Annotated in this window: 55 protein-coding genes, 1 tRNA gene, 1 other RNA gene and 1 pseudogene (1 of these 58 cut by a window edge); 28 read left to right on the top strand and 30 right to left on the bottom strand. The window is 57.7% G+C overall.

The genetic code is table 11. The features are described 5' to 3' along the window. Positions 1-114: 114 nt before the first annotated feature. The 8 genes from AC2FHW_RS10695 to AC2FHW_RS10660 all read left to right on the top strand — a co-directional run bounded on the left by AC2FHW_RS10695 (position 115) and on the right by AC2FHW_RS10660 (position 9046). A complete protein-coding gene (locus AC2FHW_RS10695; protein WP_496728951.1) occupies positions 115-990 on the top strand; it encodes a glucosamine kinase nucleotide-binding domain-containing protein in 876 nt (291 codons plus the stop codon). Continuing rightward, positions 977-1726, top strand: a complete 750-nt coding sequence (locus AC2FHW_RS10690) for a GntR family transcriptional regulator (RefSeq protein ID WP_271949346.1) — start codon at positions 977-979, stop codon at positions 1724-1726. Before AC2FHW_RS10695 ends, AC2FHW_RS10690 begins: the two co-directional genes overlap by 14 nt. Before the next feature lie 19 nt (positions 1727-1745). Continuing rightward, positions 1746-2774, top strand: coding sequence for an SIS domain-containing protein (locus AC2FHW_RS10685; RefSeq protein WP_271949347.1), 1029 nt, complete (start codon positions 1746-1748; stop codon positions 2772-2774). Next, positions 2771-3907: an N-acetylglucosamine-6-phosphate deacetylase gene (gene nagA, locus AC2FHW_RS10680; RefSeq protein ID WP_271949348.1), complete on the top strand. Its 1137-nt coding sequence runs from the start codon at positions 2771-2773 to the stop codon at positions 3905-3907. Before AC2FHW_RS10685 ends, nagA begins: the two co-directional genes overlap by 4 nt. Positions 3908-4045: 138 nt before the next feature. Further along, positions 4046-4120, top strand: a tRNA-Gly gene (locus AC2FHW_RS10675). A 127-nt stretch (positions 4121-4247) separates the two neighbouring features. Then, positions 4248-6068, top strand: a complete 1821-nt coding sequence (locus AC2FHW_RS10670) for an ABC transporter transmembrane domain-containing protein (RefSeq protein WP_271949350.1) — start codon at positions 4248-4250, stop codon at positions 6066-6068. Between the two features lie 151 nt (positions 6069-6219). After that, positions 6220-8109, top strand: coding sequence for an acyl-CoA synthetase (locus AC2FHW_RS10665; RefSeq protein WP_142636690.1), 1890 nt, complete (start codon positions 6220-6222; stop codon positions 8107-8109). A 13-nt stretch (positions 8110-8122) separates the two neighbouring features. Next, entirely contained in the window at positions 8123-9046 is a 924-nt protein-coding gene (locus AC2FHW_RS10660) for an alpha/beta hydrolase (protein WP_271949354.1), read from the top strand. A gap of 4 nt (positions 9047-9050) precedes the next feature. On the opposite strand, the gene AC2FHW_RS10655 is transcribed toward AC2FHW_RS10660, so the two are convergent. The 16 genes and pseudogenes from AC2FHW_RS10655 to AC2FHW_RS10580 all read right to left on the bottom strand — a co-directional run. Then, entirely contained in the window at positions 9051-9887 is an 837-nt protein-coding gene (locus AC2FHW_RS10655; protein ID WP_271949356.1) for an alkaline phosphatase family protein, read from the bottom strand. Between the two features lie 143 nt (positions 9888-10030). After that, the gene (locus AC2FHW_RS10650; RefSeq protein WP_496677699.1) at positions 10031-11668 is read right to left on the bottom strand and encodes an ABC transporter ATP-binding protein; all 1638 of its coding nucleotides are present in this window, start codon (positions 11666-11668) and stop codon (positions 10031-10033) included. Then, the gene (locus tag AC2FHW_RS10645; RefSeq protein WP_142636698.1) at positions 11665-12480 is read right to left on the bottom strand and encodes an ABC transporter permease; all 816 of its coding nucleotides are present in this window, start codon (positions 12478-12480) and stop codon (positions 11665-11667) included. The genes AC2FHW_RS10650 and AC2FHW_RS10645 overlap by 4 nt, the downstream gene beginning before the upstream one ends. Further along, positions 12480-13436: an ABC transporter permease gene (locus tag AC2FHW_RS10640; RefSeq protein WP_142636701.1), complete on the bottom strand. Its 957-nt coding sequence runs from the start codon at positions 13434-13436 to the stop codon at positions 12480-12482. Before AC2FHW_RS10640 ends, AC2FHW_RS10645 begins: the two co-directional genes overlap by 1 nt. A gap of 15 nt (positions 13437-13451) precedes the next feature. Next, positions 13452-15035: an ABC transporter substrate-binding protein gene (locus tag AC2FHW_RS10635; protein WP_281972704.1), complete on the bottom strand. Its 1584-nt coding sequence runs from the start codon at positions 15033-15035 to the stop codon at positions 13452-13454. A 125-nt stretch (positions 15036-15160) separates the two neighbouring features. Continuing rightward, on the bottom strand, positions 15161-17152 hold the full coding sequence (locus AC2FHW_RS10630; RefSeq protein ID WP_496821891.1) for a CocE/NonD family hydrolase: 1992 nt from the start codon (positions 17150-17152) through the stop codon (positions 15161-15163). A 51-nt stretch (positions 17153-17203) separates the two neighbouring features. After that, positions 17204-18307, bottom strand: coding sequence for a glycerate kinase type-2 family protein (locus AC2FHW_RS10625; RefSeq protein ID WP_496821889.1), 1104 nt, complete (start codon positions 18305-18307; stop codon positions 17204-17206). Beyond that, positions 18307-18744: a D-aminoacyl-tRNA deacylase gene (dtd, locus tag AC2FHW_RS10620; RefSeq protein WP_496821887.1), complete on the bottom strand. Its 438-nt coding sequence runs from the start codon at positions 18742-18744 to the stop codon at positions 18307-18309. The genes AC2FHW_RS10625 and dtd overlap by 1 nt, the downstream gene beginning before the upstream one ends. A gap of 20 nt (positions 18745-18764) precedes the next feature. Continuing rightward, the gene (locus tag AC2FHW_RS10615) at positions 18765-19433 is read right to left on the bottom strand and encodes a nitroreductase (protein ID WP_496821886.1); all 669 of its coding nucleotides are present in this window, start codon (positions 19431-19433) and stop codon (positions 18765-18767) included. A gap of 85 nt (positions 19434-19518) precedes the next feature. After that, a complete protein-coding gene (locus tag AC2FHW_RS10610) occupies positions 19519-20628 on the bottom strand; it encodes a TFIIB-type zinc finger domain-containing protein (protein ID WP_271949369.1) in 1110 nt (369 codons plus the stop codon). An 18-nt stretch (positions 20629-20646) separates the two neighbouring features. Further along, complete coding sequence (locus tag AC2FHW_RS10605; protein WP_271949371.1) at positions 20647-21138, bottom strand: cytochrome b; 492 nt, start codon at positions 21136-21138, stop codon at positions 20647-20649. A gap of 65 nt (positions 21139-21203) precedes the next feature. Beyond that, positions 21204-22352: an SPFH domain-containing protein gene (locus AC2FHW_RS10600; RefSeq protein ID WP_496821884.1), complete on the bottom strand. Its 1149-nt coding sequence runs from the start codon at positions 22350-22352 to the stop codon at positions 21204-21206. 22 nt (positions 22353-22374) lie between these two features. Then, the gene (locus AC2FHW_RS10595) at positions 22375-23379 is read right to left on the bottom strand and encodes a DUF2927 domain-containing protein (protein WP_496821882.1); all 1005 of its coding nucleotides are present in this window, start codon (positions 23377-23379) and stop codon (positions 22375-22377) included. Next, the gene (locus tag AC2FHW_RS10590; protein WP_281994942.1) at positions 23348-24538 is read right to left on the bottom strand and encodes a toxic anion resistance protein; all 1191 of its coding nucleotides are present in this window, start codon (positions 24536-24538) and stop codon (positions 23348-23350) included. The genes AC2FHW_RS10595 and AC2FHW_RS10590 overlap by 32 nt, the downstream gene beginning before the upstream one ends. Positions 24539-24569: 31 nt before the next feature. After that, a complete protein-coding gene (locus tag AC2FHW_RS10585) occupies positions 24570-25484 on the bottom strand; it encodes a 5-bromo-4-chloroindolyl phosphate hydrolysis family protein (protein WP_271949379.1) in 915 nt (304 codons plus the stop codon). A 177-nt stretch (positions 25485-25661) separates the two neighbouring features. After that, a pseudogene (locus tag AC2FHW_RS10580) lies at positions 25662-26468 on the bottom strand (pseudouridine synthase); the annotation flags it as partial. 61 nt (positions 26469-26529) lie between these two features. Here AC2FHW_RS10580 and AC2FHW_RS10575 point away from each other — a divergent pair. After that, positions 26530-26985 carry a nucleoside deaminase gene (locus AC2FHW_RS10575; protein WP_496750252.1) on the top strand — a complete coding sequence of 152 codons (456 nt, stop codon included), beginning with the start codon at positions 26530-26532 and terminating at the stop codon, positions 26983-26985. A 25-nt stretch (positions 26986-27010) separates the two neighbouring features. Here the strand turns inward: AC2FHW_RS10575 and AC2FHW_RS10570 are convergent, their stop codons facing one another. Then, positions 27011-27988 carry a nuclear transport factor 2 family protein gene (locus AC2FHW_RS10570; RefSeq protein WP_496821880.1) on the bottom strand — a complete coding sequence of 326 codons (978 nt, stop codon included), beginning with the start codon at positions 27986-27988 and terminating at the stop codon, positions 27011-27013. Between the two features lie 7 nt (positions 27989-27995). Further along, the gene (locus tag AC2FHW_RS10565) at positions 27996-28688 is read right to left on the bottom strand and encodes a metal-dependent hydrolase (RefSeq protein ID WP_281972713.1); all 693 of its coding nucleotides are present in this window, start codon (positions 28686-28688) and stop codon (positions 27996-27998) included. Between the two features lie 58 nt (positions 28689-28746). On the opposite strand from AC2FHW_RS10565, the gene AC2FHW_RS10560 reads away from it, so the two are divergent. Then, the gene (locus tag AC2FHW_RS10560; protein WP_496701581.1) at positions 28747-29403 is read left to right on the top strand and encodes a ceramidase domain-containing protein; all 657 of its coding nucleotides are present in this window, start codon (positions 28747-28749) and stop codon (positions 29401-29403) included. Here AC2FHW_RS10560 and AC2FHW_RS10555 read toward each other — a convergent pair. Together AC2FHW_RS10555 and AC2FHW_RS10550 are read right to left on the bottom strand one after the other, a co-directional pair. Then, a complete protein-coding gene (locus AC2FHW_RS10555; protein ID WP_496821878.1) occupies positions 29394-29957 on the bottom strand; it encodes a DUF4202 domain-containing protein in 564 nt (187 codons plus the stop codon). The two genes, AC2FHW_RS10560 and AC2FHW_RS10555, sit on opposite strands and share 10 nt — an antisense overlap. A 135-nt stretch (positions 29958-30092) precedes the next feature. After that, complete coding sequence (locus AC2FHW_RS10550) at positions 30093-30251, bottom strand: hypothetical protein (RefSeq protein ID WP_185956681.1); 159 nt, start codon at positions 30249-30251, stop codon at positions 30093-30095. A 227-nt stretch (positions 30252-30478) separates the two neighbouring features. Between AC2FHW_RS10550 and gatC the strand changes: the two genes are divergently transcribed. From gatC to AC2FHW_RS10515, 7 genes are all read left to right on the top strand, one after another. After that, positions 30479-30766, top strand: coding sequence for an Asp-tRNA(Asn)/Glu-tRNA(Gln) amidotransferase subunit GatC (gatC, locus tag AC2FHW_RS10545; protein WP_142636734.1), 288 nt, complete (start codon positions 30479-30481; stop codon positions 30764-30766). 3 nt (positions 30767-30769) lie between these two features. Next, a complete protein-coding gene (gene gatA, locus AC2FHW_RS10540) occupies positions 30770-32257 on the top strand; it encodes an Asp-tRNA(Asn)/Glu-tRNA(Gln) amidotransferase subunit GatA (RefSeq protein ID WP_496693846.1) in 1488 nt (495 codons plus the stop codon). A gap of 39 nt (positions 32258-32296) precedes the next feature. Beyond that, on the top strand, positions 32297-32989 hold the full coding sequence (locus tag AC2FHW_RS10535) for a hypothetical protein (protein WP_281972717.1): 693 nt from the start codon (positions 32297-32299) through the stop codon (positions 32987-32989). Continuing rightward, positions 32940-33656 (top strand): N-acetylmuramoyl-L-alanine amidase, encoded by a 717-nt coding sequence (locus AC2FHW_RS10530; protein ID WP_281972835.1) that lies wholly within the window; start codon positions 32940-32942, stop codon positions 33654-33656. The genes AC2FHW_RS10535 and AC2FHW_RS10530 overlap by 50 nt, the downstream gene beginning before the upstream one ends. Positions 33657-33779: 123 nt before the next feature. Then, positions 33780-34195: RNase P RNA component class A (gene rnpB / locus AC2FHW_RS10525), an RNA gene on the top strand. Between the two features lie 281 nt (positions 34196-34476). Beyond that, complete coding sequence (gene rpmG / locus AC2FHW_RS10520; RefSeq protein ID WP_007799108.1) at positions 34477-34644, top strand: 50S ribosomal protein L33; 168 nt, start codon at positions 34477-34479, stop codon at positions 34642-34644. A gap of 228 nt (positions 34645-34872) precedes the next feature. Continuing rightward, the gene (locus AC2FHW_RS10515) at positions 34873-35379 is read left to right on the top strand and encodes a hypothetical protein (protein ID WP_185956682.1); all 507 of its coding nucleotides are present in this window, start codon (positions 34873-34875) and stop codon (positions 35377-35379) included. Between the two features lie 166 nt (positions 35380-35545). On the opposite strand, the gene AC2FHW_RS10510 is transcribed toward AC2FHW_RS10515, so the two are convergent. Both AC2FHW_RS10510 and AC2FHW_RS10505 read right to left on the bottom strand, forming a co-directional pair. After that, positions 35546-36325 carry a Bax inhibitor-1/YccA family protein gene (locus AC2FHW_RS10510; protein WP_142636741.1) on the bottom strand — a complete coding sequence of 260 codons (780 nt, stop codon included), beginning with the start codon at positions 36323-36325 and terminating at the stop codon, positions 35546-35548. Between the two features lie 181 nt (positions 36326-36506). Further along, complete coding sequence (locus AC2FHW_RS10505; protein WP_142636743.1) at positions 36507-36716, bottom strand: DUF1127 domain-containing protein; 210 nt, start codon at positions 36714-36716, stop codon at positions 36507-36509. A 125-nt stretch (positions 36717-36841) separates the two neighbouring features. Here AC2FHW_RS10505 and AC2FHW_RS10500 point away from each other — a divergent pair, with 125 nt between their 5' ends. Further along, positions 36842-37723 carry a LysR family transcriptional regulator gene (locus AC2FHW_RS10500; RefSeq protein WP_142636745.1) on the top strand — a complete coding sequence of 294 codons (882 nt, stop codon included), beginning with the start codon at positions 36842-36844 and terminating at the stop codon, positions 37721-37723. A gap of 7 nt (positions 37724-37730) precedes the next feature. Here AC2FHW_RS10500 and AC2FHW_RS10495 read toward each other — a convergent pair whose 3' ends face one another. Next, positions 37731-38687 (bottom strand): NADPH:quinone oxidoreductase family protein, encoded by a 957-nt coding sequence (locus AC2FHW_RS10495; protein ID WP_496728958.1) that lies wholly within the window; start codon positions 38685-38687, stop codon positions 37731-37733. Positions 38688-39026: 339 nt separating this feature from the next. Between AC2FHW_RS10495 and AC2FHW_RS10490 the strand changes: the two genes are divergently transcribed. The 3 genes from AC2FHW_RS10490 (at position 39027) to AC2FHW_RS10480 (ending at position 41683) form a co-directional block, all read left to right on the top strand. Continuing rightward, positions 39027-39398, top strand: coding sequence for a helix-turn-helix domain-containing protein (locus tag AC2FHW_RS10490; protein ID WP_142636749.1), 372 nt, complete (start codon positions 39027-39029; stop codon positions 39396-39398). 44 nt (positions 39399-39442) lie between these two features. Then, positions 39443-40234, top strand: a complete 792-nt coding sequence (gene hisN / locus AC2FHW_RS10485; RefSeq protein ID WP_496750247.1) for a histidinol-phosphatase — start codon at positions 39443-39445, stop codon at positions 40232-40234. Between the two features lie 114 nt (positions 40235-40348). After that, the gene (locus AC2FHW_RS10480; protein WP_496821876.1) at positions 40349-41683 is read left to right on the top strand and encodes an 8-oxoguanine deaminase; all 1335 of its coding nucleotides are present in this window, start codon (positions 40349-40351) and stop codon (positions 41681-41683) included. Here AC2FHW_RS10480 and guaD read toward each other — a convergent pair. Next, positions 41680-42969: a guanine deaminase gene (guaD, locus tag AC2FHW_RS10475; RefSeq protein ID WP_496821925.1), complete on the bottom strand. Its 1290-nt coding sequence runs from the start codon at positions 42967-42969 to the stop codon at positions 41680-41682. The genes AC2FHW_RS10480 and guaD overlap by 4 nt on opposite strands. Before the next feature lie 140 nt (positions 42970-43109). Between guaD and mgtE the strand changes: the two genes are divergently transcribed. Together mgtE and AC2FHW_RS10465 are read left to right on the top strand one after the other, a co-directional pair. Beyond that, entirely contained in the window at positions 43110-44504 is a 1395-nt protein-coding gene (gene mgtE, locus AC2FHW_RS10470) for a magnesium transporter (RefSeq protein ID WP_496821874.1), read from the top strand. Beyond that, positions 44501-45058, top strand: coding sequence for a 5-formyltetrahydrofolate cyclo-ligase (locus AC2FHW_RS10465; protein WP_496821873.1), 558 nt, complete (start codon positions 44501-44503; stop codon positions 45056-45058). Before mgtE ends, AC2FHW_RS10465 begins: the two co-directional genes overlap by 4 nt. Before the next feature lie 8 nt (positions 45059-45066). Here AC2FHW_RS10465 and AC2FHW_RS10460 read toward each other — a convergent pair whose 3' ends face one another. Beyond that, positions 45067-45300 carry a putative hemolysin gene (locus tag AC2FHW_RS10460; RefSeq protein ID WP_142636759.1) on the bottom strand — a complete coding sequence of 78 codons (234 nt, stop codon included), beginning with the start codon at positions 45298-45300 and terminating at the stop codon, positions 45067-45069. 87 nt (positions 45301-45387) lie between these two features. Here AC2FHW_RS10460 and AC2FHW_RS10455 point away from each other — a divergent pair, with 87 nt between their 5' ends. The 3 genes from AC2FHW_RS10455 (at position 45388) to AC2FHW_RS10445 (ending at position 48915) form a co-directional block, all read left to right on the top strand. After that, entirely contained in the window at positions 45388-46203 is an 816-nt protein-coding gene (locus AC2FHW_RS10455; RefSeq protein WP_142636761.1) for a TIGR00282 family metallophosphoesterase, read from the top strand. Between the two features lie 90 nt (positions 46204-46293). Beyond that, positions 46294-48072 carry an SLC13 family permease gene (locus tag AC2FHW_RS10450; RefSeq protein WP_271949419.1) on the top strand — a complete coding sequence of 593 codons (1779 nt, stop codon included), beginning with the start codon at positions 46294-46296 and terminating at the stop codon, positions 48070-48072. 96 nt (positions 48073-48168) lie between these two features. Further along, a complete protein-coding gene (locus AC2FHW_RS10445; protein WP_496677719.1) occupies positions 48169-48915 on the top strand; it encodes a YbaY family lipoprotein in 747 nt (248 codons plus the stop codon). Here AC2FHW_RS10445 and AC2FHW_RS10440 read toward each other — a convergent pair whose 3' ends face one another. The 4 genes from AC2FHW_RS10440 to AC2FHW_RS10425 all read right to left on the bottom strand — a co-directional run bounded on the left by AC2FHW_RS10440 (position 48916) and on the right by AC2FHW_RS10425 (position 54043). Continuing rightward, positions 48916-50577, bottom strand: a complete 1662-nt coding sequence (locus tag AC2FHW_RS10440) for an FAD-binding dehydrogenase (protein WP_496821870.1) — start codon at positions 50575-50577, stop codon at positions 48916-48918. Positions 50578-50588: 11 nt separating this feature from the next. After that, positions 50589-51446, bottom strand: a complete 858-nt coding sequence (locus tag AC2FHW_RS10435; RefSeq protein WP_271949427.1) for a bile acid:sodium symporter family protein — start codon at positions 51444-51446, stop codon at positions 50589-50591. 72 nt (positions 51447-51518) lie between these two features. Further along, complete coding sequence (locus AC2FHW_RS10430) at positions 51519-52253, bottom strand: glutamine amidotransferase (protein WP_271949429.1); 735 nt, start codon at positions 52251-52253, stop codon at positions 51519-51521. Positions 52254-52270: 17 nt separating this feature from the next. After that, positions 52271-54043 (bottom strand): SLC13 family permease, encoded by a 1773-nt coding sequence (locus AC2FHW_RS10425; protein WP_496677722.1) that lies wholly within the window; start codon positions 54041-54043, stop codon positions 52271-52273. A 110-nt stretch (positions 54044-54153) separates the two neighbouring features. Here AC2FHW_RS10425 and AC2FHW_RS10420 point away from each other — a divergent pair, with 110 nt between their 5' ends. Then, on the top strand, positions 54154-54894 hold the full coding sequence (locus AC2FHW_RS10420) for a YebC/PmpR family DNA-binding transcriptional regulator (RefSeq protein ID WP_271949434.1): 741 nt from the start codon (positions 54154-54156) through the stop codon (positions 54892-54894). A 136-nt stretch (positions 54895-55030) separates the two neighbouring features. Next, positions 55031-56302, top strand: a complete 1272-nt coding sequence (locus tag AC2FHW_RS10415; protein WP_271949435.1) for a permease — start codon at positions 55031-55033, stop codon at positions 56300-56302. Positions 56303-56316: 14 nt separating this feature from the next. On the opposite strand, the gene AC2FHW_RS10410 is transcribed toward AC2FHW_RS10415, so the two are convergent. After that, a protein-coding gene (locus tag AC2FHW_RS10410; protein WP_271949438.1) for a LysR family transcriptional regulator ArgP crosses the window boundary here: on the bottom strand, positions 56317-56614 show its end. Its footprint extends 587 nt past the window's final position; only the last 298 of its 885 coding nucleotides appear in the window; its start codon lies off the right edge, out of view — the gene reads right to left on this strand; the stop codon is at positions 56317-56319.

Raw genomic sequence — 56614 nt, 5'->3', positions numbered from 1 at the left:
ATTTTCTTTTCAGTGAAGGTTTTGTGCTGTTCTTATAGGAAAAACTGCAATATTTGCGAGCAGTGCCAAAATCTAGGCTTTTCTAAATCAAATAGGTATTGTATTGGTATTGTCATGATTGAGTCCCTGCATAATGCTGTATTGGCCGTTGATGGCGGTGGAACGCGCTGTCGTGTGGCCTGTGAGGTTGCTGGAATCGCTCACAGCGTTGAAGTTGGCGCTGCAAACGTCTCGACTGATTTTCAGGCTGGCGTTTCACAGATCAAGCTGGGGTTAGACCAGCTGTCTGGCAAGCTTGGCATCGGGGTTGAGGGCTTGTTGGCAAGTCCTGCCTTTATTGGTTTAGCTGGGGTCACGGATCAGGCGATCTCAACTCGTTTGAGGGATGCGCTTGGTCTAAAGCACGCCCGGATAGAGGATGATCGTCCCGCTGCCTTGCGCGGGGCACTGGGTGCGCAGGACGGGCTGATTGCCCATTGTGGTACAGGCTCATTTCTGGCCAGACAAACTGGTAGAGACATGCGCTTTGCCGGTGGCTGGGGCTCGGTCTTGGGGGATGAAGCCTCGGCCCAGTGGGTTGGAAGGATGGCATTGTCCTTGGCATTGCGTGCGTTTGATGGAACGCAGACCCGTTCGGACCTTTTGACCACTTTGCTGTCCGAACATGACGGACCTGCCGGGATCGTTCGTTTTGCAGGGGCTGCAGACCCTGCGCAGTTTGGAGCGATTGCACCAAAAGTGACCATGGCTGCCCAAGATGACGACGTGGTTGCGCAACAAATCATGCGGGCAGGTGCTGCCTATCTGGCGGATACCGCCACGCATTTGGGGTGGAGCCCGGGAGCCGCGCTGTGCCTGACGGGCGGTATTGGTGGTCAATACGCGTCGTATCTGCCCGAAAACATGCAATCCGACCTGCGCGCGCCGTTAGGAGAACCGCTCGACGGGGCGCTCGCCTTGGCAAAGGAGGTCGAACATGAGCATTGCTGATTTTCTGCGTTCGGATTCCTGGCTGACCGCTGATAATGGGCCGCGATATGTCCAACTACGGCGAAGGCTGCAGGAGGGCATTGATACGGGTGTTCTGCCCCCTAAATCGTCGCTTCCGTCCGAGAGAGAACTTGTCGAGATCACGGACCTTTCGCGCGTCACCGTGAGAAAGGCGATTCAAGAGCTTGTCCAAGAGGGCGTGATCGAACAGCGCCAGGGCTCGGGCTCGTTCATCCGCGAGCGCATCCCACGGGTCGAACAATCGCTGACACATCTGACTTCGTTCACCGAAGACATGTCCAGCCGTGGAATGAAAACCGCGTCGAAATGGCTGGAGCGGGGGGTCTTTGCGCCGACCCAAGAAGAGATTGCCGCCTTGAGCTTGTCCGAGGGTGAGCAAATCTCTCGTATCTACCGATTGCGCGAAGCCGATGGCCGTCCATTGGCGCTGGAAAAAGCGGCGTTACCTTTGGATATCCTGCCGAACCCGATCGAGGTGACCACCTCTCTGTACGAGGTCTTGGATCGGCTGGGCCGCCGTCCTGTTCGGGCGGTTCAGAAGATCTCGGCCCTGAATTTGGCCGCGCGTGAGGCTGAACTTCTTGATGTTCCCGAGGGAGCCGCCGGGCTGAATATTGAACGTGTTTCTTTTCTCAGAAACGGACGCGTCGCCGAACTGACACGCTCGCTTTATCGCGGCGATGCGTATGATTTTGTCGCTGAATTGCGGTTGTAACCTGAAAGGACGGAACTAGATGTCCGTAGAACTCTCGAAGATGCGTCAGGAAATTCTGGAAATTCCTGATGCCGTAGACCGATTGCTAAGCAATGGGGCTGACAATATCCGCCACGCTGCCCAGTTGGCGCGCGACGCAGACCCGCGTTTTCTGGTCTCGGTGGCGCGAGGATCTTCGGATCACGCCTGCACCTATCTGAAATATGCATGCGAACTATTGCTGAACCTTCCTGTTGCCTCGGTCGGGCCCTCGGTCAACTCGATCTATGGTGCAGAGCTTCGGGCGCAGGGTGCGTTGAGCATATCGGTGTCGCAATCTGGTCAAAGCCCGGATATCGTTGGCATGACGCGCGCGCTGAAACGATCTGGTGCCGTGACGGTCGCCATTACGAACAATACGGAATCCCACCTGGCAGATGCCACGGACGCCGTCCTGCCTCTTCATGCGGGACCGGAATTGAGTGTGGCAGCAACCAAGACCTTTGTGACGTCTCTGGTGGCGGGGCTGTGGTTGCTGGCGGAAATCGCGGATGAGGCAGAGCTGAAGCAGGCCATATGGTCACTGCCCGGGTATCTTGGGAAGGCTGCCCAATGCGACTGGACCCCGGCCGCCAATGCGATTTCCGGCCGGTCCCTTTTTACCTTGGGTCGCGGTCCATCGCTGGCGATCTCGAATGAAGCGGCGCTGAAAATCAAAGAGACCTGCCAGATCCACGCCGAGAGCTATTCGACTGCAGAAGTTCTGCACGGGCCGGTCTCAATCGTTGAAGAAGGGTTTCCAACCATTGTGTTCGCTGCCAGTGATGCCGCTGAACAAACAACGGCAGAAGCGGCTGATGCGTTGGCGGCAAAAGGGGCTACCGTTTTTGCCACAACCTCGGCGGTGAAACGGGCGCAGCCTCTGCCGGTCGTCAGAACGGACCATTGGCTGACCGATCCCATCAGCGCCATCACATCGTTCTACAGCATGGTTGAATCGGTCGCCTGCAATCGCGGAATTGACCCTGATGCCCCGCGTCACCTTAAGAAAGTTACGGAAACTGTATGACCTCTGAGACGGTTGTATTCAGAAACGGCGCCTATTTCGACGGCACACACCTGCTGGAGGGGCAGGCGGTTGTGTTTCGCCAAGGTAATTTGTCCGAGATCACCCCGGCAGACGGAACCAAAATCGCCGGGCAGCAGGTCGATCTGAACGGTGATATTCTCTGCCCCGGATTTGTGGACCTACAGGTCAATGGCGGCGGAAGTGTCATGTTCAACGATGACCCTTCTGTCGAGACTATCCAGCGCATTTCTCAAGCGCATAGAAAGCTTGGCGTCGCATCCTTTTTGCCCACCCTGATTACCGACACTGCGGCCAAGACCCAGCAGGCAATAGAGGCCGCGATCAAGGCTGTGGATGTCGGTGTTCCCGGTGTCGCTGGACTGCATCTGGAGGGACCGCATCTTTCGTTGGCGCGAAAAGGGGCGCATGACGCCGCGCTGATCCGCCCGATGGATGAAGAGGATCTGACCACCCTGATAGCCGCGGCCAGCCGATTGCCTTGCCTTAAAGTAACCCTGGCGCCAGAAGCTGTGTCTGAGCGACAGGTTACCTCTTTGGCTGAGGCCGGAATTCTGGTGTCTCTGGGTCATAGCGATGCGGATTTTGCGACCTGTCAACGTTATGCTGCGGCGGGCGCGCGCTGTGTCACACATCTGTTCAACGCCATGAGCCAGCTTGGAAACCGCGAGCCTGGTCTTGTGGGGGCGGCGCTGGCCAATGCGGGTTTGTCTGCGGGTCTGATTGCAGACAGTATACACGTACACCCTGAGGTCATGCGGGCGGCATGGGCGGCAAAGACCGGCCCGGCCCGGATATTTCTGGTCAGCGATGCCATGGCTGTTGCCGGAACAGAGGATGCCGAATTCAACCTTGAAGGGCGCCGTATTACCAGAACGGATGGCCGCCTGACGCTTGAAAATGGAACGCTGGCAGGGGCTGACCTGGATCTGACGACGGCTGTTCGCATCCTTGTCAAAAATGTCGGTGTCCCGCTGAAGGATGCGCTGAGCGCCGCAACGACCTATCCTGCGAAGTTGATTGGCTTGGCCGAATCTTCCAGTAAGAATCTGGCATCCATGATCCGTATTTCGGCGGATCTTGAAACTTGCGAATGGGCGAATGCCGCGCGTTGAATAAGCCGCGCGCTGCCGAAACGACCCCGGGATTACCGATGCGCCGGGGTCCGTCCCCGGGTGTCATATGATTTTGAATTTCGCGTGCGAACTGTGCTTGACGACACCTTGGGCATGGCATAAACCAGCCACCGCTGAGCGGGCGTCGTATACTGGCTATTACCTCAGCCTTCCAAGCTGATGAAGCGGGTTCGATTCCCGCCGCCCGCTCCAAATCAGCCCCAAAAGTCTGCGTCAAATAGCCTTTCGTTTGGGCCATTCGGCTGCACCGCTTGACCCGGCGGGTTGTAGACGCCAAGAAGCGGGATACCGGAATTCGAACACGATGTAAGGGCCTGACATGGCAAAACCCGTCTCAGCCAGTCCAGCAGCAAAACCCGCACCCGGTGCGGCTGAGGAACGGGCCAGGTCCAGGAAAATCGGTGTTCTGGCTTCGCTCTGGCCATTCATGAAGCCTTATCGATTGCAAATGATTGGGGCCTCTTTGGCCTTGGTTCTGACCGCCAGCATGACGCTGACATTGCCTTTGGCTGTCCGCCGTGTGGTCGACAACTTTCGGATCGAAGACGGAGAGCTACTGGATTGGTACTTTCTGGCGGCGCTGGGCATCGCCGCGATTCTGGCCGTCGGAACAGGTATCCGCTACGCGCTTGTTACGCGCCTGGGCGAACGCGTTGTCGCCGATATCCGCAAAGCCGTTTTTGATCGCGTCATCGGGATGAGCCCCGAATTCTATGAACGTATCATGACGGGTGAGGTGCTGAGCCGGATCACGACCGACACCACGCTGATTCAATCCGTGCTGGGTTCGTCAGTCTCGATCGCTCTACGCAATATGTTGATGTTTCTGGGCGGGCTTGTGCTGATGCTGCTGACCTCGGCCAAGCTGACCGGGATGGTCTTGCTGCTGATTCCGCTGGTTGTAGTTCCGATACTGGTATTGGGGCGGCGCTTGCGGGTTATTAGCCGGGAAAACCAAGACTGGATCGCAGCCTCATCGGGCAACGCCGGTGAAGCGCTGAGCGCAGTTCAAACCGTTCAGGCCTTTACCCATGAGCAGGCCAGCCGAAATCAGTTCGGTGAGATGACCGAAACGTCCTATACTGTCTCGCTGCGCCGAATTCAGACCCGGGCCGTGCTGACCGTCATCGTTATATTCCTGGTGTTTTCCGGAATCGTGGGCGTGTTGTGGATGGGGGCGAATGATGTCCGCAACGGTGTCATGACCGAGGGCGTTCTGATCCAGTTCGTGATCTATTCGATCATCATGGCCGGTTCGGTTGCGGCCCTGTCCGAAATCTGGAGCGAATTGCAGCGTGCGGCCGGTGCGACCGAGCGGTTGGTCGAGCTGTTGAATGCTCAGGACACCGTGAACGATCCCGGCCAGGCGCAAGCTTTCCCCGCGCCCGTGCGCGGCGAGATTCGGTTCGACGATGTGACTTTCCGCTACCCGGCGCGTCCGGATGTCGTGGCGTTGAATGAACTGTCGCTGACAGTCAACCCCGGGGAAACCGTCGCATTTGTCGGCCCCTCGGGGGCCGGAAAAACAACCGTGATCCAGATGATTCAGCGATTCTATGATCCTGACTCGGGACGCGTTTGTTTGGATGGTATTGACCTGCGAGATTTGGATCGTTCCAATTTCCGCCGTCATATGGCACTTGTGCCTCAGGATCCCACGATATTCGCAGCATCGGCGCGCGAAAATATCCGATTTGGGCGGCTCGATGCGACGGATGCCGAGGTTGAAGACGCAGCCCGCGCAGCTGCGGCCCACGAATTCATCTCGACGCTGCCCGAAGGCTATGACAGCTTTGTAGGAGAGCGAGGCGTCATGCTGTCCGGGGGACAAAAACAGCGGATCGCCATCGCCCGCGCCATTTTGCGCGATGCTCCGATCCTGTTGTTGGATGAGGCGACATCGGCATTGGACGCTGAAAGCGAGCGCGCTGTGCAAGGGGCTGTCGACAGGTTGCGTGCAGGGCGGACGACGCTGATTGTTGCGCACAGATTGGCAACCGTGAAAAAAGCCGACCGCATCATCGTCCTGGAGAACGGGCAGATCGTTGCGCAGGGAACGCATGACGATCTGGTATCGCAGGATGGGCTGTACGCGCGTTTGGCACGGTTGCAATTTACCGATGGTGTTGCAGCAGAGTAACCTGATGGCGAGATATTTTGTTTTGCGCCCCAGCGTCATTCTACATTCTGGGTTGTTCTGCCGTTAAGCCCTTACTTGCACATGAGCGGGTTTTACTTTCATCCTAGATGAGAGCCTGCGCGTGACGCAGTAAAAGTACAGGGAGGAACTAATGGCATTCGCGGGATTAGACGATAAGGCAAGAATAGAAAATGAAATGCCGTGGGAGGATCGAGACGTACCGGTAACCTTTCATCAGTTACTTTCTCGAACGGCGGCCAAGTTCCCCGACCACAAGGCCATTAGCTTTCAGCTGTTTTCCGGCCCAACCGATAAGGCCGAGACACTGACGTGGTCTGATCTGCTGGGTAAGGTCAATCAGGCCGCCAATCTTTTCAGATCTCTGGGTATCGGTGAAAACGATGTGGTGGCCTATGTGCTGCCCAACTGCAACGAAACTCTGGTGACCCTCATGGGAGGGGCCGTCGCAGGGATCGTGAACCCGATCAACCCGTTGTTGGAGCCCGAGCAAATCGCAGCAATTTTGCGCGAGACGAAAGCCAAGGTTGTTGTGACGCTAAAGTCATTTCCCAAAGCCGATGTTGCACAGAAGGTGGAAGAGGCCGTACGCCACGCGCCCGGTGTGAACACAATTCTGGAAATCGACCTGAATCGCTATCTGACGCCTCCGAAATCGTGGATCGTGCCCCTTGTGCGTCCCAAAATGGGCGACAAGGCTAAATTGGCTCATGCGGACTATTTGAATTTCAGCAAAGAGCTGGCGAAACAGCCCAAGACACTGACATTCGAAGACAGTAAATCAGACCGTGTTGCGTGCTATTTCCATACTGGTGGTACAACCGGCATGCCCAAGGTTGCACAACACAAATATTCCGGCCTGATCTATAATGGCTGGTGTGGTGGCACCTTGTTGTTCGACGAAAACGATGTGGTCATGTGCCCACTGCCCATGTTCCACGTCTTTGCTGTGCATGTGATCGTCATGGCTGCGGTGAGTTCGGGTGCGCATGTGGTCTTCCCGACGCCTCAAGGATATCGCGGGGATGGCGTTTTCGACAATTTCTGGAAACTGATCGAGCGTTGGAAAGTCAGCTTTATCATCACGGTTCCGACAGCGATCTCTGCCAAAATGCAGCGCCCTGTCGACGCTGATATCTCGTCAGTGAAAACGGCCTTCTCAGGCTCGGCTCCTTTGCCGGTTGAACTGTTCCGTCGCTTTGAAGAGGCCACCGGCGTCACTATAGTCGAAGGCTATGGCCTGACCGAAGCCACCTGCCTTGTGTCGTGCAACCCGGTGGATGGCGAAAAGAAGATCGGTTCGATTGGCGTTCCGTTCCCTTATACGGATGTGAAAATCCTGCAGGATGGGCCCGACGGTCCGACCGAATGTGGAACTGATCAGATTGGTGAGATCTGTATCTCGAACCCCGGCGTATTTGCGGGCAACACGTATACAGAGGTCGAAAAGAACGTGGGCCTGTTCCACTATGACAAATATCTGCGCACCGGTGATTTGGGCCGGTTTGACGATGATGGCTATTTGTGGATCACCGGTCGTGCCAAGGATTTGATCATTCGCGGCGGGCACAATATCGACCCGGCCGAGATCGAAGAGGCGCTGTTGGGGCATGAGGCCGTGGCATTTGCCGGTGCGATCGGTCAACCAGACGCCCATGCGGGTGAAGTGCCCTGTGCCTTTGTCGAACTGGTCTCTGGGGCCAGTGTGACAGAGCAGGAGCTGATGGAATACTGCAGAGTTCACGTTCACGAGCGTGCCGCGCAACCTAAGCACATGACTATTCTGGACGAACTGCCCAAAACGGCAGTGGGCAAAGTCTTTAAGCCCGAGCTACGTAAGCAGGCGATCACACGCATCTACAATGGTGCGCTTGAAGACGCAGGCGTTGCTGCGCGTGTGGTTTCGGTTCTGGATGATAAAAAGCGCGGACTTGTCGCGCAGCTTGACGCCAACGGTTCCTCGGACGACGATGTCAGCAAAGTGCTGGGATCGTTCACCCGGCCATGGGAGTGGGCTGCCTGATCGCGGAGGGGCTATGGACTATGAACGTCTGATCGATGAAGAAACCTGGGCGTTCATAAGACGAACGGCTGAAAGCTATCCTGATGACGCGGTCGAATTGTCGATCGAAGATCAGCGCGGCGTCTATGACGTAATGTGCAAGGATTTTCGCCAGCCTCGCCCAATGGGTGTTGAAACAGAAGACAGGTGCGCCGATGGCGTGCCTGTTCGCATTTACACCGCAGGCAATCCAAGCCGGACGGTGATCTATTTCCACGGAGGCGGGTTTGTCGTCGGCGGACTGGACAGTCACGACGATGTCTGTGCCGAACTTTGTGCACAAACTGGGTATCGGGTGATTGCCGTGGATTACCGCCTGAGCCCCGAACATATTCATCCTGCCCAGTTTCACGATAGCTGGGCGGCAACCAACTGGGCGGTGCAAGAGTTCCAGGACCCTTTCGTTCTGGCGGGCGACAGCGCGGGTGGAAATCTGGCCGCCGCAGTTTCACAGCACGGACGGACGCAGTTCGACAATCTTCTTGGTCAGGTCCTCATCTATCCAGGCTTGGGCGGAGATTCGTCCCGTGGTTCCTATAAGGAACATGCCCATGCGCCTTTGCTGACGCTGGAGGATGTAAGTTTTTACGAGAAGGTGCGCTGTGGTGGAGATGTGCCGGAAAACGACCCGACATTCGCTCCATTGCATGACACGGATTTCTCGGGGCTGCCCCCAACCGTGGTGGTAACTGCAGATTGTGATCCCTTACGTGATGATGGTGCGATCTATTGCGAGCAGATCAGGGCTGCAGGTGGGCAGGCTCATTGCATCAATGAACCCGGCCTTGTGCACGGCTATCTGCGGGCGCGCACCATGGTCAAACGTGCGGCGGACAGCTTCGAGAGGATCTCGGTGGCGATAGAGGCGTTGGGCCAGCAGATCTGGCCCTACGACTGATCCCCTACTTCAAGAAGGGCTGACCGTTCATGGTTTCGGCAATCGGGGCACCCAAACGGTCCAGAATCGTGGGCGCCAGCTGTAGCTGGCCGATCACAGCATTCGCATCGGGGCCTTCGGCGTCACCGAAGTAATACAGCGCGGTTTCCTGCTGCAATGCGCCACGCCCACCGTGATGGCCACGATCGTCCTGGCCGTGATCTGCGGTGACGATGACGTCGTAACCCAACTGCCGCCAGCGCGGGATAAACGGGGCCAGCATTTCGTCCATCACGAAACAGGCATGGTCCATCTCTTCACATTCATGAAAGAACCTATGACCCATGCTGTCCAAAGTGCTGGTATGCAGCAATCCATAGTCCAAGCCATGGCGTAGGCAGAGATTGGTCAGCGTTGCGAACAGATCGACGTCACAGGGCGTCATCTGGTTTGCTTTGCCATAGCCTGTCATCGTGTGGAACCGACCATGATTGATCGTTTTGCTGTTGGGCTCGTCATATTCAACATCGCGGACATAGTCGAATGGATGGCGATTAAAGAATTGCGACCAGAAGCTATGGGCCACAGCCCCAGTCACGCCGCCGGCTTCGCGCACTTGGCTGAAGATGTCCTTCTGACTCAGGCGGAACACGTTGCCATTGCCGGTACAGCCATGCTCCTGCGGTGTTACACCGGTATGGATCGAGGCATAGCAGCTTGCCGAGATTGACGGTAGCACAGCGCGCTTCTTCCAAACGCGCGCCTCGCCGGTGTCGACCCAGCCTTCCAGATTGCCGAACAAGCGACGGAAATTGCGCCATGGAACACCGTCCAGAATGATGAGGAGAAGTTTGCGGTCCATGCTCTGACCCTTTTTCAGATTGCTTCAGCCGACCCTAAAAGATTCGGTGCGGTCTGGCTGCCTGATCCCGCCCCGAATGGCAAAATCCCGACACCTTGATCGAATGGCGCCGGGATTTCATAAACTTACGGGAAGGGCCGGGATCAGTTCCCGGCGCTTTCCATTTTGCGGTGGGCGACGACCTCTTCCAGCCAGCCCAGATGCATTTCGGGGACAGAGCTGAGCAGTAGGTCGGTATAGTCATCAAACGGTGGGCTCAGCACCTGCGACTTGGGGCCGTAGCGGACGACTCGGCCCTGATACATCACCGCAATACTGTCGCTGATCGCGCGCACCGTTGCCAGATCGTGGGTGATGAACAGATAGGCCACATCCTCGATCTTCTGCAGGTCCAGCAGCAGTTTGAGGATACCATCCGCCACCAGCGGATCGAGCGCCGAGGTGACCTCATCACAGATGATCATCTTAGGCTTGGCCGCCAATGAACGCGCAATGCAAACACGCTGTTTCTGGCCGCCAGACAGTTCCGCCGGATAGCGGTCCATGTATTTTTCGCCCAGCTCGATCTCATCCAGCAGTTCCACGATCCGCTTGCGTTTTTCCGCGCCGCGCATACCGAAGTAGAACTCCAGCGGGCGCCCGATGATAGTGCCGACGGTCTGACGCGGGTTCATCGCCACGTCTGCCATCTGATAGATCATCTGCAACTCACGCAGGTCTTCACGGCTGCGGCCCTTCAGATCGCCACTGAGCTTGCGTCCGGCGAAATTGATCTCGCCATCGCGCGGTGGAAGCAGCCCGGTGATCACCCGTGCCAGCGTGGACTTGCCAGAACCGGATTCGCCCACAACCGCTAATGTTTGGCCCGGATGGAGCTCGACATTGACGTTGTGCAGCACGTCGAAATTCAGCCCCTTATAGCGCGCAGTGATCCCGTCAACTGTCAGCACTGGTTCGGAAGTTGGCTTCTTTTCTTCATGTTCGATGGAGCGGACCGAGACCAGCGCCTTGGTATACTCTTCCTGCGGGTTGTTGATGATCTGATCGGTGTTGCCGTACTCGACCGTGTTACCCATGCGCAGAACCATGATGTCGTCGCTGACTTGCGCAACGACTGCCAGATCGTGGGTGATATAGAGCGCGGCAACGCCGGTATCACGAATGGCTTCCTTAATGGCCATCAGAACATCGATCTGGGTGGTCACATCCAGCGCAGTTGTCGGTTCGTCGAACACCACCAGATCAGGCTCAGGACAAAGCGCCAGCGCTGTCATACACCGCTGTAGCTGACCGCCCGAAACTTGGTGCGGATAGCGATCACCAATATTGTCCGGATCGGGAAGCCCCAGCTTGGCGAACAGTTCCCGCGCGCGGGCTTCGGCCTCTTTACGCGAAAACTTCTTGTGCTCCACCGCGGCTTCGATCACCTGATCCATGATCTTCTTGGCTGGGTTGAACGATGCTGCGGCGGATTGCGAAACATATGCTACTTCGCCTCCGCGCAGATTGCGGATATCGCTATGCGGGGTTTTCAGGATATCGCGCCCGTTAACCCAAACCTCTCCGCCGGTGAGTTCAACACCACCACGGCCATAGGCCATTGAGGCCAGACCAATGGTGGATTTACCGGCCCCGGATTCACCGATCAGCCCCAACACCTTGCCGCGTTCAAGGTCAAAGCTGACCCCGTGCACGATTTCGATATCATGGGGTTTTTCACCCGGTGGATAGACGGTCGCGCCGATTTTGAGGTCGCGGACCTTGAGAAGGGTATCACTCATCCCCGGCCTCCTTTCAGCGATGTGGTACGGTTCAGGACCCAGTCAGCAACAAGGTTGACCGAGATGGCGAGGGTCGCGATGGCAACAGCCGGATATAGCGCCGCGCCGATGCCATAGACGATACCGTCTTTGTTTTCCTTCACGATTCCACCCCAATCCGCCAGCGGCGGTTGGACGCCCAGACCCAGGAACGAGAGGGTCGAGATAAACAGAACCATAAAGATGAACCGCAATCCGAACTCGGCCACCAGAGGCGACAGAGCATTGGGCAGGATTTCCCGGAAGATGATCCAGATACGACCCTCACCGCGCAGCTTGGCAGCCTCAACATAGTCCATCACATTGATATCCACAGCGACAGATCGCGACAGGCGATAGGGGCGTGTGGCATCCAGCAGGCCCATCACCAGGATCAGGATCGGGACAGTCACCGGGACAATCGCCAGAATGACCAGCGCCAGGATCAGTGTCGGGATCGACATGACCAGGTCAACCGCTCGGCTGAGGACCTGATCGGCCCAGCCACCAAGAACAGCGGCCAGCAAGCCCAGCGTGGTGCCGGTGGCAAAGCTGAGGATTGTGGCAGCAGCAGCGATAAAGATGGTCGTGCGCCCGCCATAGATCATGCGAGTTAGCAGATCGCGCCCGATATTGTCCGTACCCAACAGGTGTTTGGCACTGGACGGTTCCCAGACATCACCGACCACCTCGGCCATGCCGTAAGGAGCGATCAGAGGTGCGGCGAGCGCCACGAAAAAGTACAGCCCGGTGAAAAACAGACCGATCATGGCCGAAATAGGAAGATTCTTCATCATTTCGGGTGCCTCAGTCTTGGATTGGCAAGGATGGACACGATATCGGCAACCATGTTCAGCCCGATATAGACCGCAGCGAAGACAACGCCGCAGGCCAGAACCACAGGCACGTCACGCTTGGTCACCGAGTCCACAAGATATTGCCCCATGCCAGGGTAAACGAACACCACTTCGACCACGACGACGCCCACGACCAGATAGGCCAGGTTCAGCATAACAACGTTGACAATGGGCGAAATCGCGTTGGGGAAGGCATGTCGCGCGATGACCTGAAAACTGGACAAACCTTTCAGCTCAGCCGTTTCGATATAGGCCGACTGCATCAGGTTTAGGATTGCGGCGCGGGTCATCCGCATCATCTGTGCCAATACCACCAGCGTCAGCACAAAGGCCGGCAAGGCGATTGCATAGAGCTTTTCGCCGAAGGACATCGAATCGTTGATCATCGCAAGCGAGGAAAACCAGCCCAGTTTTACGGAAACGAAGTAGATAATCACGTAGCCGATCAGGAATTCGGGGATCGAAACCGTGGTCAAGGTCACAGCTGAGATCAATTTGTCCGGCATACGGTTGCGATAGCGGACGGCCAACAAGCCAAGGAAGATAGCGAGTGGTACGGAGACGACGGCGGCGGCACAAGCCAGGAACAGCGTGTTGCCCAGGCGCTTGCCGATGCTTTCAGCGATATCCAGTTTGTTGGTCATCGATTGGCCCAGATCGCCTTGAACGATCCCGCCCAGCCATTCGGCGTATCGGGTCAGGGCAGGGCGGTTCAGCCCCATTTCCTCACGTAAGTTAGCAAGAGCCTCAGGAGTTGCGGACTGTCCCAGGACGGCTTGCGCGGCGTCTCCGGGCAGGGCTTCGGTCAGGCCAAAAATCAGGGCCGAAGCGCCAAACAGCAATAGGAGTCCCAGCGCAAGGCGCTGGGAAACCAATTTGATGATAGGATGCATGATCCGTGGTCCTTATCAGGAGAACCACATCTTGCGGGACATGTTGCCGTTCATCATTTCTTGGGTCGGGTCGCTTTCCCAACCTTCCAGCTGATTGCTGACACCTTCGACGAAATCATTGAACATCGGGCAGATTACGCCGCCTTCGTCGCGGACCATCATGCCCATCTGTTTGTAGATGCCCTTGCGCTTGTCATTGTCCAGCTCGGCGCGGGCTGCAAACAGCATCTCGTCAAAGGCCGGAACCTTGAACCGCGTGTCGTTCCAGTCTGCGGTCGACAGATACGCGGTCGAATACATCTGGTCCTGCACCGGACGGCCACCCCAGTACGAGGCGCAGAACGGCTGTACGTTCCAAACCTCGGACCAGTAACCATCGTTGGGTTCACGCTTGATTTCCAGCGGGATACCAGCCTGAGCCGCGGTCTGCTGGAACAGGGCGGCCGCGTCCACCGCACCAGGGAAGGCGCCATCAGCGACCTGCAGAATGATTGGTGAGCCGTCATGACCCGACTTCTTGTAATGCTCAGCTGCTTTTTCGATGCTGAATTCACGCTGCGGGATCGAACCGTCAAACAGCGGGTAGGCCGCGTTGATCGGCATGTCATTCCCAATCGAGCCATAGCCACGCAGAACCTTGTCGACCAGATCCTGACGGTTAATCGCGTGTTTCAGGGCCAAACGCAGTTCATTGTTATCAAACGGTGCCGTGTCGCAATGCATGATAAACACATAGTGGCCACGGCCTGCGGTTGAATGCACAGTCAGGTTCGGTGCGCGACCCAGCAGATCAGCAATCTTGGGCTCAACCCGGTTGATCGCGTGGACCTGACCGGATTGCAGCGCGGCGGTCCGGGCGGTTGCGTCATTGATAACAACCACTTCGACGCTGTCGAAATTGCCGTAATCGCTCCAGTGGTTGGCGAATTTCTTGAACACGTGGCGCACGCCGGGTTCGTTGACTTCCACTTGGTAAGGGCCGGTGCCAACCCCTGCGCCCGGATCTTCCATGCCGCCATCCGGCTGGATGATCAGGTGATAGTCCGCCATCAGATAGGGCAGGTCGGCATTTGGTTCATTCAGCGTAACCTGGAAATTGTCGCCATCAGCCTTCATCGATTCGATGCCGCGCATGATGCCCAGAGCACCGGACTGGGAATCCTCGTTCGAGTGACGCTCCATGGTTTTCAACACGTCTTCGCTGGTCATGGTCTTGCCGTTGTGGAATTCCACGCCCTGACGCAGTTTGAAGGTCCAGACCCTGGCATCCGCGCTGCCTTCGACGCTTTCTGCAAGGCGCGGTTCGATCGATCCATCGGGCGCAACCTCGACCAGTTGGTCGCCGAACTGCTTGCCGTTCTGGAACGGAACCGAGCTGGCATAGGTGGCCGGGTCAAGCGAGTTGGTGGATTCCCCGCCCTGCAGGCCAAATTTCAGATCACCGCCCTTTTTCGGGCCAGCCGCGCGTGCAGCATCGGCAAACATTGTGCTGGCCATCGCAGCAGACACACCAAGTGCTGCAGCTTTCCCCATAAATTCGCGGCGGGTCAGCTTGCCAGCTGTAACCTGCTTGGCCATGTGAGTGATTTGTTCGTTCATTCAGATATCTCCCAGTGATTTATCTCGTCAGCCCCTGACGGGTTTTTTTATTGACGCGCCAGTCAAGTTAGGCGCAATTCGGTTGGTCGAGCAAGAAAAAAGTCCGGCTCAGACCTGCTTGAATTTCACATATGATTACGCGGTACGGTATCCTCCTTAGTCTTTGAAAATACCAAACTGCCGTTTTCAAATGCCTTGAGTTCAGCACAGAGGTAGAAGTTTCCGGCGTCTGACCACATTTCGCAAGATGTTTCTGTACGCAGCTCTGTGCCGTCACGGATTATCTCTTGTGTCCAATGGCAATATCCGCGTGCAGATAACGGATCATCAGGGCGAATCGACCAACGTTCAAAGGCTGTTCCGCCATGTGTCAGGCCGTGGTGGTTGTCTGTAACAAGGCCAAAGTCATCTTCTATAATCAGATGAGTTTCCCCCGAATTCATGTCAGTTTCGACCTGTCGAGAGTTCCGGCTGTCTCGGACAGTCGTGATGTCGTGTGCGGCCTCGGCATCCGGGGGAGGGAATACATATGCCTCGCTAGCCGCGTGACGGATGGGCAGCTTGATTTGGCCTTCGGTCAGATGCAGTTCTGCAGACTCGGGCGAAGGCCAGATCAGCGGCCAATAGGCGCTGGATACCGCAATCCGCAAGTGGTGTCCCTTTGGCACCCGATAAGCGATATGGTCCAGATCCAGCGTGACCTCGTAAACCTTGCCAGGGACCAATTCGGTCGGTTGCGAATGGGTATCGCGATGGCACAGGTTAAGGACACCGTATGTTATGCGTGTTGTTGCCCCATCGGGATGGACGTGATTCAAGCGCACGGCCATCTGGGCATGGGGACGGTCGGCACTGATGTGCAGGCATATTTGCGGCGCGCCCACGATGTTCAAATCATTGGCCAGTGGGGCGCTGTCGAAGCAGGCCGAAAATGCATCATCCACACGCTGATCGCCCGGCATATCCGGCCCCAACCAGATGGCGCAGTATTCTCCACCTTCCATCCCGCAGGTCTGGGGGGATCGGATGCACATGTCCAGCGGTCCGGGTTGGTCCAGCCCAGCATTAGAGATATTCAGAGTTTGAATAGGAAGATGCGAGGTCGCGCCTTTATCCTCGGTTATCCAGCAACCGGGCCGTTCCTTGTACCAGCGCTGGGGGCGTACCCCATCCATAAGATAGGCGCGATAGTCGGGTTCCTGGTCGACGCCAGTATCCTGGCCTTTCAACCAATGGTCCCACCAACGCAGGGCTTCTTGCAGAAATCCGATTCGGGGCTCCGGAACAGCAAAATGCGGATACTTGTGAACCCAAGGTCCGACGATCCCCTTGACCGGAGAATCAAGCTGTTCAACCAATAAAGGCACCGTATTCTTATAGGCATCACCCCAGCCGCCAACAGCCAAAGTCGCCGCCCGGATAGCGCTGAAATCCTCGCAGACTGACCCGTGACGCCAATAGTCATCTCGCGTCTGATGGCGCAACCAGACAGAGGGCAGAAAGGGCTCGTTCTCAAGGCGGTCCAGCCACAGCTCGCGCCAGTTCGGACGCAGGGCCGGATCGGGAGCGCGCGATGAATAAGACCACATGGTCGCACCCCAGCCGAGATTTTCGTTCAGCAGGCAGCCACCCTTGTAGTGGATGTCGTCCGCATACCGGTCGGCGGTCGAGCACAGCGTGATAATCGCTTTCAGCGCCTCTGGCTGTAGTGCCGCCACCTGCAATGAATTGAAACCGCCCCAACTGATCCCCATCATTCCTACAGAACCAGAGCACCACGGTTGCTGCGCCAGCCACTCGATAGTTGCAACTGCATCGTCCAGTTCCTGCTGGGTATACTCATCCTCCATCAGCCCTTCGCTGTCACCATTGCCGCGCATGTCCACGCGGATGCAGGCGTAGCCGCGCTTGGCAAACCATGGATGGGTCAGGGCGTCTCGTGTCGCAGTGCCGTCGCGTTTGCGATAGGGCAGGAACTCCAGAATGGCAGGTACAGGGTGGCTTTCTGCATTCGACGGCTTCCATATCCGGGCTGAAAGCCGGCACCCATCCGGCATGCGAATGCCGATATCTGGCAGGTCTTCGATGTCGAGTAGCGAATTGTCGGCTGGATTCATTCGGTCAGTCTCGGGGCCAAAAAGGTTTTGGTGCAGGTGAAAATCGTCAAATCAGCTTCGGATTGCGACAATAAGGTCCATTACGTTGGTTCCGGTCGGTCCGGTGACGAAAAGAGCATTTACGCGTTCCAGATAGCTGCCGCTGTCAGCATCCCGCAGCGCCTTTTCCGCACCATCGCCCCAGGTGGTCCCGTCAACAATCGCCCCCGCGGCCTGGGTCGGCCCGTCGGTGCCGTCGGTGCCCCCGACAAGCAGCGTCAGCCCAGCAATACCCGCGATTTCTCTGGCCAACGCTAAAGCGAGGGCCTGATTGCGCCCACCCTTGCCTGGATTTCTGGGCAGCACGACAGTTGGCTCTCCACCGAAAACCATGACGCCTTCGGGCATATTGCGCAGCTGTGGCCCCAAACGGGCTGCTATGCTTTTCAGGTCATCGTGCAGGCATTCCTCATTCGCTAAAACGGGTGCGCCCTCGGCCATGGCCTGTCGGACGGCGGCAGCACGGGCATGCTTGTTCGATGCAACGATGCGAGCAACTCCCTGAAAATCGCGCGGCTCAGGAAGTGCGCCAATGCCCGATCCGATAACGTTCAGGTCATCGCCGGGCACATCGGAAATCGCCAGTACAGTCGCCTTCGCTCCTTTGAACTGGGCCAACAGGCCAGACCCTTTGATTTGGGACAGTTTGCGCCGTTCGGCGTTCATTTCAGAGATATTCAACCCTTCCGACAGCAGTTTTCGGTTCAACTGCTCCAGATTCGCCAGCGTTTTGCCAGCTACAAGGTCCTCGGCCAAAGACGAGGCCCCGCCCGAAGCCAGCAGCAGCAAATGCGAAGATGATCCCATCGACTGGACCATCTCACGCAGTGCGCGGCCCGCTTGCAGACTGCGGATATCAGGAACGGGATGAGAGGCCTCGATCACCCTGACATGGTCAGGCAGGGCGTCCCCGTGGCCATCCTTGGTGACAACTAGCGCGGGGAGGGGGCCGAAATGGTCCAGCGCTGCGCGGGTCATCGCCGCCGCAGCTTTGCCGACAGCCAGAATTTGGTTGGGTTGCTCTACATCGTTCAAGGCGGATAACGTCGCCGCATATCCACCAACCGCGTCAACCCCGGCCTGCCATATTCGGGTTGCCTTTTGCCTTTGCTCCATCAGCTTTCGACCCAGATCGTGACCGGGCCGTCATTGACCAGTTCGACGGCCATATCCGCCCCGAATTGACCGGTTTCGACAGGGACGCCAAGACCACTTAGCCGATGCGCGAAAACCTCATACAAGCGTTTTCCAACCTCTGGCGGTGCCGCTTCAGAAAACCCCGGGCGGTTCCCGCGCGAGGTATCAGCGGCAAGGGTGAACTGACTGATCACAAGGGCCGAGCCGCCGATATCCAGAACTGACCGGTTCATCTTGCCGGCCTCATCCTTGAATATCCGCAGCTTTGAGACTTTGGCAGCTAGCTGATCAGCCTTTTGGTCGTCATCCCCCTGCATCGCGCAAACCAGTATCAGCAGGCCCGGACCGGTTTGCCCGATCACCGCACCCTCGACCGAGACTTTTGCCTGCGAGACCCTCTGCAACAGCGCGCGCATCTGGTTCCTCCTGTTGATGTTCAGCCGATCCAGTCGACAAACGCGTCGGGCGCGGCGCGACTGGTTCTAAACCCGTTGGCCGGGTGGTCTTTGTCTGCATAGCCGAAAGAGATCGCACATAGGATCAGACGGTCATCCGGGATGTTGAAATATCGGTGCAGAAAAGGGCCATAGCTGGCCACTGCGGCCTGCGGAATTGTCGCTATGCCCAGAGCCTGCGCCGCCAGGGTGAAGGCCGTAACAAAGCCACCACAATCCATCGCGCCATAAGCGCCGAGTTCCGTTGGGCTGGATATGATTGCACAATGGGGCGCTCCGAAAAGGGCGAAATTCTCCATCATCTGCCGGGTGGACCCGGCGCGATCTCCGCGTTCAACGCCAACGGCTTCGTAAAGGGCCCAGCCGCATTCACGGCGGCGTTCCTGGTAGATGCCCGAATAGGAGGCAGGAAAGGGCAGGTCCGGGGATGGCGTGTCCGCGGTTACCTCATCCTGCAGAGCCTTCCGAAACTTATCGGTCTCTGGCCCGCTGGTGATGGTCGCGTTCCAGGGCTGCGCATTGCACCAGCTTGGAACGCGGGCTGCGCTGGTCAGGATCTGATTAATCTGATCCTTTGGCACCGGGTCAGAAAGGAAGGCGCGGCAGGAATGCCGTTGATCCAGTAGATTGTTCAGAGCGGATAGTGTCACACAGGCCTCCCCATCGGCGTTGACAGGGCGCAGGATGAGGTCAGACTGGCGGATGTTCAAGTGCTGATGCGGTTAGCCGGTCACGTCATTGCTGACCGGTTGCCACCATGTAACCAACACCGGCAGCTACCAAAAGGCCAAGGCACACGGCGACAGAGATCTTGAGCGCTGACCAGGGACGTTCCCCCTGAACGCGCCCGGTGCGGCCGTTTACTACAAACCTGTAAGTCTGCCCCCGATATTTGTAGGCGGCCATCCAGATCGGCAGGAGGACATGCTTGAAGGTCACATCCCGCACATCGGTCTCAACCGCATGAACGCGCTGCCGATCGCCACCAATATCAAAGCGTACATCCCGTTCTATCACGCGGGACATATGTGTGCGGGCTTCGGTGTAGCCGTCATTCAATTCGACTGTATAGGCCTCGGCCCGAAAACCGGCGAGGTACTCAGGCTGATACGGTTCCAACGCGGGTAAATCCCAGGGTTCCAGCGCGTCGGTGTACTTCTTGGGCAAAGACTGGGATGCCAAAACCAGAACGTCATCAAAGAACCGTGCGACCCGGCCCGATTTCGGGGACCATCTCACCTTGGCGACCCTTTGCTGTACACGCTTGCCATCGCGCATGACGCTGCGTGTTTCATAGTAAACTATGCCGCGCTCGCCCCGATATGTGGATTTCGTATCCGCATCGAAGGTCCAGTATGGAACATAGATACCCTGCATCTTGCGCCCTTTGCGGGCATAATCCTTCAACCCGTTTGGGGCGAACCATAACCGTCCCAGCCAGTCTCCCATCGCCTTATGCGCAGTGCGTTCATCCAGCGCAAAGGGCAGCACGCCGCGGGGTTTGATGTGACGGCTGATGCCGGTATCCGTCACTACTGGGGTTGCGCAAAAGGGGCATTCGGCTGCGTGCGTGGCCGGGTCAAATTCAACTTGAGCCGCACAGTTGGGGCAGGTCAGAACACGCGTTTCCTCGATCTCATCGTCAGGCAGCTGATCCGAAAGCGCACTGTTGAAATCCAGCTCTTTCAGGCTGGAACCGCCCCACGGTCCGGCGCCAATTGCCTCTGAGTGACCGCAATGGTCACAGGTGAGCGTACCATCACCGGGATTGAACCGATAATCCGCCCCGCATTGATCGCAGGGAAAGCGGTGTTCGTCTACTGTGTTAGGGTCGGTAGGGGCCATTGAAGTCTCGAATTTGCGTTATCGGCCAGAGGACAGGCGCATCCGGTTCAGCACCCCGTCCCGTTTGATGAAATGATGCCAGATGGCAAAGGCAGCGTGACCTAATGCGACGAACAACAGGGCATTGCCCACGGTTTCGTGGACCTCACCAGCAACATGGATACCCCCGAACCAGGCCAACATGCCGAAGATTGGCACCGCGACCATCAGCGCATAAAGCAAGAGATGTCCCAACTTTGCTGCGGTCGCCATCAGGGCCGAGCTCTCCTCAACCGGGTCAGGCGCGCCCTGTCGCCACCGAAGAAGGATGCGGACCAGGATCAGCGCAAAGACGATGCAGCCAAGCCAGACATGAGGGGTGGCCCCTTCTGTCCAGACCGTGTTGCCCTCGAGCCGGGCGTGCAGGGCCCGTCCCATGCCATCGCTGCTGATCCATTCGCCGATGATGATCACAGCGATCAGCCAGTGCAATACGATTTGGGGCTTTGAGTAGCGGTCCAAAGTAGACATTCGTTTGCTCTTTCAGAGAGGTTGCGGATACGCGTTAAACGTTGCTGCCTAAGCTTTCCGTCACTTCAGGCTCCGGGCGGGGGCGGCGGCAAGATCGTGAACAACTGCGCCAGTTCCTGTACCTCACCCGCCTTTTTCCAGCCGTCCTGACCGGCGGTCCAGACATGGGTGTCTCGTGTGATCTCTCCGTCTGTCGCCATGCGGCCCATCTTGGCCTTGGAAAATGGCCCGCTGGTTTGCCCGTCAACGGCGATATGCCAGACATGTTCCACTGGCGGTGGCGGCGGAGGCGCCGTATGCGCCGCAGGTTGCTGGGCAGCGGGGGCGGAACCGCCCCACAGACCGCTCGGCTGACCCGCTGCCATGTTCGACATCTGCTGTGCCATGGCCATGCCCATTCCCATGCCAAGGCCAGCGCCCATGCCACCGCCCTGACCGGGATTGTTGGCCGCGGCTGTCATCGCCTCAGCGGCTGAATACTGGGTGAATTTACCCAGATCACCAGCCAGCCCCATCGATGTCCGCTTGTCCAGCGCCGCTTCAACTGCGGGTGGCAGTGAGATGTTCTCGATATAAAATTCAGGCATCTCCAGCCCGTACCCGTCCAAGACCGGGGTCACTTCTGCCGCGATCAACTTGCCCAGATCGGCGGTATTGGCGGCCATGTCCAGAACTGGAATGCCTGATCCTGCGATGACCCGGCTGAATTCCTGAACGATGATATTGCGCACCTGAAAGCTGATCTCATCCATCGTGAACTCACCATCGGTGCCGACGATTTCGATCATGAATTTTGCTGGGTCTTTGACCCGGGTTGTATAAGTACCGAAAGCGCGAATGCGGGTCGGTCCGAATTCCGGATCGCGCAGCATGATCGGATTCTTGGTGCCCCATTTCAGGTCATTGAAGCGAGTCGTGTTGACGAAATAAATCTCGGATTTGAACGGAGACTGAAAGCCATGGTCCCAATGCTGCAGTGTCGTCAGGATCGGCATATTGTTGGTCTCAAGCATATAGAGACCGGGGGTGAAAACATCCGCCAGCTGCCCCTCATGCACGAAAACGGCCGCCTGGCCTTCGCGCACGGTCAGTTTGGCGCCGTATTTGATCGCATGGCCCTCGCGTTCGAACCGCCAGACCATCGTATCGCGGGTGTCGTCGACCCAGTGGATGACGTCGATGAACTCGCCGGTCAGAAAATCGAAAATACCCATTTGGGGTCTCCTTATCTTGGGCTCACAGCTGCTGGCCCATCAGTTCGCGCGCAATGATCCGCACCACGGGACGCGCGTCTTCGACAGCCACGCCAGGCTCAAGACGCGGGTCATAGAGCATTGTCAGTAATTTCTCGTCATGGCTGGTCAGCAGCGCAAATTCATCGTCATCATTAAAGATGGATGGTCGCGCAGCGTTGCTGTCATTGGAGAGTCCCAGCCCCTGCGCCATTTCTTCGTGGATGCAACTGCGCCGCAGCATATCAGGCAATTCAGCACGGATCAGCACCACCGCCCGAACAAATCGGTGCAGGGACCGGTTGGTCGGAGACGCGATGACAAAACAGTCAATATTTGAACGCGGGTTTGCAACCAGGTCAAGCAATGGCTGATCGATGCCAGGTACAAGCTGTTTCAGGCGGGAGACCACGTATGCACTGTCATCCTTTCCCGCGAAAAAGACATGGAAATTTGCCTTGCGGGTAACGACAGACATCGGATGACCGGTCACTTTGGACAGCCGCGCGGTAAAGATCTCGACCTGTTCGGCATCCTTTGCCCGCATTTCGGGGGACACAGACGGGGCGAATTCTGTCTGAACACGGATGGGGGTGGACCATCGGCTAAGCTGGCCCTCGGTCGAATATGTGGTCGCGGTGACGGCGTGATCTGGATACTCGTTGAAAAAGGCAATCGCCTCGAAATTGCGCTCCAGATCGCTGGCATCATAGGGAGTGTCCGGCCCGCCGCCATCGCTGCGCAGCATACCACGCGTCAGCAGGTCACGTTCTACCCGCTGATAGAACCGCGCCAGATCCTGACTGGCCGCAGATGGAGGTACATAGGCATTAGGGGCAGGCGCTGGGGGGACTACGGGGCGCGGTTGAGGGGCAACCGAAGACGTCAGGGCCTCGTCGCAGTTGGCCAGCGCCAGCAATGCGACCAGACCCAATACGGGCTTCAGATATCCCTGTGACCGCACCTTCAATCCACCATCAGCCCGGAACAGCTGTTCCGGCGTTGTCACCGATACCGTCCTTGCGCGCTTTGGCTGCGGCCAAAGTGTCGCGCAGTTCGGTTTCCATCTTCTGCAGCTCTTGCTCGGCAGCGGCGCGTTTGGCCTTGCCTTCATCCGCAATCTCCAGGCTTTCATTGATGGTTCCGATCAGATCGGCATTGGCCTGTTTTACGGCCTCGATATCAAAGACACCGCGCTCCATTTCCTGACGGATCACCTTGTTCGACTCGCGCAGGTTGGCGGCATTCGCAGTCAGAAGGTCGTTGGTTAGGTCATTCGCATCGCGCACGGCGGCGGCGGCCTCGGCGCTGCGCTGAATGGTGACGGCTTGAGCCAGCTGGGTTTCCCAGAGCGGCACGGTGTTCACTAGGGTCGAGTTGATCTTGGTCACCAGGGATTTGTCATTTTCCTGAACCAGACGGATCGAGGGCAGCGACTGCATGGTGACCTGTCGCGTCAGCTTCAGATCATGCACCCGGCGTTCCAGATCATCGCGCGCAGCACGCAAATCGCGCAGCTCCTGCGCTTTCATCACCTGATCCTCTTCGGGCGCGGCCTGAACCTCGGCCTCTTTCTGAGGAATGTCCCGGCTGTCCAGTTCGTTCAACTTCTCTTCGCCGGCTGCGATGTAAAGCGCCAGCTCATCATAAAAGCCCAAGGTTTTTTCATACAGGATGTCCAGGGACTTGATGTCCTTCAACAGCGTATGTTCATGCGAAAGCAAGTCATCCGTGATCCGGTCGATCTGGCCTTGAACCTGTTCGTATTGGGCGGTGAACTTGGCGAACGGGGCGGCCTTGCCCAACAGTTTTTCCCACCAGCTACGCTCGCGCCGCACGTCGAGTTCGCTGACCGAGAATCCACGGATCGTGGTCACGATATTACGCAGGCTGTCACCTGCCGGACCGACATCCTTGTTGCGGACATCCGCCAGCATCGCCTGGCTGATTTCCTGCAACTCGGCCTGCGCACCCGAGCCGAAGGACACGATGGAATTCGTGTTCCCCATGTCGATCTCGCCCATGCGTTTACGAATTTCAGCACCTACAGGCTCGTCGGCCTCTTTCAGAAGGACAACTTCCGCCGTGGGGTCGGGCAGGGCTACGGCGGTCACTTCCTGTACCAGCGTTTCGGCTTCGACTGCCTTGTTCTTTACTTCCTCGGACATGGGGTAATCCTCTCTGTATACTTTGGGCCGGTCAGTCCAACCGAACGCCTTCGCGCTGCAACCGTTCGCGCAGCACGTCAATTTCAACCGTCAGATCGCTGCGGTCATCCAATAGCATCTTACGGGTCCTGGCAGAGAAATTCTGTTCCAGGTCATCCAGTAGAGACGAGTAATTCTGCAGCGACTGTGCATCACGTGTTCTGGCATAAACATCCGAGAATTTGACCGTCGCGTCACGGGCACCCTGCAGATAGACGGTCAGGTATTTTCTTGCTCCGGCCAGATCGCGCGGGTCTTCTTCGACGGTGCGAAACAAATCGCGGGCAGTTTCCTGAAATCGCTCGACCCGCGCTTCGATCCGGCGGTCCCCAGCACGTTTGATGGCGTCGGTCATTTCGGTCAGATGCGCCTCAGCGTCTTCGACTACCCGTGCGACACGGTCCTGCTGAAAGGTATCGATGCCTTCCATGCCTTTGTCTGACATAGGGTCCAGGCCGAAGGAAACGGAATGCAACACAGCAGCGGCGGTGCCGAATAAAACTGGGGCGATGAGGCTGGCGTCAGACACGGTTGCCGCATCGAGAAACTCGGATCGGTATGAGGCCAATCCAGCCCCAAGGCCGGTCAGAACGCTGGAAAATATCTTGCGGGGAATTGCCGGGCGCCGGGCTGTGCGCCGCGCGTTATAGGCCGCTTCGGCCCGCAACCCTTCGCGCAGCAGAAAGGCCGCCCCGGTCAGCAAACCAGCGGCAATCAGGCCAATGGTCATCCCGATTGCACCGTCGTTCAGCGACAGAAACACCAATGGAACAGCCGGGATAAACAGGATATTAGCCCGTGCTCCAGCTGGTTCTACGCGCGCGCCATCAAACTGACCGCGCGCCGGTTGATCTGTCGACGAATCTGAGTCGTTTGGGCTGTATTTGCCGCCAAAGCGTTTGGCCATGTGCTTACAGCCCTCCCAGTAACCCGGTGCAGACGCCGAACAACAGAACCAATAAGGCCACGTAAGCCAGTTTTTGTACTCCGGACCCGGACATGATGCTCCCTGAGTTTCTCTTTGCGGAAAACTTAGGGGATGCGCGGCCCCGGCGCTAGGGGGAAGGTTGCCTAACCCTTATCATTTGCGAGATTTCTTGCCGATCGGAGGCCGTTTGCGCTGTGGTCGTGCAGGGCGTTTGGCCGGAGCCTCGGGCTCAGCCTCAAGACCAAGCTGATCACGCATGACCCGGCGGCGAATTTCCTCGACCTCTCCGGGTTTCAGTTTGCCCAACTGAAACGGGCCGTACGAGACGCGCAGCAACCGGTTCACGGCAAAGCCGATATCCTCGATCGCGCGGCGGATTTCGCGGTTTTTACCTTCGCGCAGGCCAATGGTCAGCCAGGCGTTTGCGCCCTGTTGCCGATCGAGTGTTACGTCCATCGGTTGGAACCGTTCACCCTCGATCACCAGCCCCTTTCGGAGCGGCGCGAAATCCTCGTCTTTTGGACGCCCGTTTACACGGACGCGGTATCTGCGCAGCCATCCGGTGGCAGGCAGTTCCAGCTTGCGCTTGATGCCGCCATCATTTGTCAGCAACAGCAACCCTTCCGAGTTCAGGTCAAGCCGCCCGACGCTCATGACGCGGGGCATGTCCTCGGGCAGTTTGTCGAAGATCGTCGCGCGGCCTTTTTCGTCCTTCGTCGTCGTAACCAGACCGGGTGGCTTGTGGTACAACCAAAGACGTGACGGTTCCGGCTCGGACACCGGCTTGCCGTCGACGGTGATCTTGTCTTTGGCGGTAACGTTCAGCGCGGGGCTGTCGATGGTCTTGCCGTTCACAACCACACGACCTGCTTCGATCATGCGTTCCGCTTCCCGGCGCGAGGCGACGCCAGCGCGGGCAAGGACTTTGGCGATCCGGTCGCCTGGAGGAGGGGTATTAGTCATTTGCAGCCCATAGCGCATCCCGCCGCCTTGCGAAAGGCAGGTTTCTGATGCAGTCAGAGGCATGGAGTTCAAATCGTACATGGATATCGCGCTTGAGCAGGCGCGCGAAGCCGGTGAACGCGGCGAAGTTCCGGTAGGGGCTGCTATCGTGCTGGGCGACCGGGTTGTCGCCGTGGCAGGCAATCAGACACGCGAGTTGAACGACCCAACCGCACATGCCGAGATACTGGCCCTGCGCGCCGCCTGTGCTGCGACCGGATCGGAACGCCTGATTGACCACGACATCTATGTCACACTGGAACCCTGCGCGATGTGCGCCGCGGCTTTGGCCGCCGCTCGTGTTCGGCGGATCTATTACGGGGCCTCTGATCCCAAATCGGGTGGGGTAGCTCACGGGGCGCGGGTGTTTTCCCATCCACAGTCGCACCATAAACCCGAAGTGTTTGACGGTATTGCCGCCAAGGATTGCGAAGCCCTGCTGCGCGAATTCTTCACCAAAAAGAGGGACAGTAAATAATCTGGGTTGGGACCGGCCTGCGGTGCTAGGGTTTGGCCCAGTCCACGCGATAGACCGTCTGTGGCCCACCGAACCCCTTTAGTTGAGCCGAAATCGGAGCGCTGAACTGCAGCCCGGCGGTCGCGCCCAGCAGCAATCGGGTAACGTCGGTGACAAGAATTTCATTCGCGCCACAAAGGCCAGTCACCCGTGCGGCCTTATTGACCACCGATCCAAAGAAATCCTCGTCACGCTGAATGACATCGCCGGTATGAATGCCAACCCGAAGACCCAAGGGTATATCCGACTGTAGGGCCGCATTTTCCCTTTGGAATTCGGTCGCCGCTTGGATCGCGTCGTGGACAGAGGAGAAGATCGACATCGTGCCATCCCCAAGTGATTTGACCAGTCGGCCGCCATGGGTGTGAATCAGATTTTCAGCCAGATCGAAATGGCTGGATATGAGCGCGGTCCATTTGTGATCTCCGACCTGACGCGTGATTTCAGAAGAACCTGCGATATCAGTAAACATGACCGATGCCGCGCCCTCTTGTTGATCCTGAGTGAATTCCTGCCGAGCTGCCGCGATCAATGCGTTCAGCGCTTCATGCTCGATCCCGATTTTCTCCATGTTCGAAGTCGGGTTGGAGACATGCATCTGGATCATCTTCCAGACACCGTTTTCCAGATGCAATACAAAGGTGAACCTATGGAGCGCGGCTTTGCCGTTTGATGTGAATGCAAGTGTTGCTTCGCAATGGACCCATCCTATGTCACCGCATTCAAACGCCTCGAGCGAATGTTCGTCCCAGCTGAAATCCGGAATTTCGCGGGTGTGGTCGGCAAAGCCCTGGCGGAACACCTGTCCGGACCAGCTTTCGCCATCTGCCGACCCCTGATACCGCAGATGTTCAGATGACGAGAGCAGGTTCATCAGCGCGGCGCGATCCTTGAGGCGAACCGCATCATTCCAACGCCGTACGACAGCGACCAGTTCTGGAGAGGGTGTTACCGCGTTACTCATCAAGCGGCTACAGCTTGATGGCTTGCATCAGCTGCGGTTCGATCACCTCGACACCCGGCAAACCGTCCGCCAGCACCTGCGCGGATTGTTCCAGAATCGGGAAGGTCTTGTAATGGCAGGGAATCACGGTTTTGAAATTGAAATAGCGCTTTGCAGCATAGGCGGCGCCTTTCATGTCCATGGTAAAGTGGCCCCCTGCGGACAGGATACCTATATCGGGTTTATAGTAATCCCCCATCCAGTCCATATCGGCCATGATATCGGTGTCGCCCGAAACATAGAGCATGTGCCCCTCGGATGAGATCATGAAACCGACCTCGCTGCCGCCGGTGCGCAGCCCGTCTGGGGTTGAAAATGTCGAGCTGTGCGAGGCGGGTACCATCGAGACCATAACACCGTTCAGGTTGACCGTGCCGCCTTTGTTGAAGCCGACTGTTTCCAGACCTTCAGCTTCGCTCCAGTACCCCATCAGGTCATACTGACCGACCACGGGGACGTTCAGATGTTTGGCCAATGAGACAATGTCAACGACATGATCGAAATGCGTGTGTGTCAGCAGGATATGTGTCGCGCCTTCCAAAGCAGCGTCATGCTGATCTTCAGGCAAAACGGGGTTGCCGGTCAGCCAAGGGTCGATCAGCAGAACCTGTCCTGCTGTTTCAATGCGAAAGCTGCCATGCCCAAGCCAGATGATATTCATGAAAAGCACTCCCAAATGAACTGTTGGCAGCAGACTAGCATCGGGTATGTAAAATTTCATGGATTGGTTTCGGGAAATTGACAGCTATTGTGAGCGTTTATCGCCTGCCTATTGGGCAGAGCCGATAAATGCGGTTACGAATGCCGCCTTTTTGATTGCGGCTTTCATTATGTGGCGGCGGGTGCGCGGGCCGGGGATGCCATTGGCAAAAATGCTTGTGGTTATCCTGGTCGGCATCGGAATTGGCAGTTATTTGTTTCACACCCATGCACAGGTCTGGTCCGCGTTGGCGGATACTGCACCCATCCTGCTTTTTATTCTGACCTATATTTTTGCAATGAATCGCGACGTCTGGCAGTTGCGGCCGCTTTACGCGTGGATCGGCGCGGCCCTGTTTGTGCCATATGCCGCTGTGACGATTCCGGTGTTCCAACTGATTCCGGGTCTGGGCGGATCGGCCGCCTATGCTCCGGTGCCGCTATTGATCCTGATTTACGCAATCCTGTTGTCGAAACGCCGGCCTGATACCGCCCGCGGGCTGGCGACCGGCGCAGTGATCCTGATCGTGTCGATCTCCTTTCGCGCTTTGGACGCACCGATTTGCACGCAGTTCCCGACTGGTACGCATTTTCTGTGGCACATCCTGAACGCCACGATGTTGGGCTGGATGATCGAAGTCTACCGCAGGCACCTAAGCCGTGCGTCTCAGGCCTGAAACGCAGCAGCCAGTTCTGCGGGCAGGTCAAATTCGGCCAGAACCCTGGTGCGTGCATCGGATGACATCTTACGCGCGGTTTTCTCCACAATGCTGAGGATTTTTTCCTGCGAGTGCTTTTCGGCGAAGGGAGCGAAATACCATTTGAGGAACACAAAACAGGCCACATCTTCCAGCGCCTGCACCTCGTTGTCACGTTTGATACCCTGCTTGCGCACCATGCGTCCGGCGTCTTGGATTTCGTTTTCTTCAAATCCGCACTGCTTCATCAAGGTCATGACGGTTTGCGCATGGTGTTCGCCCTGCGCCTTGCGCCAAGCCAGATACCCGGCGCGCCCTTCGGGATATTCACTTCGGGCCAGCTTCCAGCGTTCAACATGTTGCCCGCGTGCGGCGATCTCAAGCGAGTTCGATGCATCGGGAAAAAGCCTGGCCAGTTCAGCGCTCATGCGTTGTCCGTAAAGCAACGCTGCGGGTTGGCCGTTCTCTAAGGTTGGATCTTGGATGTTGGCTGCGTCGATTGCGTCCAGGACTGCCTGTTTTCGCGCGCTCATTCTATGCTCCGTGGGCTTGCCGGAAATCCGGCGGTGTGTTCGGACGCATCGTAGCGAGTCGGCAAATCAAACGCAGCAGTCAAATGCGAAATTCCGGGTCGGAGAGGGGGATCCGACCCGGACGAAGTTGTGGCGTCAGTTACCCAGCTTCGTTTTGTCCTGTGTAACTGGTTCGGAAACCTGATCGGGGAAAGACAGGTCGCGGGTTAGCGAACCCATGGTGGGTCCGAATGCCTGAGCTTGCGTAGCAAGAACAGTAGTGGCCAACACAAATGCGGTCATGAGCGTTTTCATCATCTTACTCCAGTTAGTGGCTGTGCCATGCTGTAAGAAGTGAACGGCGCAGTTCACTTTTTCAAGGCGGATTCTGAACTAATTGGTTTACTTTTGTGCATAGGCGCTATGCATTTTTGTATGGCTAAGCCGCCTCCTTGCATAGAAGGGGCAGAACAACCGCCTGCTACCCTTGCGACCGAGGCATCAGACAGGTAAATGCCCCCTGACGCATATGAGGTTTTCCGATGTCGATTGACCAAAGCACCGCCGCAAAGGTGGCCAAACTGGCCCGGATCAAGGTCGAGGATGACGCGCTGCCTGCGCTGGCATCCGAGTTCAACACCATTCTTGGGTTCATCGAACAGTTGAATGAAGTGGATGTCGACGGTGTCGAGCCGATGGTTTCGGTCGAACCGATGCGCCTGAAGCGCCGCCAGGATGTGGTCACCGACGGCAACCAGCAGGACAAGGTTCTGGCCAATGCCCCCGACGCACGCGAAGGTTTTTTCGCAGTCCCCAAAGTGGTGGAGTAAGACATGAGCGATCTGAACAAACTGGGCCTGGCCGAAGCCCGCGACGCGCTGCGTGCCGGTGATGTCACCTCGGTCGAGCTGACCGAAGCCTGCTTGACCGCCATTGATGCAGCAGATGCGCTGAACGCTTTTGTTCATAAAACCCCCGAGATCGCGATAGAACGTGCCAAGGCAGCGGACGCGCGCATCAAAGCGGGTGATGCGCCGTCGATGTGTGGTCTGCCGATCGGCATCAAGGACCTATTCTGCACCAAGGGCGTGCCCTCGCAGGCAGCCTCAAAGATTCTTGAAGGCTTCAAACCTGAATACGAATCTACCGTTTCGCAGCAACTGGCCGACGCGGGTGCCGTGATGCTGGGCAAGCTGAACATGGACGAGTTTGCCATGGGCAGCAGCAACGAAACTTCGGTCTATGGCAATGCGGTCAGCCCGTGGCGCCGTGGCAATGACGACGCACAGCTGACACCGGGCGGGTCCTCCGGCGGATCGGCTTCGGCGGTGTCAGCTGATCTGTGTCTGGCCGCCACTGGCACCGATACTGGCGGCTCGATCCGTCAACCAGCGGCTTTTGTCGGGATTACTGGCATCAAGCCGACCTATGGCCGGTGTTCGCGCTGGGGCATCGTGGCCTTTGCATCCTCACTGGATCAGGCCGGACCGATGACCAAGAATGTCCGCGACGCGGCGATCATGCTGGAAACCATGTGCGGTCATGACCCCAAGGATTCCACCAGCGCCGAGTTGGCCGTCCCGAATTTCGAGGCCATGCTGACCGGCGACATCAAGGGCAAGAAGATCGGTATCCCCAAGGAATACCGGATGGACGGCATGCCCGCCGAGATCGAAAAACTCTGGGCAGATGGCGCGGCGATGCTGAAGGTCGCAGGGGCCGAGATCGTCGACATTTCGCTGCCGCATACCAAATACGCGCTGCCCGCCTATTACGTGATTGCGCCTGCCGAGGCGTCCTCGAACCTGGCGCGCTATGATGGTGTCCGCTATGGCCGCCGCGCGCAGTTGGGGCAGGGCGACGGCATCACCGAGATGTACGAAAAGACCCGCGCCGAGGGCTTTGGTCACGAGGTGCAGCGCCGGGTGATGGTCGGGACATATGTTCTGTCGGCGGGTTTCTATGACGCCTATTACAACCGCGCCCGCAAGGTCCGTACCCTGATCAAGAAAGATTTCGAGGACGTCTTCGCCGCCGGTGTCGACGCCATCCTGACCCCGGCCACGCCTTCGGCGTCGTTCGGTCTGGGTGAAATGACCGAGGCGGATCCGGTTCAGATGTATCTGAACGACGTCTTTACAGTGACGGTCAACCTTGCTGGTTTGCCGGGCATATCGGTTCCTGCAGGTCTTGATTCTCAGGGTTTGCCGCTTGGTCTGCAGCTGATTGGCCGTCCATGGGACGAAGGCGATTTGCTGAACACGGCCTATGCGCTGGAAAGCGCTGCGGGCTTTGTGGCCAAGCCGGGGAAATGGTGGTAATCCTCTGATCAACAAGACAACGTAGAACGGAGCAGCTGGATGCGCTTTTCGATTCTGATCCCCGCAATCGGGTTGATGGCCGCCTGTAACACGGTGGCCCCGGTTCAGGGTACAGGGTTCAACACCCCGACTTATCAGGCGCAAAGAGAAGCTGAGCTGGCAGGGCAGGGCGGCACTGGAAGCCCTCTGCCGGAACCCTATGAGGTCTCGCAGCAACCCTTGGGCTCGCCCACATCCGGCGTGGATGGCGCTGACCTGGCCACCGCCACTGCTGCAGCGCTTGCAAGCACCTCGACGCAGGCGGCCGCCGCTTCAGCATCGGTGCCGACTGCGAGCAACAGCGGCATCTCTGACGAACAGGATTTTGCTGCGGTTTCTGAACGTCGCAGTATCGAAACCGATGCTGCTCGAATCGAACAGAACAGCCAAACCTATGAGGTTGTCGCCCCAACCGCGGTTCCGCAACGCGGAGCGGATGGTCAGCCAAACATCGTCCAATACGCGCTGAGCACATCCAATCCGGTCGGTGCCCAGCTTTACAGCCGTGCAGGGTTCAACCTGCAGGCCAAGGCACAGCGGAATTGCGCGAAATTCCCATCGGCGGACCAGGCGCAGATCGAGTTCCTGTCAAATGGCGGTCCCCAGAAGGACCGCAAGGGGCTGGACCCTGATGGCGACGGATATGCTTGCGGCTGGGATCCCAGCCCGTTCCGCAGTGCCGTCAACAACTGATCCTCAGCCCATCTGGCACCCATCCCCCAATTTCGGAGACCGCCGAGATGGGTTGGTGCCGTCATTGATCGTTTTGCACTACACCGCAATGGACAGCGCGCAGGCTGCGCTGGATCGCTTGTGTGACCCGGCCTTCGAAGTCTCTGCGCATTACCTGATCGGTTCCGATGGCACGCTTTGGCAAATGGTGCGCGAAGAGGACCGGGCCTGGCACGCCGGGGCAGGGGAGTGGCGCGGGCGAACCGATATCAACTCGCGTTCAATTGGGATAGAACTGGACAATCTTGGCACCCATCCTTTTCCTGAACCTCAGATGACCACGCTTGAGTGGCTTCTGGCCCGTATCATGGCCCGATGGGCGATTGCACCGGACGGGGTTATCGGCCATTCCGACATGGCTCCGGGGCGCAAGGTCGACCCCGGCCCTCGCTTTCCCTGGCAACGGCTCGAACATCTCAATCTTGCTGGCCAACGTGGCCAGGATGATGGCCCGCAAGAGGCCTCGATGCCGCTGTTCCGTGCGTTGGCGCAACAGATGGGCTTTTCGCCCGAAACGGACGACGACACACTGCTTGCCACCGTGCGTCTCAGATACCGCCCTTGGGCCAAAGGCCCGTTGGAACCTGCGGATTTCACCTCGCTCGGCCATGCGGCGCTCTGGACCTGATCGGCTTTTCATCTGACCAAAAATATCTCGGGGCTGAATTGACCGCAGGCCAAGAAGGGGCTGCCCCTTAACGCCCTATCGGCCCTTGACGCGGCCTGACACTGCGCATACCCACGTCTCCGCGCGGAGGGCCGGATGGCTGCTGGGGCGTAAGCCCGAGAGGAAAGTCCGGACTCCACAAGACAACGGTGCCGGGTAACGCCCGGGCGGGGCAACCCGACGGAAAGCGCCACAGAAATCAGACCGCCACGACGTGTCGAAGGTTCGCCTCCGGCAAAACGTGGTAAGGGTGAAACGGTGGGGTAAGAGCCCACCGCGCCCCTGGCAACAGGGGTGGCACGGCAAGCCCCACTGGGAGCAATGCCAAATAGGGTCCCCACGCGGGCAGGTCGGCGTCCGCCGATACCGCCGCTAAGTGCGTCTTGGCCGAGAGGGACCGGGTTGGCAGCTTGAGCCGTGCAGCAATGCACGGCCTAGAGGAATGGTCATCGAAGGGGGCAACCCTGGAACAAGATCCGGCTTACAGGCCCTCCGCGCGTTAATATTGCTAAGACGAATCGCGTTGTTCCACAGGTGGGTCACGGCTGGAGTCATCCTTTGATACAGGTCTTGCTGTGGCTGCTGAGCTGGCATCCCTTGTGGCCGAAATGGCCGCGTTAAGGTCTGCGATAAGCTGGGGGCAGGGACGATCTTGTGTTTTGATGAAATCTGCGCCGATCTACCCGAATTCAGGTTGACTCGGCTGCATGACCGGGTAAAAGCGCACGCTCATAGGAATTCAACCGAAAGGCCCCTGCCTTTTCGGACGCAGGAGATAACCATGGCGAAGCCGACGACAATCAAGATCCGTCTGAACTCGACCGCGGGCACGGGCCACTTCTATGTGACCAAAAAGAACGCGCGCACCATGACCGAGAAAATGACCGTTCGTAAATACGACCCGGTCGTTCGGAAGCATGTCGAGTACAAGGAAGGCAAGATCAAGTAATCTGCCGTCCTGCTTGGACAGAATGACAAGGGTCCTGTTTCGACAGGGCCTTTTTCGTTTGCGCGACGATGTTTCATACCTGAATCTATCGGCTCAAGGCAGCCGGAGCGCGCTTGGAGGCCGTTGCAGCTAAGCATCAGCAGCCGAGGCATTCGTTTGCCCGCTGGGTTGCTTTTTGGAATGTATTGCAACTACGCTTGAGCTAACCGTTCCAAAATGTTGGCCGTCATGAAAAAAATCTTGTTATCCACAGCAACTATTCTGGCTCTCGCAGCCTGTGAAGACCCCTATAACCGCGAGGGTGTTGGCTTTACGGGCATTGATGGTGAGCCGCGGAGCATCAGCGAAGTGCCGGGTGCGGCGGCGTTTGTTCCAGAGTCCACCAATGTTCCGGCAGAGTTGGCAGAGCTACCCCCGGTCCGAGTTTCAACGGACGAGACCGATCCGGGTAAAATTGCACGTGTTGCAATAGAAAATGGCGCGCGCAGCGATACCAGCGCAGTAGTCGTTTCTGGCTCAGATACAAACCTGTTCCTGAGCACTGTTGAAGTGAACGGAACGCTTTTCGGCGTCGTGCGTACCGAAAATAGCCGCACCAGGGTTCCGAATACGATTGGTGCAAACTTTGGTACTGGCGCCGAACAATTCACTGGCTGCTTGCCTGTCGGCGACGTTTATCGCAAAGGTTCAGAAAAGCGCAGTTCCGGATTTGCTGTTCAGTTGAACTGCAGCTAAAGTTCCGTTCGCTTTCAATTCCAAGGCCTCGTCATCAGGACGGGGCCTTTCTTTTTGGGAGCACGTGGCGAGGAGCTGACCGCAGGGCGACCTGCTGCAGGCCGCAAAAGAAAAGGGCGGGTCGTTTCGGACCCGCCCTGTTTATTTGCTGCTGTAATGCGGTGTGCTACTCTTGTTGCCCCATGAACATCAGCAAGAACTGGAACATGTTCAGAAACGAGATATAGAGGCTCAGCGCGCCGTCTATAGCCGCTTTGTTCAGCCATTCCTGGTCACCATGTGTTGCATGCGCAACGTAGGTGTTTTTGATGTCCTGTGTGTAGAACGCCGTCAGGCCAGCAAAGATAATCACTCCGATTGCCGAGATCGCGAACATCATCGCAGGCGATTGCAGGAACATATTTATGACCATCGCCACCAGCAGGCCGATCACACCCATAATCAGGAATGTGCCCATGCCGCTTAGATTGCGCTTGGTGGTGTAGCCAAACAGGCTCAGACCAGCAAAGGCAATCGAGGTCACAATGAACGTCTGCGCGATCGAGTAAGGAGTGTAGATCATGAACACCGAGCTCATCGAAACGCCCATAACGGCCGCGAATACGAAGAAACCCAGTTGCACCGCCGCAGCCGACCCGCGCCGCATCAGCGCGCCCCAGCCAAAGATCAGGAATGCCAGCGGTGAGAACATCACTATCCATTTCAGCGGCGACAGGAACAGGGTGCCGCCCAGGCTGGTCAGATAACGATCAGCGCCGATCTGAGCAACTGCGTTGCTTGGATCTGAGGTCACGGCAAGGCCAGCAATAGCCCAGGCCGCGAGTGCCGTAATCAGCATGCCCACGGACATTGTGCCGTAGACTTTGTTCATATGGGCGCGCAGGCCCTCGTCAATCTGGGCAGCGCGCGTACCGGTCGCCGTCCGGATCGTGTCAAATTGTGCCATTAAAAGGTCTCCCTCCACATATTCTTTTTGCGTCCCGATGTCAGGCCGCGCTCCTCGCAAATATCGTCAAGTGCGGGCTGTGTTTCAAGGGTTTAACGTGGGAAACAGGCTAAAACACGCAACAAAAATGGCGGCTTCGAGGTGTCAGCCGCCATTCAGTGGTAAAAGTAGTGGATTAGGTTCATTTTTGCCAGAATTCCGGAGCATCCCATATGCGGCGTTTTGCTTCGGCTTCGGCCTCTTCACGGGTAATGCCGATATCGAGAAGGGCGCGGTCGTCCAATCTGGCGAGCTGACAGCGTTGGCGCCGTAGCGATAGCGCATCCAGAACAGAAGTGAGCTTAAAGCGCTGCCGTGGCTTGCAATATGTTGAAGCTGTGATTTGCGTCATAGCCTTGTCCTTTCGGTTTTGCTGATGTGTTGTGCCTATTGCATCAACTTCCTTGATTTATATGGAGGGCTGTGACACATTTTGAAAATGAATATTATTGAACACATCCATAAGGAATCGTGAAGATGCGAAATCTGGACATCACCACTCTCCGCTCCTTTGTGGCAGTTGCCGATCAGGGTGGCGTGACGCGGGCAGCCGGTTTCCTGCACCTGACACAATCTGCCGTATCGATGCAGCTAAAGCGGTTGGAGGAGCTTTTAGGTCTGGAGCTGCTGGACCGAAGTGGCAGAACCATCGCGCTGACAGCGTCGGGAGAACAGCTTTTGGCCTATGCCAGACGCATGATCTCGTTGAATGACGAGGTGATGTCCAAGCTGACGGATCAGGCCTATGAGGGCGAGGTCGTTCTTGGTGTGCCGCATGATATCGTCTATCCGGCGATCCCCCGGGTGCTGCAGAGATTCAACGCGGATTTCCCACGCGTCCGTGTGCAGCTTATCTCCTCCTATTCGCTGCAACTGAAGGATATGTTTAAGCGCGGAGACTGCGATTTGATCCTAACGACCGAGGCGACAGTGGGGCAGGGGGCCGAGACGATTGCCGAGCTTCCTTTGCGCTGGATTGGTGCGCCGGGCGGGTCTGCCTGGCGAAAACGCCCCATTCCGCTAGCGCTTGGGCGTCGGTGTCTGTTCAGGCCGCAGGTCATTGCTGCGCTGGATGCGGCTGGAATTCCCTGGGAGCTTTCGGTGGAAACCGAAAACGACCGTACTATCGAGGCAACGGTCAGCGCCGATTTGGCGGTTCATGCCATGCTCGAAGGGACAGAGGCCGCACATCTTGCCCAGATCGATTCAGGTGGCGTCCTGCCAGAGCTTCCCGCGCATATGATAAATCTGTATGGCGGCGAAACTGGCCGCGGGGCCGTGGTTGAGGCGTTGGCGACGCTGGTGCGCCAGAACTTTCGTTTGCTTGGGGGGGTGCCGCTCAAAGCCGTTGTCGGTTGATCATCCCTCAGGGGGTTATGACGACTTTCCCGGTGGCCGTCCTGTCGCGCAGCATGGCCAGTCCGCGTTCGGCTTCGGACAGGGGCAGGACATGGCTGATATGCGGTTTGATGCGGCCCTCGCTATGCCAGCGAAACAGCGTTTCAAAGCTGTCCGTCACAATCTGAGGTCGAAACTTCAAGTAGCCTCCGATGTAGAGCCCGATGACTGTCAGGTTCTTGACCAGTAGATGGTTGGCCGGAATTTGCGGCACCTCACCGCCCGCAAAGCCAATGGGCAAGATGCGACCTTCGGGGTTGGTCGCGCGAAAGGCGGCTTTAAATACATCGCCGCCGATCGCGTCATATACGACATCCGCGCCTCCTAATGCCTGGACACGGACGCGGAGATCTTCGGATGCGTCGATCAGATGATCGGCCCCGGCCCTCTGTGCCACCTTGAGTTTCTCACTGCCGCGCGCCTGCGCAATAACCGTGGCGCCCATAAGCTTGCCGATCTCTACCGCCGTCAGGCCGACGCCACCTGCCGCACCGGTCACCAGCAGGGTTTCGCCGGGCCTGAGCCGCGCACGATGATCCAAAGCAATAAGGCTGGTGCCATATGTGATCTGAATTGCGGCGGCGTCTTCAAAGCTCATAGAGTCAGGGATTGCGATTGCACGATCGGCTTCGAACACTCCGAATTCAGCAAGGCCGCCCTGGCCGGAATAGACAGCGACGCGGTCACCCGGGTTCAGGTGGCGTACATTGTTTCCAATTTCGCGAACAATCCCTGCGACTTCCATGCCCAAGGAAAAGGGCGCCACCGGGGTGTCCTGATACGTCCCCTTCTGCATAAGGAGATCCGCAAAATTCAAACCGCAGGCTTTGATTTGAATGCAGACCTGGTTGTCGCCGGGTTCTGGCGGGTCGATATTGCAAAGCTGGGCCTTGGCCCCGTTGGTCTGGATATGAAACGCCAGCATGATTTGGCTCCGTCTTTTCGGGCATAGGTCAGTTCTGTCGTGGTCTTGTCAATCTGTTACCCTGCTGAAGACCCCGTTAATCCGGTGTTGATCAGGTGATTGTTTCCAGATCGGAATCAACGTGTGCGCGGTATTCACAACACAACTATAAACCATTGTTTGTGGAATCAGATTCAACCTTCTTGAAAAAAGCGCCAAAAAACGTAATAGTGCGCTATGGTGCTGATTTGGGGGGCATGTTCCAAATTAGGGAGTGGTTAAGTCGGGCTCGCTAATGTTGCGGTAACAAAGCATGTTGCGCACCCGTTTCAGTTGTGTGTGTAAGGGAGGATAGTACCAATGACCCATCACGTCGATGTCCATGTGGGCAAACGCGTCAGGCATCGCCGCTGGCTGATTGGCATGACCCAACAGCAGTTGGCACAGCAAGTTGGTATCAAGTTTCAGCAAATCCAGAAATATGAAACCGGTGCCAATCGAATCAGCGCGTCTCGTCTTTGGGACATTGCCGAGGCATTGGATGTTCCCGTCAGTTTCTTCTTTGAAGGCCTGGAAGAGGTCGAGAAAGGAAGCTCGGATAAGAAATCGGTTCCTGCAGACCTTATGGGCGACAAAGAGGCCCTGGATCTCGTCCGCTCTTACTATGCCATACCGGAAAACCAGCGTCGCCGCCTGTTCGAGCTTGCGCGCGTTCTGAGTGATGTTGCCTGATTTCGCGGGTTGACTCTGATCCTGACGGAACGCACGGGTAGCGTATGGATAAGATGTCGCTGAGTGATCTTGAAGTAGCTGAAGAAATGGCCGACGCGGCGCGTGCGGCCATTCTTCCTTTTTTCAGGCAGTCTAATCTTGAGACTTCGAATAAGCTGGATCAGGGATTTGATCCGGTCACTGTCGCCGACCGCGCAGCTGAAAAAGCCATGCGCGCGGTTTTGGCCCGACATCGGCCCCAAGATGGAATCTTTGGCGAGGAATATGGGCAGCACGAGGGGCAAAGTGGCCGAACCTGGGTTCTGGATCCGATCGACGGCACCCGAGGGTTTATCAGCGGGACACCGACATGGGGGGTTCTGATTGCGCTTAGCACGCAGGACGGGCCAATCATGGGGATCATCGACCAGCCGTATATCGGGGAACGCTTCATCGGCTCGGCGGATATCGCGCGAAGCCATGGTCCTACGGGCGATATGTCCCTGAAGACCCGTTCAACACCTTCTCTGGACCAGGCGATTCTGTTCACGACCTTCCCCGAGGTCGGCGCGTCGGAAGATCGTGCCGGGTTTGAGGCTGTGTCACAGCACGTACGCCTGACCCGCTATGGAATGGATTGCTATGCTTATGCTCTGCTTGCAGCGGGTCAGGTGGATTTGGTGATCGAAGCAGGTCTGAACGCCTATGACATTCAGGCGCCAATCGCCGTGATTCATGCGGCTGGCGGTATCGTCACAGACTGGCAAGGCGGCCCCGCCCATAATGGCGGTCGGGCTCTGGCGGCGGCAAACCCGGATATTCACGCAGCTGCGCTGGAAATTCTGCGCAACTTCTGAAAATTGTTGCGGCGACCCGGCGAGCGGATTAACCTTGAGCCGGCTGGTTCTTGTGCCCGTTTTCCGCCAGCTTTTGCACTCCATGCATGAAACGGGCGATGCAAGGAGAGCAAGATGACTGATATCCTCATCATAAATGCAGACACGATCCTGACCATGGATGACCAGCGCCGAGAACTTTCTGGCGCGGATATTCTGATCCGAGATGGACAGATTGAACAGATCGGCCATGGGTTGCAGGCGAGCGCTGAGATCCATGATGCAAGCGGATGTGTGGTTACGCCCGGCCTCGTGAACACGCACCACCATCTGTACCAGACCCTGACCCGCGCCGTTCCTGGCGGACAGGATGCGCTTTTGTTCGGATGGCTGAAAACGCTCTATCCGATCTGGTCGCGATTTGGCCCCGAAGAGATGTTCGTATCCGCCCAGATCGGTTTAGCCGAGCTGGCGTTGACGGGATGCACGCTCAGTTCCGACCACTTGTATCTATATCCGAACGGTGCGCGTCTGGATGACACCATTGCTGCGGCTGCCGAGGTTGGCCTGCGGTTCCACCCAACACGTGGCGCTATGAGTATTGGTGAAAGCGATGGTGGCTTGCCGCCGGATTCACTGGTCGAGGCCGAAGCAGCTATTCTCGAAGACATGATGCGTGTGGTCGACGCCTTTCATGACCCGTCAGAGGGTGCAATGTGTCGGGTCGGGCTGGCACCTTGCTCGCCGTTCTCTGTCAGTCGCGACTTGATGCGAGACACGGCCAATCTGGCCCGTGACAAAGGCGTAATGCTCCACACCCATCTGGCCGAAAATGACGAGGATATCGCCTATTCTCAGGAACAATTCGGGTGCCGTCCTGGTCAATATGCCGAGGATTTGGGATGGACCGGATCAGATGTTTGGCACGCCCATTGCGTGAAACTGGACGGGGCAGAGATTGATCTGTTTGCACGGTCCCGCACAGGCGTGGCGCACTGTCCCTGTTCGAACTGCCGGTTGGGCTCGGGGATTGCCCCTGTACGGTCGATGCGAGATCGCGGCGTGCCTGTGGGTCTGGGCGTCGATGGGTCGGCCAGTAATGACAGCGGCAATCTGATCCTCGAGGCGCGGCAGGCTATGTTGTTGCAGCGCGTCGCAAGCGGTGCCGATGCCATGTCCTCTCGCGAGGCGCTTGAAATTGCCACGCGGGGTGGGGCGGATGTCTTGAACCGACCTGATTGCGGCCGTCTGGCTATCGGTAAGCGTGCCGATATAGCCATTTGGGATACGCGCGGCATCGAAAGCGCGGGCAGTTGGGATCCAGCCGCCCTGTTGCTTGCCGGACCGGCGCGGGTGAAGCACCTGTTTGTCGAAGGTCGCCAGATCGTGCGGGACGGGCAGATCGCAACGCTGGATCTGCCCCGGGTGATTGAGCGGCAGAACCGATTGGCCCGCGCTTTGCAACCTTAGGTTTGGACAGGCTGACCCGCGATCCAGACCTCGGCAATCGCCCTGTCATCGCCCATCATGATGGTGGGAAAGAGGGCCTCCCACAGGTCATCGGCGCAGGCCTCGCGCTGAGCTATGGCCGGGGTTGAGGCGAGGTCGAGCACGATCAGGTCGGCCTCCATTCCCGGGGCGATATTGCCGATGCTGTCATCCAGCCTCAGCGTTCGGGCCGACCCTACGGTGCCCAGCCACAGCAGTTGCGCGGCGTGCAGCGGGGTTCCGCGCAGCTGTCCGATCTCATAGGCCGATGCCATCGTGCGCAGCATCGAGAAACTTGAACCGCCACCAGTATCCGTTGCCAGACCAACCCGGTGTCCGTCGCGCATCAACCCTGCCATGTCGAACAGTCCTGACCCGATAAAGGTGTTTGAGGTCGGACAATGGATCAACGCAGCGTCGACCTCACGCAGCCGGTCGCGTTCACGTGCCTCAAGGTGGATGACGTGGCCATACAGGCCGTTGGGGCCCAGCAGGCCGAACTTTTCATAGGTGTCCAGATAATCGCGGGCGTCGGGAAACAGCTCGCGTACCCAGGCAATTTCATCAGTCTGTTCGCTGAGATGGGTTTGCATCAGGCAATGGGGATGCTCTGCCCATAATGCGCCCATGGCCTCTAACTGCTCGGGTGTGGAGGTAGGTGAGAAACGCGGCGTTATGGCATAGGACAGGCGATCGATCCCGTGCCATTTCTCAAGCAGAGTCTGGGATTGGTCATAGGCAGTTTGCACGGTATCTCTCAGACCATCGGGTGCGTTGCGATCCATGCAGGTTTTGCCCGCAACCACCCGTTGACCGCGTTGTTTGGCCGCAAGGAAAAAGGCATCAACACTCTCGGGATGGATGGTGCAATAGCTGCACATCGTGGTGGTGCCATGTGCCGCTGTCAGGTCCAGATACCGGTTGGCAATCTCAGAGGCATAGGCTGCATCGCCGAATTTCATCTCTTCGGGGAAGGTATAGGTGTTCAGCCAGTCGATCAGGCGTTTGCCCCAACTGGCGATCATGGCGGTCTGCGGATAATGCACATGCGCATCAACAAATCCTGCAAGGATCACGTGCTGACCATGATCCACGACTTTTGCCTCGGGGTGGGCATTGTGCAGACTGTCGGCATCCGATACGCTGGAAATCCGACCGTTTTCGATCAGAACCGCTTCGCTGATTTTGACAGCCTCGGTCGGTTCGCCCTCGAACGGGGTGCCAGTGAAACTCAGGACACGCCCTTTCAGCAGCGTTTTTTGCGCCATACTCATTCATCTCCGCCTGTCTGGGACTGCGAAACAGCATAGGGGCAGGAAAGTTGTCGGTAAATCGGCGCATTGTCATTGTTTTCCGGTAGCTGCTTCTTCTATTTAGGGGCCAATGGGCGAACAGAGCGGGGGCAGATATGACAACAGGTATTAACGAACCCGTAAGTGAGCCGACTTCTGATGATGACGCTTATGCACTGGATCGTCGAACGGTATCATCCATTCTGTATGCAGTTGATGTTGATGACCGCGACAAGCTGGTCGAATTGATGGACCCGCTGCACGCTGCCGACATCGCCGACCTTCTGGAACAGATCAACCCTTATGACCGCGCCCGGTTGATCCGTCTGTATGACAAAGAGTTCGACGGCGATATTCTGTCTGAACTGGACGAAGGTGTCAGGGAAGAAGTTATTGAAGTCCTGCGTCCCGATGTTCTGGCGGATGCCGTACGCGACATGGAAAGCGACGATGTCGTCGATCTGCTGGAAGACCTTGAAGAGCCGCAGCAAGAAGCCATCCTGGGTGCGCTGGAGGATTCCGAACGGATCGCGGCCGAACAGGCGTTATCCTACCCGGAAAACTCGGCCGGACGGCTTATGCAACGCGAAGTCGTCATGGCGCCCGAGCATTGGACAGTTGGGCAGGCCATTGACTTTATGCGTGCCAATGACGGACTGCCAGAACAATTCTACCATTTGGTTCTTGTTGATCCGCGGTTGAAGCCAACAGCACAGGTAACACTGGGCAAACTCATGGCCACCCGGCGCGAGGTGCCTCTGCACGAAATTGCCGAAGAAGAGTTCTATACCATTCCCGTCGATCAGGATGAAGAGGACGTGGCCTATGCGTTCAATCAGTACCACCTGATCTCGGCCCCAGTGGTGGATGGTGACGGACGGCTTGTTGGTGTGATCACCATTGATGACGCGATGGTGGTGCTGGATGAGGAATACGAAGAGGATATGTTGCGCCTAGCCGGTGTCAGCAACGAAAGCTCGCTGTCCGACAGTGTGGCCGCGACCAGCAGGCGACGCCTGCCATGGTTGGCGGTAAACCTGTGTACTTCGATCTGCGCCTCGCTGGTGATTTCCCAGTTCGAGGCGGCGATTGATCAGTTGGTGGCGTTGGCCATTCTGATGCCGATTGTGGCCTCGATGGGGGGCAATGCGGGGACACAATCGCTGACCGTCGCAGTGCGAGCCCTGGCAACGCGCGACCTGACAGGTGCGAACGTAATGCGGGTGATCCGACGGGAACTGCTGGTGGGCATGTTGAACGGGCTGTGTTTTGCCACCGTTCTGGGCGTGGTGGGAATGTATTGGTTCGGCTCGCCGTTGCTGGGTGTCGTGATTGGCTCCGCTCTGGTCGTGAACATGGTGATCGCAGGCTTTGCAGGTACGGTAGTACCGGTCGTGCTAGACCGGATGGGTATTGACCCGGCGCTGGCGTCAGGAACCTTTGTGACGACAACGACGGATGTCATGGGATTCTTTATCTTTCTTGGGCTTGCCAGCGTGGTGCTATTGTGACCGATCTGACCGAAATCAAAGCTGCCGCGCGCAAGGCGGCCTTTGCCCGGCGCAAATCTGCGTTTGATGCAAATCCGCCCGGTGCCGCCGGGCGACTGTCTGAAATTCTGGCCGGGCACCGCGGAGTACCCATGTCGGGTTATATGCCCATCCGGACCGAGAGTGACCCGCTGCCCGCCATGGCCGAGGCGTCCGCTTACGGCCCGGTGGGCGTACCGGTTATTCAGGCGGCCGGACAGCCGCTGAAATTCTCTCGTTGGACGCCCGAAGGCAGGCTGAAGGATGGCCCGTTTGGCGCCAAAGTGCCCGAGGTCGATGACTATTTCGATCCCGAAATTCTGATCGTTCCGCTGGTGGCATTCGATGCAAATGGAGGGCGTCTGGGTTATGGGGGCGGGTTCTATGACCGGACACTGGAAGGGCTGCGCGTGAAACGCCCGACTCTGGCCATCGGTTTTGCCTTCGATGCGCAAGAAGCAGACGGGCTGCCGCTGGAATCGACGGATCAGCCGCTTGATATGGTAGTAACCGAAAGCCGAGTGTTGACCTTTTAACGAAGGTATCAGCCCTGGTTTTTAGCGCGAAAATATTCCCAGGCATTTTTTTCGGTGCCATCAGGCAATATGCACACGCCGGTCTGGCCATTCTCTCCGTCCCGAATTTCATACCGCCCACCGCTGTCGATGCAATAGATGGCCGAGGGGTTTGGCAGCTGTGGGTTTGAGTTGACCGCTTGCTCTTCCGAGCAGGCAGCAAGGGTGGCACAGACACCAAAGGTCAGACCGATCCGAAACATAAAGAATCTCCTAAATAAAGAGTTTTGCCGTTCATTGGGTCAGCTTAACGGCTTGTACTTGCGAATTGCCACACTTAGACGGTTTCTATGAGGATACTTTTTCTGGGTGACGTTATGGGCCGCGCTGGACGCGCGGCCGTTCAGCAACATCTGCCACGTCTGCGCGACGAATGGCGGCTGGATTTCGTGGTGATCAATGGTGAGAACGCCTCGAACGGAATGGGTTTGACCGGGGATCATGCCAAGCTGCTGTTAGATGCAGGGGCGGATTGTCTGACGCTGGGCGACCACGCTTTCGACCAGAAGGACATGTTGCAATTCATTGAGAGCGAACCGCGCATTGTGCGCCCCGTTAACTTTGCTAAGGGTGCTCCGGGGCGCGGGCATCGTCTCTATACCGCCCCTGGCGGGCGCAAGGTTCTGGTTGTACAGGTGCTTGGGCAGGTCTTTATGAAGCGGCCCTTCGATGATCCGTTCTCGGCCATCGAGCCAATTCTGAAGTCACACCCGCGCGGCGGTCAGGCGCAGGCGATCATCGTTGATATGCATTGCGAGGCCACATCCGAAAAGATGGCGATGGGGCATTATTGCGACAAGCGCGCCAGCCTCGTGGTTGGAACCCATACGCATGTTCCAACCGCGGATGCGCAGATCCTTCCGGGGGGAACAGCCTATCTGACCGATGCCGGGATGTGCGGGGATTACGATTCTGTCATTGGTATGGAAAAGCTAGAACCGATGCGCCGGTTCATCACCGGGATGCCCAAGGCGCGGTTTACGCCTGCAAATGGCGAAGCAACGCTAAGCGGTGTGTTCGTGGAAACCGATGATCGCAATGGTCAGGCAAAATCCGTGCAAATGGTGCGCGTTGGGGGTCGCTTGCAACAAGCCGGGCCGCAATAGCGCGAGGTTGGGCTTGCCCTGCTGCCCGCAATACGGGAAACTGCCCGACGGGCGCGCAAGCTGGGCCAGGGTTCGGACTGAATACCACGAATGCAATTTCTTCAACTGACAGAAACGGGCAGCGCGATCGTGGCGCTATTGGTTGTCGCAGGCATGTTTGTCATGTTCCTGCGCGAGGCTTACCCGACCGAGGTTGTCGCCATCGCGGGCGTTGCCCTGATGCTGGTGACCGGTATCCTGCCCTATCAAAGCGCGTTGGCAGTTCTGTCCAATCCTGCGCCATGGACGATTGCGGCGATGTTCATCGTCATGGGGGCTCTGGTCAGAACCGGGGCGCTGGATTCCTTTACCGCGACTGCGCAGAAACAGGCGCAGGTTAATCCGCGTATCGCTATCGCACTGCTGATGGGGTTTGTGGTTCTGGCCTCGGCGGTGGTGTCAAACACACCCGTTGTCGTCGTGATGATCCCGGTTTTTGTACAGATTGCCCGCACGTTGAATGTGCCGGCCTCGAAACTGCTGATCCCGCTCAGCTATGCTGCCATCATGGGGGGGACGCTGACACTGATCGGCACCTCGACCAACCTGCTTGTGGATGGTGTCGCGCGATCTCAGGGTCTGGCTGCATTCACGATTTTCGAAGTCACGCCCTTGGGCATCGCAGTGGTGATCTACGGCATGATCTATCTGCGCTTTGTTGCGCCGCGCCTGCTGCCGGAACGCGACAGCATGGCCTCGCTTCTCAGTGATCGCTCTAAGATGAAGTTCTTCACCGAGGCCGTCATTCCGCCCGACAGCAACCTGATCGGGCGCGAGGTGACAGGGGTGCAACTGTTCAAACGCCCCGGCGTACGCCTGATTGACGTGGTCCGCGGGGACGAGTCTTTGCGGCGCAACCTCAAAGGGGTGACACTTAAGGTTGGGGATCGCGTGGTCCTGCGGACCGAGATGACCGAGTTGCTGAGCCTGCAAAGCAACAAAGAGTTAAAGCGTGTTGATCAGGTTTCTGCGGTCGAGACCAAAACGGTCGAAGTGCTGATCACACCGGGGTGCCGTATGGTTGGGCGAACGCTGGGCGTGATGCGCCTGCGCCGCCGCTATGGTGTCTACGTTCTGGCGGTACATCGGCGGAACCAGAATATCGGTCGTCAACTAGACGACCTCGTGGTGCGAGTCGGGGATACTCTGCTGTTGGAGGGATCACCTGCCGATATCCAGAAGCTTGCCGCTGATATGGATATGGTCGACGTGACACAGCCCTCGGCGCGGGCGTTCCGCCGCAATCACGCTCCGGTGGCGATTGGGGCATTGATCGGGATCGTTGTATTGGCCGCATTGGGTGTGGCGCCAATTCTGTTGCTCTCCATTCTTGCGGTCGCTCTGGTTCTGGTCACCCGCTGCATAGACGCGGATGAGGCGTTTTCCTTTATCGAGGGGCGACTTCTGGCATTGATATTCTCGATGCTGGCCATCGGGGCTGCGCTTGATAAGTCTGGTGCGGTTTCCCTGATCGTCGATGCAATCGCACCTGGGCTAAGTGCGCTGCCACCGTTCCTGATCGTTTGGGCCATCTATGTTTTGACCTCGGTGCTTACCGAACTCGTCTCCAACAACGCCGTTGCGGTAGTGGTCACGCCGATCGCAATCGGGTTGGCGCAGGCCGTCGGCGTAGACCCAAGGCCGCTGGTGGTTGCGGTGATGTTGGCGGCATCTGCATCCTTTGCGACACCAATCGGATATCAGACCAACATGATGGTCTATGGTCCGGGGGGATATCGGTTTGTCGATTTCATGAAGGTTGGCATCCCCTTGAACCTGACGGTAGGGCTGCTTGCTTCGTTGCTTATTCCGATCATCTGGCCGTTGTAACACCGGCGCGAACCCGCCGGTTTTGCGCTGACGGTCTTGTAAAGGCTGATCCAGACACAATCTTTTCCTCTAGAACTTGGACGAAAGGACGGGATTATGCCTTTTCCAAAATTTGGTCAGTTGATCGTAATGGGTGCGATTATGGTGGCGCTGATTGGCAGCGATGTATCGGCTGGTTCGGTGACCGGTACCGCCTCCTACCGCGAACGGATTGCCGTGCCTGAAGACGCGACGCTTTATATCGAGCTGCAGGATATATCGCTTGCGGATGCGCCAGCGGTAACGCTGGCTGCGCAGCGCTACGTGCTGAGCGGGGTGCCTGCCGAGTTTGAACTGACCTATGATGATGCTCTGATCCGTGACGGGATGACCTATGCGGTGCGGGGGGCAATATATCGTGGGTCACAACTGCTGTTTACGACCGACACGGTGTATCCGGTCCTGACCAATGGTGCGCCGGATACGGCCGACATTTTGTTGGTCAAGACGGACGGCCCCACGTCGGCGGGGCTGGAAAACACAAGCTGGACGGCGATTGGTGTGGAGGGGGCCGTGCTGAACAGCGAACGCGCCCCGCAGCTTGAGTTTGCGCAAGGCGGTGCCTTTAGCGGCTCAGGCGGTTGCAACCGGTTCACCGGGCAGGCCGAGATTTCGGGCACTTCGCTGACGTTTCCAGACAATATTGCGGCCACTTTGATGGCCTGCCCACCCGAGATGGAGCAGGTCGAGGATCAGTTCTTTGCCGCGCTGCAAAACGTGGTGTCCTATGCGGTGGCGGGCGATAGCCTTGCGCTGCTGGACAGCGCAGGCGACCCGGTTCTGAAATTCATACGCACGCATTAATCAGGCCACAGCGCGCGACCGTCCTGCGTTGCGCCCGGAAAAGATGCAGCCGCCCAGAAATGTGCCTTCCAGTGCGTTGTATCCGTGATAGCCGCCGCCGCCGAAACCGGCGACCTCTCCTGCGGCGAACAACCCGGGAACGACCTGACCGTTTGCACCGATCATCTGACTGTCGAGGTTGGTCTGCAAACCGCCCAGCGTTTTGCGCGTCAGCATGTGAAGTTTGACCGCGATTAGCGGCCCATTCGCAGGATCAAGGAACTTGTGTGGTTTGGCGGTGCGGATCAACCTGTCACCCCGATAGTTGCGGGCCGCCAGAATCGCCGCCATCTGCGCGTCCTTGGTAAAAGGGTTGTCGACCTGTGAGTCCCGCGCTTCGATCTGGGCGCGCAAATGCGCCTCTTTGATCAGATCGCCACCCAGTTGGTTCATGCCGCTGACCAGTTCGGTCAGAGTGTTGGCAACGATGAAATCTTCCCCGTGTTGTTTGAAGGCCTCGACCGGCGCGGTGGCTTGCGATCCTGACAAAATGCGCTGACGGATAACCTCTTTCCAGCTGCCCGAGGTGAAATCCGGGTTCTGTTCCGACCCGGAGAGCGCAAATTCCTTTTTGATCACCTTTTGGGTCAGCACAAACCAGCTGTATTCATAACCGGTTTTCAGGATCTCTTTCAACGTGCCCAACGTGTCGAACCCCGGCAAACAAGGGGGCAACAGACGATTGCCGCGCGCGTCAAACCACATAGAGCTTGGGCCGGGCAGGATACGAATTCCGTGCGATGGCCAGATCGGGTTCCAGTTTTTGACGCCCTCGGTGTAATGCCACATCCGGTCGCCGTTGATCACATGCCCACCGGCCTTTTCGCTGATAGGGATCATCCGACCGTCAACGTGGAACGGCACGCCCGCGATCATGTCTTTGGGTGGTTCGCCCAGGCGGTCGCGCGGCCAGTTCTTGCGCACCATTTCGAAATTGCCACCAATACCGCCCGAACTGACGATGACCGAAGGAGCATAGACCTCGAATTCCCCGACCTCTTCCCGGTTGGTCTTGGCGCCATGCGCGGCTGCGTCCTCAGCCAAGACCTCTCCCGAGACGCCTTTGGCGCAGCCGTTTTGCATAATGATATGGCTGACTTGGTGGCGGAACTTCAGCTGGATCAGGCCTGTGCTGACATGTTCGCGCACGCGACGGATGAAATGTTCCAGAACACCAGGGCCGGTGCCCCATGTGATGTGGAACCGAGGTACCGAATTGCCATGTCCATCGGCATAAGAACCGCCACGTTCGGCCCATCCAACCACAGGAATCCATCGCAGCCCCATATCGTGCAGCCAGGGCCGCATTTCACCGGCGGCGAATTCGACATAAGCCTCGGCCCATTTGCGGGGCCAAGCGTCTTCTTCGCGGTCAAACTGCGCGCTGCCCTGCCAGTCACGCAAGGCCAGTTCGTGGCTGTCCCTGATGCCCATCCGGCGCTGTTCCGGCGTGTCGACCATGAACAATCCACCGAGGCTCCAGAACGCCTGACCGCCGAGGAAATGACCGGGTTCCTGATCCAGTATGATCACCTTTTTTCCGCGGTCGCCTAGCTCGGCCGCGGCCGCAAGCCCAGCCAGCCCAGCCCCAACGACAATGGCATCTGCGGTGTTATTGGACATGTTTTTTCCTCTCAGCTGCGGCGCAGCCAGGCGATAAATGGCAGGGCGACGACATACATCAAGATACCATAGACGGCCGATGGCAGAGCAAGAGGGCTTAGCCCGTTTTCCGTGCTGGTAATCAGCGCTGCCAATGTGATGCCAAGAGTCGAGTTTTGGATGCCAGTTTCGATCGAGATCGTCTTGCTCTCGTTCCATGACAGGTTCACGGCGCAGGCCAGTCCCAGCCCGATCAGCAGCAGCGCAATGTTCAGGGTGATCAACGCCGACCCCATCAGCCCCAAATTTTCGACGAACATTTCCCAGTTCCCGGCCAGCGCGGCGAGAACGATCAGGACGAAAAGAATCGAAGCCAGTTTGGACAGAGGGGCATCGACCCGTTCTGCGAATCCTTTTGCGAAATGCCGTATACTGACGCCGATAGCGACGGGCAGGGTGGTTATCAGGAACATCGCTATGGCGAGGCCGGTGATCGAGACCTCGGGTGCGTCCTCGCCCATGAAGTGATTGATCGACCAGGCGGCCAATACGGGTACCGTCACCATCGACAGCAAGCTGATGATGGCTGTCAGGCTGACGGAAAGAGCGACATCACCCTTGGCCAGTTTAGTCAGGATATTGCTGGTAACACCGCCGGGGCAAAAGCTGAGGAGCATAACACCGACTGCAATTTCCGGTGGCAGTGCAAAGAGTTTGACCGTTGTAAATGCCGCAATGGGAAGCAAGATCACCTGGCAGAACGCCCCTATCGCAAAAGGGTATCGTCTGCTGACAACCCGGCGGAAATCGGCGATCTCAAGCCCGACACCCAAGGACAGCATGATTATGGCCAACGATAGTGGCAGGCCGACATTAATAAGCAGATCCAACTACAACTCCTCCCAAAGCCGTTCGGACCAGCGTAAGCGAGGGTCAAAGCCGCAGGCAACCGCGCCGTAGGGTCAGCCGTAGCGTTGGGCGAACCTGCGCAGGATTTCACCGGGCAGAGTGACATTGGCGGCGTGGCAAATGTCGATCAGACGCTGAGCATCTTCGGGCGGGAAATAGCCGTGGTGTTTGTAGATGGTGATACGTTCTTCAAAGTCGCGGGCATCAGCCTCGGGGTGGAACTGTGTGGCATAGACATTCTGGCCCCAGCGGATCATCTGGAACGGGCAAGGGTCCGAGGCAAGCAGATGCACGCACCCTTCTGGCAGGGATTGCACAGCCTCTTTATGGCCCACAAAAGCATCAAAACTCTGACCCAGCCCCGAGATCAGTGGATCGGTCGCACCGTCCTCTGTCACGTGGCAGGTTGAGGGGCCGACGGGCTCTCCGAACTGGTCTTTACTGACATCGCCACCCAGATGCGCGGTAAGAATACCCAGCCCATAGCAGCACCCCATGAACGGATGATCGCGCGCGGTGATCTGCGGCATCAGGCCCATGATGGCGGCTTCGGTGCGGGCATCCGTCGGCGATTTTGTCGCCGGATCGTCGCTGACACAGCCGGGGCCGCCGCCGACGATCACTCCAGCATAGTCGGTCACGTCCAAGCCGTCGGGCAGGTCTTCACAATCCAACCGGATGCGATGGGTCTGTTCAGAACTCAAGCCGGTCTTGTCCAAAATCGAGGCATATTCGGCATCGGACGCATCGGTTTCCGGGCGTAACTGCAGGATCAGAAATTGTTTCATGGAACGGCTCTTACCCGTCACAGCGGCCAGAACACAAGGATGGCGGGTATCGAAACCGCAATGATCAGGATTTCCAGCGGCAGGCCCATGCGCCAGTAGTCTCCGAACCGATAGCCACCCGGACCCAGAACCAGCGTGTTGTTCTTATGCCCGATAGGCGTCAGGAACGCAGCCGAGGCTGCAACGGCGACCGTCATCAGAAACGGGTCGGGGGAAACCTCAAGCGTGCGGGCCATCTGAATGCCGACCGGGGCCGCCACAATCGCCGTGGCGGTGTTGTTCAACACGTCCGACAGGGTCATGGTGACCACCATCAGAACGGTCAGAATAGCCCATGCAGGCAGGCCGTTAGTTAACTGGATCAGCGCATTGGCGATCAGTTCGGTGCCGCCCGAGGTTTCCAGTGCGCTGCCCAGGGGGATCATCGAGCCCAGCAAAACGACCACCGGCCATTCGATGTGAGTATAGAGATCCGCGATTGGCATGATCTTGGTCAGCACATAGGCAACCACAACAAGCCCCAATGCGACCGGCAGGTAGATCAGCCCAACACTGGCCGCCAGCACCGCGGTGGCAAACAGGCCAATCGCAAGCCACGCCTTTTCATTGGCGGTGACGTTCAGACCGCGTTGGGCCAGCGGTAGGCATCCCAGCCATTCGGTCACATCGGCGCTGCGATCACGCGGGCACAGCAACAACAGGATGTCGCCAGCCTCAACCTCGGTTTTGCGGACCTGTTCGGTGATGCTGCGGCCCTGGCGCGAAATGCCCATCAAAACGGTGCTCTGCCGCCATGCCAACCCCAACCCCTGCGCCGTACGCCCGGTGATGCGGGCGTTTTCGGTCACGACAACCTCGACGACTTCCAGCCCGTCGCCTTCAGCGGTCAGAAGCTCCTGTCGACGTGTGTCCGAAAAATCCAGCTTCAGCGCCGCGCGGAATTCATCCAGCGCCTCGGGGCGGGCCTCAAGCACCAGCGCGTCACCCTGATTCAGTGTTGCATGGGCCGACCGGCCATAGCGGCGCTTGCCGTCGCGGATCAGGCCGATGATGGCGACGTCGGATTTCTCGGCATCTTCATAAAGCTCGCTGACCCGTTTGCCGATCAACGGCGATTCCGTTGGGACGGTCAGTTCTGCGATATATTCGGCCAGCGCCTCAGAGGTTTCGGTTTGCGGTCCCCGGTTCGGGATCAATCGCCAGCCCACCAGTGAGACAAAGGCAAGCCCGGCAATCGCAGCAATGCCACCCACAGGGGCGAAATCGAACATACGAAAGGGCTCGCCCAGAGTTTCTGCGCGGATTGAGGCGATGATGATGTTCGGTGGCGTGCCAATCAGGGTCGCCATCCCACCCAGAATTGTTGCAAAGCTGAGCGGCATAAGGGTCAGGCCGACGGCTCGTCCGGCTTTTCGTGCGGTCTGAATGTCGACCGGCATCAACAGGGCCAAGGCAGCGACGTTATTCATGAAGGCGGACAGAACCGCCCCGATACCGCCCATCAAGGCGATATGGGCCCCAAGGCCGCGTGCCGCGTCAACCAGGGATCGCGTGATCAGGAATACCGCACCGGACCGGACCAGTCCGGCCGAAACGACCAGAACCAGCGCGACGATGATGGTCGCCGAGTGACCAAAACCGGCAAAAGCGTCATCGACGGGTACTACACCCAACACCACTCCGATCAGAAGCGCGGAAAACGCAACAAGATCATAGCGAAACCGCCCCCAAAGCAGCATTCCGAATACAGTGGCAAAGAGAGCGAAAAGTATGATCTGATCTGTCGTCATACCGCCAACATACTCGCAGAAGAAGCCGTCGCAAGCCGGTCTCTTGATCCCATGGCCCGCAAACGTCTATATGGGCGCCAAATACGCAATCACTATCACGAGGACGCACCATGGCAGGCCACTCCAAATGGGCCAATATCCAGCACCGCAAGGGACGTCAGGACGCCGCGCGGTCCAAACTGTTTTCCAAGCTGTCAAAAGAGATCACTGTTGCCGCTAAGATGGGCGACCCCGACCCAGACAAGAACCCGCGTCTGCGTTTGGCGGTGAAAGAGGCCAAGTCAAACTCGGTCCCCAAAGACGTGATCGACCGGGCGATCAAGAAATCGCAGGCAGGCGACGGCGACGAATACGAAGAAATCCGGTATGAAGGCTATGGCCCCAACGGCGTGGCCGTCATCGTCGAGACGATGACCGACAACCGGAACCGGACCGCATCGACCGTGCGCTCGACCTTTTCCAAGAATGGCGGCAATCTTGGCGAGACCGGTTCCGTCGGCTTTATGTTCGAACGCAAGGGTGAAGTGGTCTATCCGGAAACGGTTGGTGATGCCGACACCGTGTTCGAAGCGGCCATTGAGGCAGGCGCGGAAGATGTTGAAAGCTCGGACGAAGGTCATATCATCTGGTGCGCCGACACCGATCTGAACGACGTCTCGAACGCGCTCGAGGCCGCGCTGGGTGAAACGGAATCCACCAAACTGGTTTGGAAGCCAAGCACCACGACCGAGCTGGGGCTTGAGGATATGCAAAAGCTGATGAAGCTGGTCGATGCGCTGGAAGATGATGATGACGTTCAGCGCGTCACAACCAATTTCGAAGCCTCGGATGAGGTGATGGCGCAGCTTTGATCTGCCCCGCATCTTGAGATTTGGAAACCCGGCCGTCAGGCCGGGTTTTTTGTTGGTTGGAGGATAGGGCTATTGGCCGATCAGGTTCGAACCCATAGGCTGGGTCGAATAGCTGAAGCAGTGAGTCAAAGAGCAGATGACCGAACCTCAATTTGATTTGGCCAAACGCAATGTGCCTGTTTTGACCGGGCAGAGTATTCTGTCCCAGGTCGCCTGGACCCTTGGCAGCCCGTCCATTGTCTTGCCGTTTCTTGCGGTTTCGCTGGAACTCCCGATGTTCATCGCCGGCGCGCTGGTTTCAATCCGCATGGTCGGCAGCATGATCGCCGACGTGTTTCTGGCCCAAGTCATTGCGCTGCGCGAACAGAAGAAACGCAGCATCGCGATGACCGAAGTATTGATCGGGGCCTGCCTTGTCATGGCTCTGGCGGCGGCCGCGACGGGCAGTCTCGTGTTCACGGCTACAGCCTTTATCGCCGCATTTTTTTTGATCGGTCTCGTAGGTGAGATCCAGACATTGCTGCTTACTGACCTGCTGGGCGCGCACGTTCAGTCCAGGTCACGGATGATCATGCGATATCTGCAGTTAGGCGCCGGCGGATTGGGCGCAATCGGTCTTGTTCTGTTGGTCCATCAAATCACGCTGGGCAACCCTCCGTTTGCGCGCCATTCGGTTGTGATCGGAGTTGCAGTGGTGTTTTTTCTGTTGTCTGGCCTATCAATCCTGGCGATGTCCGAAGTTCCGCATCAGAAAATTTCCACAGCGCCTGAGGACGAAAGCAAAAGACATTGGTCCGAGTATTTCACCGATATTCTGGCGATGTTCAACCAGACCTGGTTCCGGCGCTATATGGTCATGCGCCTTCCGATTGTGGTTGTCAGTCTATCGGTTCCGTTCTTTGCCCTGATGGCGGCCGAGGCACATCACAGTTCGGCCAAAGGTCTTACCGCAATGATCATTTCGTCGGCCTCTGGATATCTGGTCTCTGCGCCTTTGTGGCAGTTTGTTAACCTGAAATCCCACCGGGCGGTCATGGTATCCGGAACTCTGATGGTGGCCTTGACCGGAGCAGGGCTGCTGACGGTCCATTACCTCCATATCGGTCATCAGGTGCACACTCATGCGGTTGCCCTGTTTGTGGTGACCGTGGCGGTAACAGGCATCAGCAGTGCCCGAAAGTTGTATTTTCTGGATATCGCCCCGTTTGATCAGCGGGTCAAAGGGGCGGCAGCGGTGAAAAGCATCTCGCGGATTGTTGCGGTCATCGTGTCGGCGGCGCTGGCTGGGCTGGCGCATATGCACGAGGTCTCTGCGGCGGTTTTGATCGTTGTCTTGGTCAGCCTGATCGCAGCTTTTGCCTGTTACCGGGTGGTGACGCCAATTCCTAAAGCGCCCGAGCCATCCTGATCGGCCAATCCTGTCTATCGTTGAATAAGCGCGTCGACAGCCGCGCGCTTTACAGCGGCGGTCAGCGGCGAAAGGGCCGAGGATAAGACACGCCCGACCTGCCAGGTCAGCGGAACATCAAGGGGCGTGTCTGGTATCAAGGGGCACAACAGGCCATCTGCCAAAGGCTTTTGTACCAACTCAATCGGGTTCATTCCCCACCCGATGCCGGCGATCGCTGCATCCACAAACCCGTGTGAGGATGGCAGGAAATGCGATGGCGGGGAAATGTGGTGCCCGAACTCTCTGGCAAACCAGGCTTTCTGAAGACCG

The sequence above is a fragment of the Ruegeria sp. YTSA108 genome (genome assembly GCF_059610185.1).
This window is presented reverse-complemented; position numbering and strand designations above follow the sequence as displayed.

Coding starts and splice junctions, on each gene's coding strand:
- AC2FHW_RS10695 (WP_496728951.1), top strand. CDS start 115: ATGATTGAGTCCCTGCATAATGCTGTATTGGCCGTTGATGGCGGTGGA.
- AC2FHW_RS10690 (WP_271949346.1), top strand. CDS start 977: ATGAGCATTGCTGATTTTCTGCGTTCGGATTCCTGGCTGACCGCTGAT.
- AC2FHW_RS10685 (WP_271949347.1), top strand. CDS start 1,746: ATGTCCGTAGAACTCTCGAAGATGCGTCAGGAAATTCTGGAAATTCCT.
- nagA (WP_271949348.1), top strand. CDS start 2,771: ATGACCTCTGAGACGGTTGTATTCAGAAACGGCGCCTATTTCGACGGC.
- AC2FHW_RS10670 (WP_271949350.1), top strand. CDS start 4,248: ATGGCAAAACCCGTCTCAGCCAGTCCAGCAGCAAAACCCGCACCCGGT.
- AC2FHW_RS10665 (WP_142636690.1), top strand. CDS start 6,220: ATGGCATTCGCGGGATTAGACGATAAGGCAAGAATAGAAAATGAAATG.
- AC2FHW_RS10660 (WP_271949354.1), top strand. CDS start 8,123: ATGGACTATGAACGTCTGATCGATGAAGAAACCTGGGCGTTCATAAGA.
- AC2FHW_RS10655 (WP_271949356.1), bottom strand. CDS start 9,887: ATGGACCGCAAACTTCTCCTCATCATTCTGGACGGTGTTCCATGGCGC.
- AC2FHW_RS10650 (WP_496677699.1), bottom strand. CDS start 11,668: ATGAGTGATACCCTTCTCAAGGTCCGCGACCTCAAAATCGGCGCGACC.
- AC2FHW_RS10645 (WP_142636698.1), bottom strand. CDS start 12,480: ATGAAGAATCTTCCTATTTCGGCCATGATCGGTCTGTTTTTCACCGGG.
- AC2FHW_RS10640 (WP_142636701.1), bottom strand. CDS start 13,436: ATGCATCCTATCATCAAATTGGTTTCCCAGCGCCTTGCGCTGGGACTC.
- AC2FHW_RS10635 (WP_281972704.1), bottom strand. CDS start 15,035: ATGAACGAACAAATCACTCACATGGCCAAGCAGGTTACAGCTGGCAAG.
- AC2FHW_RS10630 (WP_496821891.1), bottom strand. CDS start 17,152: ATGAATCCAGCCGACAATTCGCTACTCGACATCGAAGACCTGCCAGAT.
- AC2FHW_RS10625 (WP_496821889.1), bottom strand. CDS start 18,307: ATGGAGCAAAGGCAAAAGGCAACCCGAATATGGCAGGCCGGGGTTGAC.
- dtd (WP_496821887.1), bottom strand. CDS start 18,744: ATGCGCGCGCTGTTGCAGAGGGTCTCGCAGGCAAAAGTCTCGGTCGAG.
- AC2FHW_RS10610 (WP_271949369.1), bottom strand. CDS start 20,628: ATGGCCCCTACCGACCCTAACACAGTAGACGAACACCGCTTTCCCTGC.
- AC2FHW_RS10605 (WP_271949371.1), bottom strand. CDS start 21,138: ATGTCTACTTTGGACCGCTACTCAAAGCCCCAAATCGTATTGCACTGG.
- AC2FHW_RS10600 (WP_496821884.1), bottom strand. CDS start 22,352: ATGGGTATTTTCGATTTTCTGACCGGCGAGTTCATCGACGTCATCCAC.
- AC2FHW_RS10590 (WP_281994942.1), bottom strand. CDS start 24,538: ATGTCCGAGGAAGTAAAGAACAAGGCAGTCGAAGCCGAAACGCTGGTA.
- AC2FHW_RS10585 (WP_271949379.1), bottom strand. CDS start 25,484: ATGGCCAAACGCTTTGGCGGCAAATACAGCCCAAACGACTCAGATTCG.
- AC2FHW_RS10575 (WP_496750252.1), top strand. CDS start 26,530: ATGGAGTTCAAATCGTACATGGATATCGCGCTTGAGCAGGCGCGCGAA.
- AC2FHW_RS10570 (WP_496821880.1), bottom strand. CDS start 27,988: ATGAGTAACGCGGTAACACCCTCTCCAGAACTGGTCGCTGTCGTACGG.
- AC2FHW_RS10565 (WP_281972713.1), bottom strand. CDS start 28,688: ATGAATATCATCTGGCTTGGGCATGGCAGCTTTCGCATTGAAACAGCA.
- AC2FHW_RS10560 (WP_496701581.1), top strand. CDS start 28,747: ATGGATTGGTTTCGGGAAATTGACAGCTATTGTGAGCGTTTATCGCCT.
- AC2FHW_RS10555 (WP_496821878.1), bottom strand. CDS start 29,957: ATGAGCGCGCGAAAACAGGCAGTCCTGGACGCAATCGACGCAGCCAAC.
- AC2FHW_RS10550 (WP_185956681.1), bottom strand. CDS start 30,251: ATGAAAACGCTCATGACCGCATTTGTGTTGGCCACTACTGTTCTTGCT.
- gatC (WP_142636734.1), top strand. CDS start 30,479: ATGTCGATTGACCAAAGCACCGCCGCAAAGGTGGCCAAACTGGCCCGG.
- gatA (WP_496693846.1), top strand. CDS start 30,770: ATGAGCGATCTGAACAAACTGGGCCTGGCCGAAGCCCGCGACGCGCTG.
- AC2FHW_RS10535 (WP_281972717.1), top strand. CDS start 32,297: ATGCGCTTTTCGATTCTGATCCCCGCAATCGGGTTGATGGCCGCCTGT.
- AC2FHW_RS10530 (WP_281972835.1), top strand. CDS start 32,940: ATGCTTGCGGCTGGGATCCCAGCCCGTTCCGCAGTGCCGTCAACAACT.
- rpmG (WP_007799108.1), top strand. CDS start 34,477: ATGGCGAAGCCGACGACAATCAAGATCCGTCTGAACTCGACCGCGGGC.
- AC2FHW_RS10515 (WP_185956682.1), top strand. CDS start 34,873: ATGAAAAAAATCTTGTTATCCACAGCAACTATTCTGGCTCTCGCAGCC.
- AC2FHW_RS10510 (WP_142636741.1), bottom strand. CDS start 36,325: ATGGCACAATTTGACACGATCCGGACGGCGACCGGTACGCGCGCTGCC.
- AC2FHW_RS10505 (WP_142636743.1), bottom strand. CDS start 36,716: ATGACGCAAATCACAGCTTCAACATATTGCAAGCCACGGCAGCGCTTT.
- AC2FHW_RS10500 (WP_142636745.1), top strand. CDS start 36,842: ATGCGAAATCTGGACATCACCACTCTCCGCTCCTTTGTGGCAGTTGCC.
- AC2FHW_RS10495 (WP_496728958.1), bottom strand. CDS start 38,687: ATGCTGGCGTTTCATATCCAGACCAACGGGGCCAAGGCCCAGCTTTGC.
- AC2FHW_RS10490 (WP_142636749.1), top strand. CDS start 39,027: ATGACCCATCACGTCGATGTCCATGTGGGCAAACGCGTCAGGCATCGC.
- hisN (WP_496750247.1), top strand. CDS start 39,443: ATGGATAAGATGTCGCTGAGTGATCTTGAAGTAGCTGAAGAAATGGCC.
- AC2FHW_RS10480 (WP_496821876.1), top strand. CDS start 40,349: ATGACTGATATCCTCATCATAAATGCAGACACGATCCTGACCATGGAT.
- guaD (WP_496821925.1), bottom strand. CDS start 42,969: ATGGCGCAAAAAACGCTGCTGAAAGGGCGTGTCCTGAGTTTCACTGGC.
- mgtE (WP_496821874.1), top strand. CDS start 43,110: ATGACAACAGGTATTAACGAACCCGTAAGTGAGCCGACTTCTGATGAT.
- AC2FHW_RS10460 (WP_142636759.1), bottom strand. CDS start 45,300: ATGTTTCGGATCGGTCTGACCTTTGGTGTCTGTGCCACCCTTGCTGCC.
- AC2FHW_RS10455 (WP_142636761.1), top strand. CDS start 45,388: ATGAGGATACTTTTTCTGGGTGACGTTATGGGCCGCGCTGGACGCGCG.
- AC2FHW_RS10450 (WP_271949419.1), top strand. CDS start 46,294: ATGCAATTTCTTCAACTGACAGAAACGGGCAGCGCGATCGTGGCGCTA.
- AC2FHW_RS10445 (WP_496677719.1), top strand. CDS start 48,169: ATGCCTTTTCCAAAATTTGGTCAGTTGATCGTAATGGGTGCGATTATG.
- AC2FHW_RS10440 (WP_496821870.1), bottom strand. CDS start 50,577: ATGTCCAATAACACCGCAGATGCCATTGTCGTTGGGGCTGGGCTGGCT.
- AC2FHW_RS10430 (WP_271949429.1), bottom strand. CDS start 52,253: ATGAAACAATTTCTGATCCTGCAGTTACGCCCGGAAACCGATGCGTCC.
- AC2FHW_RS10425 (WP_496677722.1), bottom strand. CDS start 54,043: ATGACGACAGATCAGATCATACTTTTCGCTCTCTTTGCCACTGTATTC.
- AC2FHW_RS10420 (WP_271949434.1), top strand. CDS start 54,154: ATGGCAGGCCACTCCAAATGGGCCAATATCCAGCACCGCAAGGGACGT.
- AC2FHW_RS10415 (WP_271949435.1), top strand. CDS start 55,031: ATGACCGAACCTCAATTTGATTTGGCCAAACGCAATGTGCCTGTTTTG.